Origin of the sequence: Streptomyces griseiscabiei, assembly GCF_020010925.1 — a bacterium.
GTDB classification, from domain to species: domain Bacteria; phylum Actinomycetota; class Actinomycetes; order Streptomycetales; family Streptomycetaceae; genus Streptomyces; species Streptomyces griseiscabiei.
The window spans coordinates 514,908-572,578 of record NZ_JAGJBZ010000003.1 but is presented as its reverse complement, the minus strand read 5'-3'; the positions used below and the strand labels follow the sequence as shown (position 1 = coordinate 572,578).

The window sequence follows — 57,671 nt, the reverse complement described above, 5'->3', positions numbered from 1 at the left end:
GCCATCAGGTACCAGGCCGTCGCGCCCGTGTGGCGGTACGGGTAGTAGCCGAAGCCGAACCCCGTGTCGAGGGGGCTGCTGGCCGAGACGACTCCGGACCGGGCGGGGAGGGCACGGCCGCCGACGGTCTGGTCGGTGCCGAGGAGGTCCTGGGCGCGTTCGAGGGAGGCGAGCAGGCGCCGGGCGCTCCTCTCGTCGCCACGCGCGCCCCGGTCGCGCAGGGCGAGCGCGAGATGCGCGGTGCCCTCGAACCAGACGCCGTTGCGGTTCGGCCTGGGCTGGAACTCGGCGATGGGCGCGTCCTCGTTCGCCAGCAGACTGGCGGAGCTGAAGGTGACACCCTCGTACGACTGCCCGGCCGGGACCGTGCTGTTGCGGCGCTCGGCGTGGTCGAGGACGGCCAGTTCGCGGGCCGCCCAGTCGAGCGAGCGGGAGTGGCGCTCCGAGTCGAGCGCGAGATGGGTCCAGGTCTGGGTGTCCTCGGGGATCGGCGACTTGTTGACGGTGACACCGTCGTTGGTGCCGGTGTAGAAGAACCCCCCGGACGACGACCCCCGCCCCTGGGGCGGCTCCCACATCCGGCGCACGAACGCCTCGGCCCGCGCCCGGCGCTCGCCCCACACCCGGTCGCCGGTGAGCCGGGCGAGGCGCCCGAACAGGCAGACCAGGTCGGTGTTGTGCTCGGTCGAGGTGAACGGCAGTCTCTCGTTCGCCCCGTTCACGCCGAACTTGTAGCCGCCGAGGGGCTCGTCGGTACGGCCGGTCCGCTCGATCCACTCCCCGATCCGCACCGCCGCGGCGAGGAACCGCCGGGCCCCGGTCCGCCGGGCCAGCGCGCTCAGCGCGATCCCCGCCCAGGCCATGTCGCCCACGGCCGTCCCCGTGAACCCGAACTGGGTGCCGACGTTGGCCGTCCCGTCCGCCCGCACGAACCCGTCCGGCTGCGGTACGCCGTCGTAGTAGACGTACGGCCCGACGTTGTACGCCTGGCGCAGCCGGCCGTCGTCGTACGCCGGGTCGTGCTCCTGGGCGTAGATCAGCGCGTCCCCGAGCGCCACCGCCCTGGCCCGGCCGTCCGCCGTGCCCACGGCGAGGTGGGCGAGGACCGCGAGCGCGTTGTCGTAGGTGAAGGCCGTGCTGAACAGGCCCGCCTGGTCGGTGTAGCTCTGGGTCAGCCGGACGGTGCCGTGGTCGGGGTAGGCGTCCATGGCGGCGGCGAGGAAGGCCTGTCCACGCCGTCGGGCCGTGCTCCCGGACGGCCCCGGTGCCGCCCCGGACGCCGCGTGGGACGGGCCCGCGCCGGCGACGGTGAGCGCCGCGGCGGCCCCGAGGCCGGTGCCGAGGAGGGTGCGGCGGCTGACCGCCGGGCTGCCTTGTCTGCCGGTCATGGGTCTCCTTCGGAGGGGTGCGGTGCGCGTACCGGAGTGTGGGGGCACGCGGGGAGCGGCGCGTTGAGAGCGCTCTCAAGCGGGTGGCGCGCTCATTCTGCTGGTGCGCCCGGGGCGGGTCAACGCCCGTGCCGCCGCCGGCGGTTGACGGGGGCGCCGACCGACGCTGCCGGTTGAGGGGGCGCCGGGGACAGGAGGCGGGCCGGGGGCGGAGCGCGGACGTCCCGCGCACCTCACGGGTGCGCGGGACGTCGTACGGGATCCTGGGCCCCCGGTGCGCGGACTCCGCTGCGCGGCCCCTGCCCCCGGATCCCGGAACCGCGAGGTCAGTCCTCCACGACCGTGACCTCGCGGTCGTTCAGCGGCTGGGTCGGCCGGTTGCTCTTCGGGAACAGTTCCTTGTAGGCGGCCACCTCGTTCGCCGCGACGGCGATCTCGTCCTTCAGCACGGTCCACTTGACGCCCTCGGCACAGGCCGGGGTGGTGAGGGAGCCGTCGTACCGGTACTGGTCGCGGTCGTCGGGAAGGAACGCGGTGAGGTCGAAGGCCGTGCCGATCTTCACGGTGGCGCCCTCCTCGGCGGGCAGCTTCGCGAACAGGTCACCGAAGGGCGACCTGTCGTCGTGGCCGCCGCTGCCGCCGTTGTCGCTCTCGCCGTTCCCGTCGTCGGAGTCCTGCTCCATCAGCACGCCGACGACGGCGAGTTTCCCGTCCTTGTCCGCGTGCACGAAGTGGACCTCCATCTCGGCGTGCTCACCGTCCTCGGTGTGCTCGCTCGGGAGGTGGAAGTGGAACTGCTTGAGGTCGTACGCGGTGCCGTCGAGGACGATCCGGCCGCCCTCGGAGACGTTCGCCTGGACGGTGTGGCCGTTGTTGACCAGCTCGGCCGTGACGGGCCGGTAGTCGATGGTGACGGCCGTGTTCACCGGCGCGTCGACCGCCTTGTCGTCGTCCAGGTCGATCGGGGACTGCTCCTTGCCCGTCTCGCACTTCTCGAAGTCCTCGGAGAGGGTCGCCCAGTTCGCGGGACCGTCGGCGCCCTCGTACCCCCAGTGGACGCCCTCCTTCTTCTCGTCGGCCTTCGCGTCGTCCTCGGCCGCCGCCTCCGCCTCGGGCCGGGGCTGGGGCGAGGCGTCGACGGTCACGGCGCCCTTCGCCTCCGTACCGCCGTCGCCGCCGGCGCAGGAGGTGACCGTGAGGAGGGTGAGGGCGGTGACTCCCGCCAAGGCGGCCGTGCGTATGACGCGGGAAGACATGCTGGGTGCACCTCGCGGAGGTCGGCTGGACGTGGGGGTTCGGCGGCCCGTCGGGCGTTCCGACGGGTGCCGCACACCACTGTTCGATCCGGTCGAACAACGCGGGGACAGGGGAGGGACAGGAGGGAGCCAGGCAAGGTAAGAGCGCGTACAACTTTGGGTCCGCGCTCTCCCATCGAGCGGCGATCGATCCGAGTTGTCCGTTTTTGGCGCAGCGCGCAGGCTGAGGTCTATGAGTGACACGGCCGGCGCCCAGTGAGCGGGGACGGATCGGGGACGGACAGGGCCGGTCCGGCTTCCGCTCCGGCGTACGGTCGCTCCCCGTACCCGGACGCGCCCGCCACGGCGACCGTCGGTCCCGGGGGCCTCGTCACGGGCTGGAGCGAGGGGGCCCGGCGGCTGCTCGGCCACCGCGCCGCCGAGGTGGTGGGGCGGGCCGCGGCCGAGCTGGTGGCCGGGTACGACGGACCGGACCTCCCCACGGGGCGGGGCGGCACCGGCACAGGCACCGGCACCGGCACCGCGGTACTCCGTCACCGGGACGGGCACCCCGTCCGGCTGACCCTGAGCTGGTCGGCCTCGCTGGGGGGTGAGGGGGAGGTGCGGGGGTATGTCGTCACGGCCGGCGCGGGGGCCTCAGGGGCGGAGGGGTCCACCGGGGGCTCCGGGGGTCCCCGATCCGCCGAGCCCTCGGGGACGGTTCGTGGACGTCAGGTCGTCGGGTGGTCGCAGGATCAGTCGCCGTTGGGCATGTCGATGTTCACCGAGGGGCCGGAGGGGTGGCGGCGGGATCCGGTGCTGTCCGGGGGCTCCCCCGGCGCGACGGGCGAGGCAGACACTGCGGGAGGGGCAGGCACTGCGGGCGAGGCGGGGCTGCTGCCGCTCGTGCGGCGGGTGGCCGCGGAGGGGCGGCCGATGCGGCACGAACGCATCGCGCCCGGCCCGTTCTCCTCCCGTCAGCAGGCCTGGGTCACCGAGCTGTGGCCGGTCCGGGACCCCGCCACGGACCAGGTGTGCGCCGTCGGCACGGCGACCTTCGACAGCAGCGAGGAGCACTGGGCGAGACAGCGCCTGGCCCTGCTGAACGAGGCCGGCAGCCGGATCGGCAGCACCCTGGACGTGATGCGCACGGCCCAGGAACTGGCCGATCTGGCGGTCCCCCGGCTCGCCGACTTCGTCAGCGTGGACCTCCTCGACTCGGTCCTGCGCGGCCGGGAACCGGTGCCGGGCCCGCTCGACACCGCCGTCGCGCTGCGCCGCGCCGCGCACCAGTCCACGTACGAGGGCGTACCGGAGGCGGCCGTACCGCTCGGCGGGATCGACTCCTATCCCCCGTTCTCACCGCCCGCCCGCGCACTCGCCTGTGGGAAACCGCTGATCAGCGGGGTGGACGACCCGGAGTACCAGCGGTGGGTCACGGAGGACGGGGCGCGCAGGGAGCATGTGCGGCGGTTCGGGTTCCACTCGGTCATGGCCACCCCGCTGCGGGCCCGGGGGATCACGCTCGGCGTGGCGTTCCTCGCCCGCCGCAACGGCTCGAAACCCTTCGAGCAGGACGACCTGGTGCTCGCGGAGGAGCTCGCGGGCCGGGCGGCCGTGGGCGTGGACAACGCGCGCCGGTACACGCTCGAACGCACCAACGCGCTCACCCTGCAACGCAGTCTGCTCCCGCGCGAGCTGCCGGAGCAGGCGGCGGTCGAGGTGGCGTACCGCTATCTGCCGGCCGGTTCGGGGGCGGGGGTCGGCGGCGACTGGTTCGACGTGGTGCCGCTCTCCGGCACCCGGGTCGCCCTGGTCGTCGGCGATGTCGTCGGGCACGGGCTGCACGCCTCCGCGACCATGGGCCGGCTGCGCACGGCGGTCCGTACGCTCGCCGACGTCGACCTCCCGCCGGACGAGCTGCTCACCCACCTCGACGACCTGGTCACCCACCTCACCTACGACGACGGGAGCATCCCCGAGGACCTGGAGATGCCGTCCGCGTCCGAGATCGGCGCCACCTGTCTCTACGCCGTCTACGACCCGGTCTCACGGGTCTGCGCCCTGGCCAGCGCGGGCCATCCGCCGCCGGTGGTGCTGTATCCGGACGGCACGGTGGAGGTGGTGCGGCTGTCGCCGGGGCCACTGCTGGGGGTCGGCGGGCTGCCGTTCGAGTCGACCGAGGTGGAACTGCCCGAGGGCAGCCTCCTCGCGTTCTACACGGACGGGCTGGTGGAGGCCCGCGACCAGGACATCGGGCGGGGCCAGGAGCGGCTGTGCGAGGCCCTCGCCTCCCCCGGCCCGTCCCTGGAGGACACCTGCGACACGGTGCTCGGGGCGCTGCTGCCCGAGGCGCCCGCCGACGATGTGGCGCTGCTGCTCGCCCGTACCCGCGCGCTGCACACCGACCAGGTCGCCACGTGGTCCCTGCCGTCCGACCCGGCGGTCGTCGCGGAGGCACGCGCGCGGGCCTCCCGCCAACTGGCCGCGTGGGGGCTGGAGGAGGCGGCGTTCGTCACCGAGCTGGTGGTGAGCGAGCTGGTCACCAACGCCATCCGCTACGGCGCCGTCCCCATCGGTCTCCGGCTCATCCGCGACCGCACCCTCATCTGCGAGGTCTCCGACGCGAGTTCCACCGCGCCCCATCTGCGCCGCGCCCGCGCCTACGACGAGGGCGGCCGGGGCCTGCACATGGTCGCCCGCCTCACCCAGGGCTGGGGCACCCGCCAGACCTCCACCGGCAAGACCATCTGGGCCGAACAGCCCCTCCCGACCGGCTGACCCGCCTGTGGCCGGCCCGGGCGGGGGCGACTCCTGCGGACGCGTCAGGAGGGGGTGGTTCTTCGGTGGCGCGGGCCTCGGCGGGGCCTCGGCGGCGGGGAGCCCCCGCCGGGAGGGGGACGGCGACTTCGTCGGCAGGAGGGCTTCCCTCGCGCGGCAGGGCGGTACCCCTCGCCAGGGGACGGTGGCCACATCGGCGGATGGGTTCTCGGCGGCGAGGCCCCGTCGGGCCGGGAACGGCGGCCTCGCCGACGCTCTCTCCTCTCCGACAGCCCCTCGCCGGCGCCCTCCACTCGAACCCTCCCCGGCCCGTCCCCTCCCCTCCCCTCCCCCGGCTACTCCGTCCGCAGTGCCGTCGCCGTGGGCGTCCTCGCCGCCCAGCCGGCCGGGAGCAGTGCGCCCGTCACGGCGATGACGAGGCCGCCGAGGGCGAGGGCGGTGAGGGCGGGGAGGCCGTACACGGCGAGGTGGGCGGGTGGGAGGGTCATGCCGACGGCGTCGGCCATGAAGGGGGTGACGGCCCGGTGCAGGGCGATCCCGGCCGGTACGGCCACCAGCCCCGCGAGCAGGCCGACCCCGGCGACGGACGTCACGACCATGGCGACGGTCTGGCGGGGTGTCATGCCGAGGGCCTTGAGGACGCCGAGGTCGTGGACGCGGTCGCGGGTGTCGAGGACGACCGTGTTCAGGACGCCCAGCCCGGCGACCACGACGAGCATCAGCGTGAGCATCCCGATCAGCGCGTCCATGGCCACGATCACGCTGGAGGAGTCACCCGTGTCCCCGTGGGCGAAGGCACCGAGACCCGCGTCGTCGAGGGCACGGTTCAGCCCGTCCAGGTAGCGGGCCGGGTCCGTGCCGGGCGCCATCCGTACGTGGAACCGGCCCGGCGACGCCCCCTCCCCCAGCCCGAGTTCGGTGAGCGTGGCCGTCGAGGTGAGCAGCACCATCCCCTCGCCCTGGGTGAAGAAGGCCTCGCCGACGATCCGTACGGTGGCCCGGCGGCCCTGGTCCGTGAGGGTCACCGTGTCCCCCACCCCGATCCCGGCGGCCGTCAGGAACCGCCCGGTGACCACGGCCTGGCCCGGCCCGTCGAGCCAGTGCCCCGAGACCAGCCCGGGAGCGCCCCACGCCGAGTCGCCCTCGTACGCCACGACGGTCGTCGCGCCGGTGACCCCCGAGGCGCCGACCTGGGCCTGCGCGGTGCCGTAGAACCGTTCGGTGCCGTCCTGGGCCCGGAGCACGGCCGCCACCGCCGCCGGATCGGCCTTCTCCGCCGCCCGGCCGCCCCCGTCCGCCGGTACGACGTCCGCGCCGGGCGGCCCCTGCCCGCCGCCGGACTCCACGACGGCCGATCCGGCCGGGTCGAGCATGCGGCCCTCCTGGACCGCGCCCAGCGTCAGCGCGAGCCCCACGGCGAACGTGACGGACACGGCGCCGAAGGCGACCGCCGCGCCCACCGTCGCCGCCCGCGCGGGCCGGGCGAACGGATACGCCAGCCCCAGCCCCAGGGCCCGCGGCAACGGCAGCCGGGCGGCGAGTCGCGCGGTGAGTCGTACGGCGGTGTACCGAGCCGCGGCGAAGCGGCCCGCCGGGAACCCTCGCGGGGACCTCCGCGTCGACCGTCCACGGTCCCGCCCGGTCTCGCCCCGGGCGGTCCCCCTGGCCCCGCCCCCGACGGCGATCGCCTCCACCGTCCGCAGCCGGCCGGCGCGCAGGGCGGGCAGCACGGCCGCGCAGGCGACCAGCAGGAGCGCGGCGCCGGGGACGGCGACGTCCACCCACACCGGAATCCCCCCGGCCGGCGCGCCGAACGCCTCCCCGACCTCGTGCAGCACCGGCACGGCCAGCGCGTTGCCGAGCGCCACCCCGAGGACACAGCCGACCACCGCCGGCAGCAACGCCTGTGCCACATAGGCCCGGACGACCTGCGCGGGCGTGAACCCGAGCGCCTTGAGCACACCGATGCGCCGGGTCGCCGCCCCCACGGCCCCACCGACCACGATCCCGATCACCAGCACCGACAGACACAGCCCGAGCACGCCGAAGGCCGCCAGGAACGGCACGAAGGCCAGCGCGTTCGCCGTCTCCCCCTGCCGCACCGTCAGATACGACCGCGCCCCGCTCAGCGCGCCCTCCGGCACGGCCGCCACGATCGCGGCCCGCGCGGCGGCGATGTCGTCCTCGGTGGCGGCGTCCCGGAAGCGGTAGAGCATCTCGTACGAGGCCCCGGCGCCCGCACGGCCACCCGTATCCCCCGTGCTCCCGGCGCCCTCCCCCGCCGGTCCCGCCGTCAGCCCCTCCGCGAGCCCCTCCGCCTGGGCAGGAGTGACCCAGGCGTCCCCGGTGCCGGTGACCGAGCGGGCGATGCCGACCACGGTCAGGGTCGGGCTCCCCGGCGCGTCGGGGAACGTCAGGCGGGCGCCCGGCCGCACGGGTGCGCTGCCGGTGGCCAGGACGATCTGGCCGGGCCGGGTGGCCCACTCGCCCTCGGTCAGGTCGATCTCGTCGACGGGCCCGCCCGCGTCCTTCCGCCCGACGACGGTCAGCGGGGGCAGATCCACCCCGGCCGGCACGAAGTCGGACCCCGTGACGGTCCGGGGCCGTACCGAGACGACCGGGAAGGGCCCGGCCACGGCGGTCACCCCGGGGACCTCGGCGGTCGCCGCGAGCCGTGCCGCCGTCACCCTCGTCCCGTCGAACTGCCCGGTCAGATGCGCGCCCCGCCGCTCCGCGAAGGCCCGTTCGAAGGGCGCCCGCGCGGCGACGAGCAGCCCGACCGCCAGCACCGACGCGGTCACGGCCATCAGCGTCGTCAGCACCATCACCACGGTCGGCACCCGCCGCCGCGTCACCCCGGCCCGCACCACCCGCCCGAGCGCGCTCACCGGTCCACCACCGTCGTGTCGCGCACGGCGTCACCCGGTGTGTCGGCCACCGGGCCACGCACCACGTCCCGCACGATCCGGCCGTCGACCAGCTCCACCGTCCGGTTCGCGCAGGACTCGGCGAGGCGCGGGTCATGGGTGACGAGGACGATCGTCTGTCCGTCCGCGTGGAGTTCGGTGAGGAGGGCACGGACGTCGTCGCCGGACGCGGTGTCGAGCGCGCCGGTGGGTTCGTCGGCGAGGAGCAGGGCCGGGCGGTTCATCAACGCACGTGCCACGGCGACCCGTTGCCGTTCGCCGCCCGACAACCGCCCGGGATACGCGTCGGCGTGCCGGTCGACGCGGAGGTACTCCAGCAGTCCCGCCGCCCGCCGCCGGGCCTCCGCCCCGCCCATGCCCGCCAGTTGGGCGGGCAGCAGCACATTGTCGACGACGCTCAGGTCGTCCAGCAGGTTGAAGAACTGGAAGACCATCCCGACCTTGGCCCGCCGGTACCGCGCCGACCCGGCCTCCCCCAGCCGGTCCACCCGCACCCCGTCGACCGTGACGCTCCCCGAACTCGGCCTGTCCAGCCCGGCGATGAGGTTGAGCAGCGTCGACTTGCCGCTCCCCGACGGCCCGACGACACTCACCGCCTCCCCGGCCCGCACCCGCAGCGAGACCCCGTCGAGCGCGGGCGGCCCCTCACCTCCGTACGCCCTGCTCACCTCATGGATGTCGATGACGGGCGCGGCGGCGGTGCCGGACGCGGCGGTGGACGGGGTCGTGGTGGTGCCCACGGAGCCTCCCCAGAACGGTGGTTGACGTGTCGCCCCGACGCTAGGGACGACCCCCGCCCCCGGTCGTCGCCCTCTGCGGCGAACCCCGCTGCCGTACCGGACGTACCCCGCGCGCACGTCATCCCCGAGATGTAGGCGGACGATGTACGCCCCGTCCCCACCACGACGGATGTGCCGCCCACCGCCGCTTGCCACACTGCTCCCATGGGCGGCGGGGAGACACGGAAGAAGGCGACGCGGACGGCGGGGGCGGCGGGGACGGCGGAACCGACGGGCTCGGCAGGGGCGGCCGGGGCGGTGACCGCCCGGGCGGCGGGGGTGTGGGCGGCCGTACGGGCGGCGCTCGTGCGGGCCCGGCGGGACGGCCTGTCGCCCCTCCTCCGCGCCAGGAGGCCGCTCCCCCGCCTCTCCCGCTGGGCCTGGACCGCCGACGCCTGCCTCGCCCTTCTGCTGGCCGCCTGCACGGTCGCCGCCACGCTGGAGCAGGGCGTGGGCACGGTCCCGCGGCTGCCGCACAGGGTGCTGGCACCGATCACCGGAGCCGGACCGGAACCACCGCCGGCGCTGCCGGCACCGCCGTTTCCGGCGCCGGATCTCGGTGCGCCCCACACCTGGCAGCTGCTCCTCGCCGCCCTGACCGCGCTGCCGCTGCTGGTCCGCCGTCGCCACCCGCTGGCCGCGTTCTGCGCGGTGATCGTCACGACGACGGTGTTCAACCAGCGGCTGGGGGCGGGCGGGGCGACCGAGTACACGTTCCTGACCTGCCTGGTCGCCGCGTACAGCGCGGCCGTCCACAGCCCGTACCGGCTGCGCGCGCTCACCGGTCTGGTGGCGGGCGCCGCCCTGGTCGCGGCGCTCGCCGAGGAGAACTTTCCGTACGTCACCCCGGGCGTGATCCCGTTCCTCGTCCTGCTCGGGGTGGGGCTCGGGGCCAACGCGATCCACACCTGGAAACAGCGGGTGCACGCCCTCCAGGAACAGCAGGAGGCGGCGACCCGTCTCGCCGTCGAGCACGAACGCTCCCGTATCGCCCGGGAGTTGCACGACGTCGTCACCCACAATGTGAGCGTGATGGTCATCCAGGCGGGCGCGGCCCGCAAGATCATGGACACCGCGCCCGACCGGGCCCGCGAGGCGCTCCTCGCCGTGGAGTCGGGCGGCCGTACGGTGATGACCGAACTCCGCCATGTGATGGGCCTGTTGACGATGTCCGACGAGGACCACGCCACGCCGGCGGGGGAGAAGCCGACGAGGGAGACGTCGACCGGCCCGTTCGGGGCGCCGAGCGGTGGCCCGCACGGGGCGCCGCTCGGCCCCTGGGCCCCGCCTGCCGTCGGGGACACGGCGGCGGTCGGCTCCGTCTCCCCGGCCGGACCCACCGTGGACACGGAGCTGGCCCCGCAACCGGGCCTGGACCAGCTCCCGGCCCTCACCTCCCGGGTCCGCGCCTCCGGTGTCCCCGTGGAGCTGACGGTCACCGGCACCCCGGCGTCCCCGCTGTCGCCGGGTGCCGATCTGGCCGCGTACCGCGTCGTCCAGGAGGCCCTGACGAACACGGTCAAGCACGCGGCGGGCGCCCGGGTCCGGGTCACCGTCGACCACACGCCCACCGCGCTGCGCCTGGACATCACGGACACCGGCGGCGCCCCCACCCCCGCGGCCACGACCGGCACCGGCCGGGGGCTCCTGGGCCTGCGCGAACGCCTCGCCCTCCACCACGGCACCCTCCACACGGGCCCCCGCCCGACCGGCGGCTACCGCGTCCGGGCGGTCATCCCGCTCACGCCCCCTCCGCCCGGCACGCCCCCACCCACCGACCCCATCGAGCCCACCGAGCCCACCGAACCCACGGGCCTTCCCGACCTCACACCACCCACCGCCCCACACCCCCGGACCCCGTCATGACCGTCGGCCACCCCCTCGCCCGGAACCCCGTCGAGGCGGACCGCCCCCGTGTGGTGATCGCCGACGACCAGGCGCTGGTGCGGACCGGGTTCAGCATGATCCTGTCCGCGGACGGCATCGACGTGGTCGGCGAGGCGGCCGACGGCGACCAGGCGCTGGAGGCGGTCCACCGCACACGCCCCGACCTGGTCCTGATGGACATCCGGATGCCGGGCACGGACGGTCTGGAGGCGACGCGCCGCATCCTCTCCGGCACGGTCCCCGACCCGCCCCGCGTGCTCATGCTGACCACGTTCGACCTGGACCGCTACGTGTACGCGGCCCTCACCGCCGGCGCCAGCGGCTTCCTCCTCAAGGACGTCACCCCCGAACACCTGGTGGCCGCCGTCCGGCTGGCCCGCACCGGCGACGCCCTGCTCTCCCCCGCCATCACCCGCCGGCTGATCGAGCGCTTCGTCTCCCCCACCCCCGAGACCCCCGCCCTCCACCGCGATCTGGCGCCCCTCACCCCCCGCGAACTCCAGGTGCTCCGCTCCCTCGCCACCGGCCTCAGCAACACCGAACTGGCCGCCCACTTCCGTCTCAGCGAGGCCACCGTCAAGACCCATGTCGCCCGCATCCTCGCCAAGCTCCGCCTCCGCGACCGCGCCCAGGCCGTGGTGGTGGCGTACGAAACGGGCCTGATCGTCCCGGGCACCCCGGCCCCGCCGCCGGCGAGCCCGCACCGGCCACCGGAGAGCTAGTTCTCGGTCTACCCCCTACGCCCTACGCCCCCACCTCGACCGAGAGGTGCCCCTGCCCGGCCAGCGCCCGCAGGAAGTCCGCGGCGTCGAACGCGGCCCCGGCGGAGAGCACCCCGACCCCCTTGGTCCGCCCCTCCACCACCCGCCGGACCGCCTCCACCGCGAGGGGCGCGCTGACGGCGTAGATGTCCTGCCCGCGCGCGACGGCACGCCGTTCCACGCCCCCGGAGCGCACGACGGCGTCCACCAGGAAGGTCTGCGCGGAGCGCCCGTGCTCGTCGACGGCGGCCGGGGCGGGCGTGTCGGGAGCCGCCAGGTCGCGCGCGGCCTCGGCCGTCATGTACGTCCGCACCTCGGGGACGGCCAGATGGCTGGGCACGGTGACGACATCGGCCATGCTGAACTCCCCGATCACCGCGCGGGTCCCCAGCGGCTCGGGGAAGTCCCACTTCGTGGCGGGCGCCGCGTCGTCCCGGTACTCCAGCCGGCCCTCGCTGTACCGCACCCGCCGCCCGCCCCTGCGCCGCCGCGAGACCGCGCCGGCGACCCGCGTCCCCTCCGTGGGGTGCCACCCGCTCAGCCCGTACGCGACATGCGCCTCGTCGGCCGCCGCCCAGTCGGCCGACTCGATCGCGGCGGTGACCAGCAGATCGCCGAGCCCGCCGAAGAACGCCATCGCGGGCACCACGACGACCCCCGCCGCGCGGGCCCGCTCCCCGAACTCCGCGAAGGTGTCGAGGTTCGCCTCGATCTCGGCCGCCACGTCCACATACGGGATCCCGGCACGCAGTGCCGCCTCGATCACCGGCCCGGCCGTCTCCGCGAAGGGCCCGGCGCAGTTGACCACGGCGTCGACCCCGGCCAACGCCCGGTCCAGCGAGGCCGGTTCACCGACGGAGGCCACCCGCGCGTCGAGCGCCGGCTTCGTCCCCGCCCCCGTCCCCGCCCCCGTCCCCGTCCCCGTCCCCGTCCCCGGCTGATCCGCGACGAGCGCCCGCAGCTTCCCCGCGTCCCGCCCGACCGCCACCGGCACGAACCCGCGCGCCCGCAGCTCCGCCACCACGAAGCGCCCGGTGTGCCCGTACGCCCCGAACACCGCGACCGTACGCCCCGCGCGCCCCGCACTCCGCATCCGCTCCGCGCTCCCCGTAGCCATGAGTTCTCCCCGCGTTCCCGGGGGCGCCGACCGCCCCGACACCGCCATCCTTCCGGGAGCGGAGCGCCACCACGAGTGTCCGGAACGACGATGCCCGTACACTTTCCGACATGCCCACACCGGACGGGACCACCCTCGCCATGGCCGTCACCGACGGCATGCTGCACTTCGAACTCTCCCTGGCCCACGAGGTGTTCGGCTCCGACCTCTCGCATCTGGTGGCTCCCTGGTACGAGTTCGTCCTCTGCGGTCCCGGCCCCGTCACGGTGGGCCGCTTCCGGCTGGAGCCGGACCACGGCCTGGACCGGCTCGCCGAGGCCGACACGGTGATCGTCCCCGGCTGGGCCGATGTGGACGAGGAGCCGCCCGCCGCCCTGGTCGAGGCGGTGCGCGCGGCGCACGACGCGGGCGCGCGTATCGCCTCGCTCTGCACCGGCGCGTTCGTACTGGCCGCCGCGGGCCTGCTGAACGGCCGCCGGGCGACCACACACTGGGCCCACACGGACGTCCTGGCCGCCCGCTTCCCCGAGGTGGAGGTCGACCCGGACGTCCTCTACGTCGACAACGGCAGCGTGCTCACCTCGGCGGGCAAGGCCGCCGCGATGGACCTCTGTCTGCACCTGGTCCGCCTCGACCACGGCTCGGCAGCGGCCAACACGGTGGCCCGCCGGCTGGTCGTCCCCCCGCACCGTTCCGGCGGTCAGGCCCAGTTCGTCCCCGCGCCGGTCCCCCTGCGCGACGACCACCCGCTGACCGACCTGCTGCCCTGGGTCCTCGAACGCCTCGACCAGCCCCTGACCGTCGAGGACCTGGCCCGCCGGGCGAACATGAGCTCCCGCACCCTCACCCGCCACTTCCACGCGGCCACCGGCACCACCCCGCTCCAGTGGCTCCTCACCCAGCGCGTCCGGCGCGCCCAGGAACTCCTGGAGACCACCGTGCACAGCGTCGACACCATCGCGACCGCCACCGGCATGGGCACCGCCGCCACCCTGCGCCGCCACTTCCACCGCACCCTGGGCGTCCCCCCGGACGCCTACCGCCGCACCTTCCACGCCTCCCGCCCCGAGCCCCGCTGACACGCCGCCGCGGACCACGAGCGGCCACGTGCGACCAGGAGCGGACCACACACGAGCGGCCACGTGCGCCCACGAGCGGACCACGTGCGGACTACGTGCTGCACACCGTCCGCAACGCCGGAGCCCGGTCCGGCTGTGCCTCCGCCACCTTCTGTACGTCCGCCAGCAGCCCCGGAACGTCGAGGTCCTTCCCGGCGGCCGCGCGGGCGATGGTGAGGAGGACGGCCTCGTAGAAGGCGTCCCGGACGGCCGGGGGCATGACGTCGGAGGCGTCGAGACAGCGGGGGCCCGTGCCGGTGAGCCGCCGGGCGATCTGCTGTTCGAGGGGGCTGTCACCCGGCCGCACCCGCCGGTTCGCCGAGAAGACGTCCGCGGTCTCGGCCCACTTCTGCTGGCCCTCCCGGGAGGCCAGCCGTCCGATGAGGTCGCGGGCCCGCGACCGGTCGCCGAACAGCGCCGCGAAGTCACCGGTCACCTCGTGGGCGCGGACCCGGTAGCCGCCGCCGGGCAGCAGCGGGGCGGAGTCCGTCAGCCCCGCCTGCCGCCCCTTCGACCCGTAGAACGAGCGGGCGAAGGAACCCTGGTGTTCCAGGGAGCATCCGTCCGCCGCGCCGAAGAGCAGACCGTGCCCGCCGGACACGCCGCGGTGGTCGGTGAGCAGGGCGCGCCGGGCCGCCTTCTCGTCCTGCCGCAGCAGACCGGCCCACGCCTCCCACGCGCCGCGCACCGCTGTCCCCGTCCAGGGCACCGCGGCGTCGCCGAGCGCCCACCCGCCGTAGACACCCGGGCCCTCCCGCTGCAGGACGAGATCCTCGATCCAGTCGCTGCCGGGCCAGCCGGAGGCGCCGTCGTCCCCCATGCCGACGCACCAACTCGCCAGGGGCGCGGGCGAGTTCACCGGGCGCTCGCCCTCGCGGTACCAGACGATGCTCTTCAGGTCGGCCTTGACCGGGACCCAGTACGCGTCCTTCGAGGGCCCGCTCACCGGGTTCCAGGGGGCGCCGTACTCCTCCTCCGCGTAGAGGTCGTTCAACGGCTCCAGCCGGTTCTGGGCGGCGTACTCGGCGAGTTCACCGACGCCCGGCATGATCGCGATGTCCGGGGGTTCCCCCGACTGCACCTTGGACAGCAGCACCTCGCGCTGGGCCGCCGTGCCCTGGTACTCGAAGGGGATGCCGAAGCCCCGCAGCACCTCCTCGAACTGCTCCCCCTGGGCGTCGGTCCACGGCCCGAGGATGGTCACCGGCTCGTCGTCCCGCTCCGACCACACCGCCACCATGCCGCCCGCGGACACCAGCAGCAGCGCCACGAGCAGCACCAGCACCTTGAACCGCCGGGTCACCTTCGCCTCCCCCGGCCGCCGTACGGGGTCATCGCCGCCTCCAGTAGTCGCTGTCGAGCCGGAGGCCGAGCCCCACCGCCGGGAGGACGACGATCAGCAGGCCGCCGGTCAGGGTGCCCTGCTGGACCCGGTCGGTCCAGGTGTCGTCGGCGAGGACGCGCCGGACGTCCGCGGACCGCTCGGTGACGGTCTGCTGCGCGCCCGCCAGCCGCTCGTCGCAGCAGGGATGGTAGGAGGCCTTGGTGATCTCCCACAGATCCCCGACCACGCTGTCCAGGTCGTCCTGCGCGGACGCCATCGTCAGCAGCGGGACGACGGCGAGCAGCACGGTCAGGACGAAGGCCGCGAGCAGATACGGGTTCCAGTCACGGCCACAGCGGTCGCGCAGCACGAACAGCGCCGAGAGCAGGGCCAGGGCGAGGGCCGCCAGGGCGAGTTCCGCGATCCACCAGCCGCTCCGCTGCAGCCATCCCTCGGTGGCGGTGGCCTCGGCGTGCCGCATCTGGACCTGCTGCATGTCGTGCAGCCGGGGTACGAGTCCCACGCCCGGCCGGACGAGCAGCGAGCGCGCCTCGGCGAGCTTCTGCGCGCGCATGAGCGGCTGGTCCCGGTACAGGGCCGTACCCGCGGTGAGGGAGGTGCTGTAGGTGGCGAGCAGCCCGTTGACGGTGCCGAGATCCTGGTCCGTCCGGTCCGCGATCCTGGACAGCCCCTGGTCGGCGGCGGAGAGCTGGGCCCGGTAGGTCTCGCCCGAGCCCGCCACGTCGACGAGCTTCAACTTCCCGAGGACACGCGCCTCGCGGTCGGCACGCAGCACCGCCAGCCGGGTGGCCGCCAGCCCCTGCACGGCGGGCGCCTCGTCGTCGGCGAGCGCCCCGGCACCACCCTGGATCTGCCGGCACGACATGACCAGCGCCCCGGCCGCCACCAGCGCACACACCGTCACCACCAGCAGATGCGCCTCCAACAACCGCCGCGTCCGCCACCCGCCCAGCCGCACCCGCCAGAACGCCCCGGGCGACGGGCCACGCCAGGACGCCCCCGGGAGAAGGCGCCGGGATGCGCCACCCCGCCGACGAACACTCACTGCCCACCACCGCCCCTCCCACCACGAGGCCGCTACCGACCCGCCCACCGCGCGTCCCCCCTCAACCCGCCTGTTCGCCGTACGCCCCGCCGGGCCGCTCCCGCCCGCCGTGCGGCCCGCGCCATCGCGCCCGGCCGTCATACGCCCGGCCGCCGTACGCCCGGCCGCCGTACGCCCGGCCGCCGTACGCCTCGCGCTCTCACGGTCGGCCGGCATACGCCCGGCCGTGGTACGCCCGGCCGCCAGGCGTCCTGCCCCATCGCGCCCGACCGCCATATGCCCTGCGGCCCTACGTCCGTCCGCCCCACGCCAGGCCGCCGCACCTCCCCGCTCAGCACACCCGACCGCTGTACGCCCCGCTCCCTCACTCCCGCCCGCCATCCACCCGGCAGCTCCACGGACCGCCCCACGCGAGACCCCTCCAGGTCGGCCCGCCCCACGCCAGGCAACCACCACGCGACCGCCGCGCACCCGACCCCCACCCGCCAGGCCGACTCCCGCCCCGCCGTCACAGCAGCTTCTCCCCGCAGGCGATGCAGTGTCGGGCCTCGGCCCCGGCCGGAGTCGCGCACCGGGTGCAGCGCGGGCCCGGCCGGGGACCATCGGCCTCGGTCAGCTCCCTCGCTCCCGCCCGCCATCCACCCGACCGCTCCACGGGCCGCCCCACGCGAGACCCCTCCAGGTCGGCCCGCCCCACGCCAGGCCACCACCACGCGACCGCCGCGCACCCGGTCCCCACCCGCCCGACCACGATACGCGCGCCCGCCGTATGTCCGGCCCTCGTCCGCCCGGCCGCTCTACGTCCGCCCGCCCCACGCCAGGCGGCCAGCCACCCGACCGTCAGGCGCCCCACCCCAACCCGCCAGGCCGACTCCAGTCCCACCACAGCCCGCCCCACCGTCACAGCAGCTTCTCCCCGCAGGCGATGCAGTGTCGGGCCTCGGCCCCGGCCGGAGTCGCGCACCGGGCGCAGCGCGGGCCCGGCCGGGGGCCGCCGGCCTCGGTCAGGGGCACGGGTCTGGACCCGGCGCGCAGGATCATCGGGCCGAGCGTGTCGGCGGCGACGGCCGAACGCAGCCGGACCCGCCCCGCCGGCGCGTCCTCGATGTCGGCGACCGCGCGGATCTCGTCCAGCACCCACTCCGCGCCGAACCGGTCCGCGAGGCGCGCGGCCCGTCCCAGGAGCCCCTTGGCGGCCTCCCGCCGCTCCTCCCCCAGCGCGACGAGCCCCCGGCGCAGGGCCTCCCGCATCACGGTGGCGGACTTCTGGTCGCGCACACTGGCGGCGCCCGCCGGAAGGTCGGGCGGCGGCAGGTCGGGGCGGTGCCAGCGGGCGGTGACGGCCGCGTGGACATCGCCGACGGAGACCATGGCGAACTGCAGATACGTCTCCAGCGGATCATGATCGGCGTCGGCGACGAGGGTGAGCAGATAGTCCCGCCCGCCCTCCTCCCACTGGTACGTCGGAAAGCTCCAGCGGTGCGGCCGGCCGGGCCGGGGCAGCCCGCCGAGGCGGTGCGGCCGGGGCGCCTTCTCGTTCAGCGCGACCTGCCGCACCGAGGGCCGTACGGTCACCTCGATCGGCAACTGCGGGGTGTGCACCCGGCGCAGCCGCCGGATCGCGGCGGTGATCGCCGTGCCGAGGCCGTCGTCCACGAACTCGGCGGTGCCGTGCAGCCGTTCGGCGAGGGTCAGCAGCGGCTCCGGGGTCCAGTCCGCGCCCACGGCGAGCACATCGCAGGTGAAGTGCCCGGCGCAGGCGTCGAGTTCCTCGTCGAGCCGGGTCTCGCCGGGCGCGCTGCTGCCGTCGGTGATCAGCAGCAGATGCCGTACGGACAAGGGGCGCGCGGCGAGCAGGGCGCGCGCCCCGGCGGCCCAGGCGGCGTATCCGGCGGGACGCGGCCCGTCCCGGTGCAGCGGGATCGCCCCCGCCGCGAAGGCGGCCCGGCGTTTCTCGCGCGCGTCGGCCACGGCCCACTCGGCGTCGCCCCCCGGATGGCAGCGGACGGGCTCGGGCCCGGCGCCGAGCACGGTGAAGGAGATGCCGTCGGGCAGCGCCCGCAACGCGGCCGGCAGCGCGTGCCGGACGGCCGCCCGCAGGGGCTCGGCGACATCGACCGCGATGATCACGGCGAGTTCGATCGCGGGCAGCTCGGCGGGCGCGCCCCCGGCGGTGACGTCCACCCGCAGATGCGCCTCGATCTTCGCACTGCGGTGCGGCCGCAGATCACCGCCGAGGTCGACCCGCAGCCGGATCTCCGGCCGCGCCGCCCACGCACGACCCCCCGCCCGGCTGCCGGGACGCCCACCACCGTGCCCACCAGCATGCCCACCACCGTGCTCACCGTCGTGCCTGCTCATGTCGTCGGTCACGGTCCCTTCCCCGTTGTCGCCGTACGTCCCGCACGGGCCTCAGGCCCTCAAGGGGCGCGGGGAACTGCGCGAGAAGCCCCACCGAACCCGCACCCGACCGCCGCCCACCCCCACCCACTCACCCACTCACACCACCGTCTGCGGTCGAACCGCCTGCAGAAGATCCACGAGATGCTCGTGCGCGGCGGCCGACTCCCCGTGCCGCGCGGCCAGTTGCCGATAGTGCGACTCGATCCGCGCCCGCAGCTGCCGCTCCTGCGCGCCGAGACCGCGCAGCCCGCGGACGTCGAGCCGTCCGCCGCCGCCACCCCCTCCCCGGGGACCGGGCCGGTCGTCACGGCGGTACAGCGCGTCCAGCTTCCATTCGTGCAGCTCGGTGCTGAGACGCAGCGCCTCGTCCTCGGACAGGCTCGGCCCGCCGGCCCCCGGTTCCCGGCGGACGAGGCCGCGCAGTTCGGCGAGCGCGGCGTCGACCTCGGCGGGCTCGGGCAGCGGATCTCCGTCCCGGGGCAGCCGGGCCGCGCGGATACGCAGCGAGGCGATACGGGTGACCGTATGGTCCAGGGTCCCGGGGCGGACCCGGCCGAGGACGTCCAGGGCCACGCGCCGGTCGCCCGCGCGGAGCGCGAGCCGGGCGAGGCCGAGTGCGGCGCCCCCGTGCGCGGGGTTGCGGGCGAACACGGCCTCGTACAGTTCCTTCGCGGTGGGCCCGGCGGTGTCGTCGCCGAGCCGCTCCCCGCAGTAGGCGAGGGCCAGTTTGGGCGCGTACTCGCCGGGCAGTTCGAGGCGGACCCGGGCGAAGTGCCCCTTGGCCTCGGCGACCCGGCGCGGATCGTCGTCGAGACCGGCGCGGCGCAGCGCGACCAGCGCGCGGTGCCACTCCAGCCGCCACCGGCGCACGGCGGACGGCCCGGGAAGGGAGTCGGCGGTGTCGAGTTCCTCCTGCGCCCGCTCCAGGTCGTCCCGGGAGTCCCGGCCCAGCAGGACCCGTACGTTGTGCAGCCGGATCTCCACCGACGGCGGTCTGCCGTCCTCCTGGTCGAGGAGCCGGCCGGGGTCGTAGCCGCTGCTGACCTCGAACCGCGCGGTCTGCGGATCACCGGGATAGCGCCGGGGCACCGGCAGCCGGCGGGCGATCTCGGTGGGGGTGGGGGCGCCGAGGTCGAGGGCGGGGGCGAGGGGCGGGTCGTAGCGGTCGCGGCGCGGGCGGTCGAGCCAGTGTTCGATGCCGGGGACGGTGCCGAGCCGGGCGCCGAGCAGTTGCGGGGAGGGCCAGAAGTAGTCGGAGGGTTCGGGCGGGTCGCTCTTGCCGCGCAGGGCGCGTATCTCCCGCAGCGCGCCCCGCAGTTGGCCCGCCATCTCCCGGGCGTCGGCGAACCGCAGTGCGGGGTCGCCGCGGGTGGCGCGCTCGACGACCTCCCGGAAGGAGGCGCTGCCGAGCCCGGGTACCTCGTCGACGGCCCAGCCGGCGAGTTCCCGCAGGGTGACGCCGACCGTGTGCAGGTCGTGGGCGGTGGTGGGCATGGGCGCGAAGGCGGTCTCGGGCGCCATGTAGTCGGGCGTGACATGGGCGGGCGGCCGGCTCTGCCCCCGCTCGCGCATCCCGCCGAGGTCGATGACCTTGATCCCGTCCTCGTGGTGCACGACGTTCGAGGGCTTCATGTCCCCGTACACGAAGCCCTTCTCGCCCCCCGTGTGCAGATGGACGAAGGCTTCGAGGATCTGGCAGCCGTACGCGGCCACATGCTCGATGTCGAGGACGGACTCCCCGCGCCGGGTCTCCTTGACGACCTTGTCGAGGGTGCCGTCGCCGACGTCGTCCATGACGATGTAGCCGCCGGTGACCTGCCCGGTACCGTCGCGCCGGGCGACGAAGTCGCGGATCTGGACGATCCGGGGGTGGCGGATGGCGACGAGGTTGCGGCGTTCGACGTCGGCGAGCCGGGCCCCGTCCCGCTCGTAGCGGTTGAGCATGCCCTTGACGGCGACGACGTCACCGAGATGCGTGTCCTCGGCGAGATAGACCCAGCCCTGCCCGCCGTGCGCGATGGGCCCCATGATCCGGTACTGGTCGCGCAGCACATCGCCTGCGGCGAGTTCCGGCCGGTACGAGTACGGCTCGCCGCAGGCAGGGCAGTACCCCTCGACCGGGACCGGCCCCACGGTGTACGGCGGCGCGAAGACGATCCCGCACTCGGGGGACGAGCAGACCATACGGACGCGCAGCGGGGCCTCGGGATGGATGAGGCGTTCCCGCGCGGGACGCGGCACCCGCTCGGGCAGCGCGAGCAGTTCGGCGGGCCCGAACTCGCGCGGCTCCCCGGGCAGCGCGGGCAGCCGGGGCCCGTCCACCGCGCGCCCGCACTCGGCGCAGTGACCGGTGGGCAGCACGGTGCCGCCGCAGGGAGCCCCGCTGAACCGCCGGTGCGGGCAGACCGTCACGGCCCCGTCGCCCCCGGCCTGCCCGTGCCCGCGACCTCTCCCGCTCCCTCTCCCCTGCTCCTGCCCGGCGGCGTGGTTCATCCCCGTTCTCCGCAGCGCCGCAGGTCGGCGCGGAGGCTCCTGATCAACTCACGGGACCGGGCGAGCCGATACTGCGGATCGCCGGTCTCACCGATCAGCCGGCGCTCGCCCCTGCGCCGCTCGGCCGTCTCGGTCAGCGAACCGAGGGAGGCGCTGTCGACGACACCCTGCCGGACCGCACGGCTGAACTCCGCCCGCTCCAGCCGGGCGAGCAGCGCGTCGGCGTGGTCGAGGAGCGCGGGCGCGAGGAGTTCGTCCCGGGCGGCGGTCCAGCCGGTACCGCCCTCGTGCCGGAAGACCAACAACAACCGGAAGCCCAACAACCGTAATCGGGCGAGGAGCCCGATCAGCGCCCCCGGCTCGTCCTCCTCGTCGAGCCCGTCGACGACGACCGTGACCCCGCGCCCGGACACACGCGCGGACGCGGAACCGGACGCGGAACCGGACGCGGAACCGGGCGCGGCACCAGGACCGAGGCCTGGGCCGGGGCCGAGACCAGGCCCGTCCGTCGAGTCACCGAGCGCGGGTGGTATCGAGGCGCCCTCCCCATAGGGCGTCGGCGTCAAGGCACCGCAGGCGGGACCGGACGCCCTCCCGAACTCCCTCCCGAACTCCCGCCCGGGCCGAGGCGCGGCCCCCAGCAGCCAGTCCCAGTACGCCAGATACTGCCCCGGCGGGAACGCGACATGCCCCAGCGCATGATCGGCGAGATCCGGCCTGCTGGAGCCGCCGCCACCGCGGTGGACGAGATCGGCGAGGTGCAGCAGATGCCGCAGCGACCGGCTCTTCCCACTCCCCGGAGGCACGACGGTGATCTTCACCGGCTCCTCGTCGGCATCCTCGAACCACCGCCCCAGCCGGTCCTCGAACCCGTGGTCCCAGGCGTCCGGCCCGCTCAACTCCTTGATGACGGGCGAGAGTTCGGCGATCCGCTCGACCGGGATGAGATAGGAGAACGCGAGCCGGTTGTTCTCGGGCAGCAGCTCACCCATGTCCCCCCGCCAGCTGACGACGAGCCCGACCACCCGGGCGGGCCGCCCCTGCTCAGGCCGGGTGCACACGGCGGCCCCGCTGAACCCCCGGCGCACCACCTCGGCCTTGGTCACGGCGTCGAGCTGCACCCGCTCACCGCTGACCCCGCCGATCCGCCCCCACAGGCTCATCCCGTCGTCGAAGCCCTCCGCGTACCCGGTGGCGGAGACCTCCATCCCACCCCACAGGGCGGTCTCCAGCCGGGCGGGCCGGGCCTGCGGCCGGGGACTGTCGAGCCGCAGCAGGGCGACGTCCTCACCGCCGTCCCCCTCGGCGAGCCAGCCACCGGGCGGAACCCGCGCCGCCACGGCCTCGATCCCCCTGTTCTCGGCGAACTCCACCCACATCACGGCGTCCTGGGTTCGCACCACATGCGCACAGGTCAGCGCCGTGTCCTGGTCGACGAGCACCCCGGCACCACAGATGGGACCCCGCGCACTCCCGCGCCGCAGCCGGAGCCTCCAGTCCGCACGCAATTCCCCCATGCCACCTCACACTACGCGCGGAGCATGGTGTGTCCCTAGACTCGTGAACGAACCTGGATCGCCCAATCATCGCAATCCGACGGGGTGTTGACATGAGCGATACCGAACCGGTCGGCCTCGCCGAGGCCATCGCCACAGTCCGCACGGAGCTGGCCCGCGCCCAGGCCGAAGGCGCCGCCAGCGACTGGCGCTTCACCGTGGAACAGGTCAGCCTGGAGTTCGCGGTCCAGTTCCACCGCACCGGCGAAACCGGCGCGGGCCTCCGCCTGGGAGTCGTCGAGGCCCGCCTCGGCGCCACCACCACCCACGACACCACCCACCGCATCCAGGTAGACCTCAAACCCCTCCCCGGCCCCACAGGCCACCACCACGAGGTCTCCCGCGACTGACCCCGGAGAACCCCGGAGACCTCACGCCCCGGCGGAGCCGTCAGGCCGCCTCCCGGCGGCCGTCGCCCTCGACCACGTTGGTGCCCTCGGGGATCGGTACGCGGTACACGCCGGTGATCTCGTCCTGGTAGTCCCACTTGCTGAAGGACACCGTCTTGCCCGGACTCGGCGCATGGATGATCTGGTGGCCCTTCGGGTCCCAGACCAGGCCCACATGTCCGGACGTCCCGTCTCCATTGGGCCGGAAGAAAATGACGTCCCCGGGCTGCGCCTCCGACAACGGCACCTTGGTCGCCTTGAGCCGGGGCTGCTGCTCGTACGTCGTGCTTCCGATGTTGATCTTCCCGTCACTGGCCATGAAGTACGCCCACTGCGTGAAGCTGGAGCAGTCGAAGCTCTTGGGATTCTTGCCCTGCAGACGCGGCGCGCCCCACACGTACGGGATGCCGAGGCCGCGCTGGGCCCAGCCCAGCACCGCCCGGATCACCGGGTCGTCGGAGTCGGGCAGGACACCGGTGGCACCCGCTCCGTCGGGAGCGACGGCCGCGCTGCCGTTCTCCTCCGCGCAGTCGGCGTACTGGGCGTCCTTCGCCGGCTCGTTGGAGCCGGGCACTGTCCCGTAGTCCGGGCTGGCGCTGAGCCGGCCCTGCACCCAGGCCTCGGGGTCCACCATGCCGGGACCCTGGTCGTGGCCGCCCACGAAGGGGTTGTCCACGCCCGGTACGCGGACCTCCCAGTGGAGGTGCGGGCCGGTGACGTTGCCGGTCGCACCCACCAGCCCGATCCGGTCGCCGCGCTTGACCTGCTGGCCGCGCGTGACGTCGATACGGACCTGGTGCGCGTAGAGCGTGATCACACCGTCCTTGTGCTCGATCGTCGTCATGTTGCCGTACGAGCCGCCGGGGCCGGCCGAGACGACCGTGCCGTCCGCCGGGGCGTAGATCGGGGTACCGGTGGGGGCCACGAGGTCGAGTCCCGTGTGGTAGCCGAGGCTCCACATGCTGCCGGACTTGTGGTACGGCGTCCCGGATATGAACGTGCCCTGCTTCATGGGCCACTGCCAGCCGTCGCGCCGGTCCTCGGGAGCGGCGAGGACGGTGGTGTCGTCCTCGTCCGCCGTGTAGCCGACCGGGCTCATCGCGGTGGTCAGGCCGACGGGGGTGGCGCTGCCCGCGTTGGCGGTGCCGTTCAGCGGCGGGGTCGACCAGTCCCGGGGGGACGACGCGGCGATGCTGAGGGCGTTGCCCGGCTGCGCGTTGTTGCCCACCGGCTCGGGAATGTCCGACTGCTGCCCCAGGGTGGGGAAGCCGGGGTTCTTCTCGACGGTCTCCTTCAGATGCGCGTACCAGCGCTTGATCAGGTCCTGGTCGCCGGTCAGCTCACCGCGGTAGCGGGCCGCCTGGGTCAGTACGACGCGCGGGTAGATCGTATTGGAGGCGGTGGAGCCCGAGTAGCTCAGCAGCGCGTCCCAGGGGGCGCTCTCGACCTTCTTGGCGTGCAGGAAGTTGGCGGCCGCCCAGGAGGCGTCGTCGATGTTGTACAGGTCCTTGTTGCCGTCGGCGTTGCCGTCGGCGCCGTAGTCCTGCCAGGCCGGGTTCCCGAACTGGAGGATGCCCATGTACCCGGCCGAGTTCTTGCCGCCGGGCGCCGCGGACTTGTCCTGGCCGAACTTGGTCTCCTGGTACATCTGCCCGGCGATGATCGTCCAGTCGAGGCCCTCGTAGTTGGCGGCGGCACGCATGGCCGCGAGGATCATCTTGGGGGGTATCTCGTTGCGCGCGGTCTCGCTCGGCATGTACATCTTGCCGGCCGGCATGATCGGATTGGTGGCCGCCGCGGCACCGGTGTTGCCCGCGTTGGCGTTGTCGGCGTAGTCGGCGCAGGAGGCGTTGGAGCTGCCCGCCCCCAGCCCGCCGACCATGTTCATGACCATGATGGTGGCCACGAAACACGCACCGCCGCTCAGCAGGATGCCGACCGCCGCGCCCTTGGTCTTGCGACTCGGCTTCTTCCTGCCCTTCTTGCCGCGCTGACCGTCCAGCAACTGCTTGGCCTTCTGCGCGGCCTTGGCCGCCTTGGCCGCCTTCGCGGCGGCCGCCAGTACAGCGGGAGCCACCATCGCTACATCACTCCCCGGCCTGGTCGGAGGCGCCCACGTCCCCGAGGCCGAAGACGTCGAACCCGGACACGACCCACTGGCCGCTCTTCTCCTCGACGCTCACCAGCCAGCGGTTGGTCTCGGTGGTGGTGTCGCCGGAAGCCGTGACGGTGGCCGTCACCTTCACCAGGCTGGAGATGCTCCGGCCGCTGTTCCGCGTCACGTCCGCCGAGATCACCGCGTCCCGTACGACGTCGGCTTCCCCCTTCGAGGAGCACTTCTCGGCGACACAGGTGTCCCACGCCTTACCCGTCGGCAGGGTGGTCACCTGCTTCATCCGTGTCTCACCCGTGGTGAGTTCGAGCAGCGGGCCGCGCCAGGCCCCGCTGTCACTGCGGTGGTCGTACGTGGTGATCCCGGCCATGTACCGCGCCATCACCGCGTGGGCCCGGGACAGTTCGGCACTCGTGACGATCGGAGAGGGTCCGCCACCGGACGGCTCGTCCGTGTCCGAGGAGCTCTGACCCTGCGTGGCGGAATCGGCCTGCCCGGTCGCGGCGGCTGCCGGCCCGTCCTCCTCACCGCCCTCTTCGTCCCCGTCGAAGACGGTGAACATCACGAGCACGAGGACGAAGAGGATGCCGAGCACCCCCAGGGCCAGAAGCCCGGTGCGCTTGTCGTCCGCAGGCAGCTCCACGTTCCCGTGTCTCCTTCGTGTACTGGGCCGTGCGGCGGCATGGCCGGGGTGCTCGCCGCCACGGTAGGGGGAGGAGCGCGAGAAGAACCGGGTGTTTTCCTCGGGGGGAAAGGGGCGGCAGAGGGACGGGAGAGGAGGAGGAATGCGGTACGTCCGCCCGCGCCCCCTCGATCGGCCTGATCCGCCCCGGCCCGCCCGGGACCTGGATCAGGAGACGAGGATGCCGATCAGCAGCACCACGACGACGATCGCACCCATGACGATCCGCGCCGTCGGATCCTCGCGCTGCCAGAGGTTGTGGACCGCGGACCAGCCGCTCAGCCGGGCGGCCCGGCCACCCTGGACGCGCCGGCTCCAGTGCTGCTCGTCGGCCACGTCGTCGACGTCCTCGCCGACCGGCCCGGAATCCTCGTCGGACTCGAAGCCCACCGGCATGCCCTGCTGTTCCTGCGCCACCAGCACCAGGGGCTCCAGCAGATCGGGAATGGTGTTCGGGGTGAGCGGATGGACGAACGTGCCGTACGGGGTCTCCATGCACAGCCTGGCCTGCCAGGGGTTCCCCGGCTCGTAGCCGTCGACCCAGGTCCGGTCGGCCTGGAACAGCTGCGCGACCGGGATGGGTTGTGCGACCTGCTCAGGAGCCGACGGGACCTGGGCAGGAACCGACGGAGCAGGCGAGGAGCCCGACGGGGCCGGCTGCGCGGCCCTCTCCCAGATGCGCGGGTCGGGTGTATGCGGTTGCCCGTTCTGGTCGCTCAACTCTCGTCCTTCGCCTAGGGCCTGTCGTTCGCATTGTGATCCAGGACGGGATGACAGCACAGGGCGCCTCCCCCGGATTCCCGCCCCGATTCCTCAACTCCGCCTCCGGGGAATCCGTTCGGGAATTCGTCGAGTCCCAGAGAGGCCCCGGCGGGAAAAGGAAAGCGGTTCGGCGACCGGTCTTTGTCACACTGCCAGCGCACCTGGCCGGACCAGGGCCCGTCGTACAGCCCGGTGCTGCGCGACCGCTGACGGGGAATCAACTGGCTGGAGTTACCGACTCGATGACAGACCACAACAGCTCTGCTGGCGCGGTCGGCGGAGGCCAGCCCGCCGGGCAGCCCGGGTCCTTCGGTCCTCCCCAGCAGTCCTGGCAGGAGCAGGGGAACGACCAGGGGCAGGCGCCCGCGCGGGGACAGGCGGCGCAGGGTGCCGCCGACCAGCGTGCCGCCTACGCCCAGCAGGGCGGGCAGCCCCAGCAGGCCCAGCAGTCGTGGCAGATGTCGCCCGAGGCGGCCCGCGCACAGGTCGCCGCGGCCTGGGTCCGGGGCGCGCCGCAGGCGGGTCAGGCCGCCGTGCCCACACTGCCGCCGCGCGAGTCCCGCCCGGCGACGGAGTCCAAGAAGGAGAAGCGCGAGCAGGCCCGGGCCGCCCGCAAGGCCGAGTACGAGGCCAAGAAAGCGGCGAAGGAGCAGCGCAGAAAGGGCGGAACGGCAGCCGGGAACAACGGCCGGGCCGGAGGGTCCGCGCCGACGACGGCACCGGCGCAGAGCCCCGCCGCCCCGGCGGCCGTGGCCGCGGGCCCCGCGTCCGGCGCTTCGGGCCAGGCCGCGAAGACCGCCCCGCGCAAGCCCTCGGGCGACTTCGACGTGCCCAGGCCTGGCGGCCGCCTGACGTCCGGCGGGTCCGGCGGGCGCCGTACCCACGTCGGTCTGCGTGCGGCCCTGCTGATCACCACGGGCCTGTTCGCGCTGGGCTCGTGCGGTGTGGCGGGACTGATCGTCGGAAAGTCCTCCGGGGCGGGCACGACCAGTCTGGACCCGGACGACGTGGCCCGTTACGGGCTCACCGAGTTCCCGACGCAGCAGGCGGCCGCGTTCGCCGAGCAGTACGCGACCCTCTGCCTCACCTACTCCCCCGAGACCGCGTCCGACCGCCGTACAGCCCTCGCCCGGTACACGTCCGCAGGCGTCGATCCCGAGTGCGGCTGGAGCGGCGAAGGCACCCGCAAGGCCCTGACCGCGACCTGGGACGGCACCAGCGAGAACCTTCCCGAGTACGGCACCCATGGCCGCTACCTGGGCATCCAGGTGCGTACGGACGACGGTGGGCTCACCACGCTGACCGTCCCCGTGTATGTGAAGGATCTGGCGACCGGCGAAGGCATCCGGGTCGCCGGCGACGTCGGTGAGATGCCCATGCCGCCTCGCTCGGACGTACCGGAGGTCGACCGGGACAGCGAGAACGTCGACACCGCCCTCGGCCAGCAACTGCAACAGACCGTGCTCCCCGGCTACTTCGAGGCGTGGGCCAAGTCGGACAGGACCACCCTGGCCCGCTTCACCGCACAGGGCGCCACGCTCGCCGCGACCACGGGGCTGTCCGGCCGCCTGTCCGAACCACAGGTCAACGACGTGGTCGCGCTGGTACCGAAGGGCGTCAAGGGCTCCGCCCCGTACTCCTACAAGACCGGGCAGGCCGTACAGCTGCGGGTGATCGTCGACTGGGCCGACCCGGAGGGCGACACCGCGCGGCGCTCGTACCGGATCACTGTGGTGAACACGGCCCAGGGCTGGTTCATCAAGGACATCCGGGGTGGCGTGCTCGACTCCCAGGGCGGCAGGGGCGACGACGAGCAGACCGAGCCGTCCGAGGACGAGCCGGGCTCCGGCGAGGCCACACCCTCCGCTCCGGCCGGCTCCTCCTCGCCGAGCGCCCCGTCCTCGCAGGACGAACAGTCCGGCACGAACTGAGACCAGGAACCCCTCCTGGTCTCCTCCACCCGCACGACGACACACGACACACGAGTAACTCTGTGAGAGGACCCACCATGCAGCTGCTGGCCGCCACCACCCTGGACTCCATGTTCACGGAGATCCAGGACATCCTCCGGACCGCGGGGGCGACGGTCGCCATCATCGCGCTCCTCATCCTCGGCATCCGGATGCTCATCTCCATGAAGCAGGGCGAGGGTCTGCGCGAGGCATTCCAGGGCTTCGGCATGATCGCCCTGGCCGCACTGATCATCGGCGCCGCGAGTGGTCTCGCCGGTGTGCTGATCTCCCTGGGTACCCAGATCGGCGGCGAAGGCTGATCCGGACCGACCACCACTACCAGGGGAGTTCGGAGCGATGACGCAGGAAGCCCCCGCGCCACTGGTCGCCTACGACCACACCGACCTGGTGAACCGCCCGAAGCGGATCTGGAACTGGGGCAACATCCCGCTTCCGGGTCTGCTGCTGCCCGCGCTGGGCGCGGCCTTCGGCTTCGGGCTGCTCTGGCTCGTGCTGTTGTTCACCGCGTCCACCTTCCTCCCCTTCCTCAGGCTGTCGATGCTGACGGCGGTCTTCTACTTCGGGCCGCCGCTGGCCGTCTACTTCGTCTGGGGCCGGCCACTGCCCTCGGCACTCACGCTGAGCCACCAACTGGTCGTGTGGGCCGACTGGTGGCTGCAGCCCAAACGGCTCCAGGGGCTCGCCGCGGACCAGGAGCCGGAGGAACTGCACTGGCAGGTCATCCTCTGGAAGCCCGGCGCACCACGCTGGCACGCACGGTACGACGACGCGCGCCAGGCCGCCGCAGCACGTGGCTCGGCCTTCATCGCGAGGAACCGATGACCACCATCCGACGCCAACTTCCGCCAACCGCAAGGTGACTTATCCATGTTCCTGTTGATCCTCCTGGGCGCGGCGGTCGCCTTCTTCGTGATCGCCCTGATCATGGCGGCCGGTTCGGGCAAGAAGGGCCAGGAGCAGGGCCGGGCCTCGAAGCGGCAGAGCACGTCCTCGTCCGGCGGCTCGGCCGCCGGACGCCGTGAGGACCTGCGCCTTCCCTACCGCTACGCCGACGACACGCTCTTCGTGCACGGCGACTCGGTGTGGACCGGCCTGGTGCTGCCCACCGCCATCGACGAGTATCTGAACGCCACCGAGTTGCAGGCCATGGCCGAGGCGCCGGCGCGCGGTCTGCTCAACCTCGCCCGCGGTGACCGCAACGTCGAGTGCCACTACCGCAAGGTGTACCAGCCGATCACTGCGATGGGCTGGGCTCAGGACCTGAACGCTGTCGCCTGGGATCCGACGGAGAACCACAAGGCGTACAACCTGCGCAAGGCCGAGTACCAGGAGCGCATCGGCGCCCTGCGCGAGCGCAACATCCTGCTGGTGAAGCTGGGTTCGCTCAAGCGCAACGGCAAGAGCGGTGTGCTGGCGGGCGACGACGAGCCCTACGACGAACCGGGCCTGCTCCAGGGTGTGCACAACTCGGCGGACCGGGCGGCCTCGTCGGCCACGGGCGTCTCGGACGAGTATCTGTCCCCCTTCCTCCTCGCCGAGTGGACACAGGTCGCCACGGAGGTGCACGAGAGCCTGGAGGGGCTCGGCGGCACCCCGCTGACCCGCGAAGAGCTGGTCTGGCTGATCCGCAAGCCCCTGCACGGCGATCTGCCGGTGCCGCCCGAGCCGGTGCTCGGCTCGCGCTCCTGGGGGCCGAACCAGTTCGACCTGGTCGTCGACTTCTCCGGCGAGAACCGCAAGACACACATCGTCCTGCACCAGTACGACGAGATCTCCGGCGAACGGCAGACCAGCTACACGACCACGCTGGTCGCCGCCAACTGGCCCGCCGAGACCCGCTTCCGTCAGTCGACGGCATGGGCCCGCTACACCTCGCAGAACGTGGAGTTCCCTGTCGAGATCGACATGCGGTTCACGCTCATCCCGTATCTGAGGTTCAAGGACCGGGCCGACAAGATCCGGGGCAACCTCATGGACGAGATGAAGGACATGGCCACCTCGGGCCGCAGCCCGGACACCAAACTGGCCAGCCAGGTCGCCCGTTCCAAGGATCTCGTCGACGACATCGAAGAGCACAAGATGCCCGGTATGGAGGCGCAGATCCGGTTCACGATCTCCGCTCCCGACCTCAAGGAGCTGGAACGCCGGCGCCGGATGCTGGAGATGCAGTTCAAGCAGGACCTGAAGGTCACCCTGCTGCGCCCGACGCGCCAGCAGTGGCGTCTGCTGCAGTCACAGCTTCCCGGGGACGCGCCCAAGCTGCCGATCGCCCCGTATCTCCGACTGCAGGAGGTGGAGCAGCTGGGCGCCGGACTGCCCACCGCGGGCACGGAGTTGGGCGACAACCCCGAGACGCGCTCCGGACGGCGTCTGGGCTGGGTCGGCAGCCTGGTCGGCTGGGCCGGCAAGATGCCGGTGCACTACTCGCTCCATGTGGGGCCCGCCCGCAACGACGGCGGTGGCCTCGCCATCGTCGGCGCGTCCGGTGGTGGCAAGTCGTCGCTGGCGCTGCAGAAGTTCTACGAGGAGTCGGAGTCGGGCGTGCGCTGCCTGGTCATCGACCCCAAGACCGACTTCGCACAGATGTGCTACTACCTGGGCTTCGGTTCCCAGGTGAACGACCCGGAGTTCGCCTCGCACGCCGAATCGGGCATCCTCGGCACCCCGGCCAGCCGGTTCCAGCCGATCAACCCGGAGTTCTGGGACGAGACCGAGGTGGTCGACCTTCTCAAGGGCCAGGCGGGCGTGCTCGACCCCTGGGTGATCGCCCGCGACGTACCGGCCGGCCGGCTGCTCGCCGAATCGATGCTGCGCGGCTTCCTCGGCGACGAGGACTACCAGCGCGTACGGCTGCCCGTCATCGAGGCGATGGCCACGGTCGTCAGCCGCTACAACTCCGCCGTCCGCCAGGCAGTCGAGCACGGCATGGACGCACGCGACGCCGAACACCGCATCCTGCGGCCGACGTTGTGGCAGGTGGTCGACGAGGTCGTTTCGGCGTACGACACGGCGGTGGCAGAGGGCGACCGCGAAGCCCAGAAGGAACTGAAGCTGGCGCAGATGCTCCTCACCGAGCTGCGTACGCTGCCCTACGCGCGGCTCGCCTTCTCGGACCGGCCCAAGCCGCTGTCCAGCATGCGCAAGCGGCGCACGGTCATCACCCTGCGTGGCTTCCAGTCCCCCGCGGCCTCGGACCCACGCAGCTGGAACCCGGCGGAGCGCCTGGCGGCGACGGCTCTGATGGCGGTCGTGGAACTGGGCAGTCAGATGCTCGACGTCGGCTACGAGAAGAACCCGGTGACGGGTGAGGTCGGTCTGCGGCCCAAGGCTCTCTTCGTCGACGAGGCCTATGTCGTCACGGCCACGGAGAGCGGCCGGGACCTGATGCGCCGCGCGCTGAAGCAGGGCCGCTCCTACATGGCGGTCACCGTCCTGATCACCCAGCAGGCGATCGACCTGGTCCAGATCGAGGACTCCGAGGCGCGCAGCGGTGGCGCCAACCAGATCCACACCGTCTTCGCCTTCAAGCAGAAGTCCGCCCAGGAGGCGTCACTGGTGGCCCCGCTGCTGGGACGGCCGGAGAACGATCCCAAGGTCATCGCGGCGCTCCAGGAGCTGCGCACCGGTGTGTGTCTTCAGCGCGACGCCGACAAACGGGTCGGCACGGTCGCCGTCGACCTCGTCTTCCGGGAGATCCTCGCGGCCACCGACACCAACGGCACGAGCCGTCCGGCCCGGCAGGCGATCGACCCGCCGACGAACGTCCGGGACTGGAAGTTCATGCAAGAGGCGGAGCCCGCTCCGGCCCGGTCGGCCGAGCAGGCCGAAGCCCAGCCGGTGTGACCCGCCAGGGCACCCACCACCACTCATCAGCACGGGGAACGGAACGGACAGCATGCGAATCAAGCGAACGCTGGCGCTCGGCGCCGCCCTCGTCTCCTTGGCCGCGGTCGCAGCGTGCGGGAGCGACGAGGGGACGTCGGACAGCGATCTGCCCAGCGCGTCGGACATGGCGTCCGTCGAGGAGTACCTCACCACGTTCGTCACCTGCGAGAAGCTCACCACCGGCGACGAGTACGACGCCTCCGGGCGCAGCACCGCGTGGGGCGAGGAGGAGGCCGCGGACGCCTCGTGGGCCATCGGGGAACGCGCCGTCTGCCAGGACGGGGAAGGCGCTCCCATCGCCCTGCTCACCATCAAGGACATGAAGAAGTTCCAGACCGCCGCCGACCGGGACGGTCACGCGAGTTTCCTGGTGGGACAGGACTTCGCCGTCGTTCCGGTGGCGGCCGGCACGGTCGAGGGCCTCAAGGCCTCCCGGCTGAAGTATCTGACCTGTGATCCGGACTTCACCGTTCCGAGCGGCTTCGAGAAGGAGCAGGGGCTCGCCACCGGCTGCATCCTCACCGATCACTTCCCGACCGACTGACCGCCTCGTGCGCCGCCGGCTCTCGTCGTCCGCATTCGTCCAAGGAATCCAGATGTCCTCGCGCCACACGCTGCGCCGCACCCTCGGCAGGACGGGCTCGGCCGTCCGCGCCGTCCTCTTCGTGGCGCTGACCCTCATAGCCCTGACCCTCGCCGCGCCGTCCTCGGCCTACGCGGACTTCTCCTGCAACTTCACCGGCGACGACCAGTATCAGATGGACACGGCGGGCGACGCCGAGAGCGTGTTCCCCGCCTACAACCAGTGGGACGAGGGGGCGACGGACGAGAAGGAGAACGAGAAGGGTCTCAACATCCAGGGCAGCGTCACCGGGGCGGTGAAGATGCCCCGCTCCCCCGAGATGTACACGATGTACGAGTTGAACGGCCTGCGCGGGCTGAACTTCTCCCAGACCTTCAAGGGCCGGGGCGACGCCTCCGAGGACAACGGCGACATCGGGAGCGGCGCCGACAGCTGCGCCGTGATGGACCTGGTCTACAACGGCGCGGCCGACACCATCTTCACGTTCACGAAGTTCTTCACGAGGATGTCGATCTCCGTCAAGGAGACCGCCTCCAACCCGAGTCCGATGGCGGGCCTGTACGAGGGCCGCGACAGCGTCGTGAAGACCCTCAGGGACAACGTGCTCCGTCCCGCCGTGGTCATCATGATCCTGCTCGTCGGTCTGTGGGTGTTCACCAAGTGGCGGGCCGGCGACACCCGCGAGGTGTGGGCCGGTGTCTCCTGGGCCGCGCTCAGCATCATCGGCGTCATGGCGTTCCTCACCGGCGGCAATTACGACAAGTTCGTGAAGTGGTCCGACACTCATATCGGAGATGCCAACACGGCCTTGATGTCGACCGCCCTGGCCGGGGTGTCGGGCGAGATGCAGCCGCCCTGCGACCTGAAGGACAACTACAACAAGGGCCTGCGCCAGTCGAGTTGTGCCATGTACGACACGCTCATCTTCCGCCCCTGGGCCCTCGGGCAGTTCGGTGCGCCGGGCAAGAACTGCATCTTCAAGAAGGAGGGCGACGGCAAGGTCAGCGAGGGCGTCTGCGTTCCGGACAACAAGAACGCCACCTGCGACTACGGCAGGGGCGCCCGTTGTGAGGATCTCCGCGTCCGTCAGCTCGTGGCCCAGTCCGAGACCAACAAGGACCTCGGCAAGGATCTGAACAAGATGGACGACGAGTGGGTGCCCATCCGCAAGGACATCGCGGGCGGTGAGGACATCGACGCGGACGACACCCCGGACCAGAACATCTACCCGGTGTCGTTCGACACCTGGGCCGGCAAGAACGCGGGGGCCCGGGTGGGTGTGGCCTTCTACTCCCTCCTCGCGTCCTTCGTCGTCGGCACGATGGTGATCATCCTCAGCGGACTCACCCTCCTCTGGCACGCCGTCACCCTGATCCTCATCGTGATGCTCCCCCTGGTCGCCGCCATCGGAATGCACCCCTCACAGCAGAAGCTGCTCAAGGGCTGGCTGGAAACCTTCGTGCACAGCTTCGTGCTCCGGGCGGGCTTCAGCGTGATCCTGACCCTGCTGCTGGTCCTGTATCAGATGATCTTCCCCGCGGACATCGCGCTGGGCAGCCAGCTGATGCTGCTCATGCTGGTCAGCATCGCCGTGGTGATGATGATCCGGAAGCTCATCGAGAAGCTGACGAGCGGGGAGTTCAGCCCGGAGTTCGGGGGCGGTCAGGTCGTTCCGGACGCGGGCAGGGCCCCCGGCAAGCTGAGTCTGGACTGGCGGGGCGCCAGGTGGGACGGTGCCCGGCAGCGTCCGCGCCAGGCGGCGGCCGGCGACGAGGGGGGTACGGGCCGGGTGGCGGCCACCAGGGCGAGGAATGCAGAGCCCCGGACCGGGGAGCAAATGGTCGGCCGTGCCTGGCGTGCGGGGCGGGACGCCGTTCAGCGCAGGCGCAACGGCGGCAACCCGCAGAACCCGAACCAGGGCGGGAACCAGGGGGCGAACCAGCCCGGTTCGGGCCGCACCGGCAGCCAGGGGACGACCGGCGGCTCGGGATCCAACGGTGGTTCCGGGTCCAACAGTGGCTCGGGGTCCAGCAGCGGCTCCGGGCGTGGTGGCCGCGTCAGCGGTTCGGGCAGCGGCAGCAGTGGCACCGGATCCGGCGGCCACAGCGGCACCGGCGGCGGCAGCGGTAATACCGGCAACACCGGCGGCTCGTCCGGCAACACAGGCGGTTCCGGGGGCAACAGCGGAGGCACCGGCGGATCCGGCGGCAACAGCGGGGGATCCACCGGCTCCGGCGGCAACAGCGGAGGCACGGGCGGCGGCACCGGCTCCGGCGCCAACGGCGGAGGCACCGGCGGCCGCGTGAGCAACTCGGGCAACCCGTAACAGAGCCGGGGCGCCGCTTCACCGCGGCGCCCCACCCCACCCCCCACCCATCCGTCCGTACCCACATCGAGGAGGCACCCGTGCCCGCACTGAAGACCGGTCGTTCGTACGGCCATCGGGCCGGGACGACCGCACGCACCGGCACGGGGCGGAAGCAGGGGGAGAAGGCGGAGAAGGGAAGCGTCTCGGCCCTGCTCCGGCGCTTCGTCCGCCAGGACCGCGACGACGCGTGGGCCGTCAGGCTCCTCCCCCGAATCGCCTTCGGATTCGCCGCCGCCTACACCTTGTTCGCGCTCGCGTCGTCGAGCGGCTCGTCTTTCGTCGCGGTCGGCGGGCTGCTCTCACTGGGGCTGGTCGTCTGGTTCATGCGGCGCCGGCGACAACTGCTGCTGGCCCTCGCGTCGACTCTGCTCACCGCAGGTCTGACCGGCTACTTCGCCGCGGCCGGCGAGGCGGCCCGCTGGGGCACTTCGGCAGTCGTCAGCGGGGAAGCGGTGTTCGGGTACTGGGCACTGGCCGGCATGGCGCTCCTCGGTGCCTGGATCCCGAAGACCCACCCCGGGGGACGCGGAGTCACCGTCATGGGCGCCGATGTGATCATCGCCATCGCGTCGGGTGTGGGAATGGTCTGGCCGGAGGCAGGCGTCCCCATCGGGTTCGTCGGCGTCAGCGCGGTCCTGACTTTGCGCGGTGGCGGTCTGTGGGCTCTGCGCAACGGGATACGGAAGCTCTCCGGCAGGCGGTCCGGCCCCAAGGACACGACGAACAGGGACAGTTGACGCGGCCGTGAATGTCTCGATTCGCCTATGCGTGAACGAACCGGATCATTTGCATGTGCGTTGCGTACGGTTGACAGATTGCTCTAGAGTTCCTTGTGATCATAGATCATCACGGGGGATTACACACATGCGTATGGCAAGCCATACGGCGCTGTTCGCACCACCCATACCGTCCTCGCGCAAGCCCATCAGGCCCCGCGTCCCCGATGCCGCGGTGTCCTGCCAGCGGCGCCCTGACGTGTTCCAGCACCCACTGCTGGAGAACGCCCGGCCCACGCACGAGGAATCCGCGAGTCAGCGCCGTCACCACCTGGTACTTCTGCACACCGCACGCGACTTGTGCGCGTCCTGTCCGCTCTGGGCCGAGTGTCTCCAGGACGCGATCACACAGGCCGAGCCGTACGGCTACACGGCCGCGACCACCGCCGAGGACCGCCGCTGGATCCGCCGCCGACTCGGGATCGGCGACGAGAACGGCGACCTTCCGCACCGAGACACGACCCGTTCCGGCTGCACGTCCGCGCCTTGGCGACTCGCTCGCCTGCGATCACGTGCCGGCGGTTCGGTTCCGTATCGGCCTCCTGGTGATCAGGGTGTTCCCGAACTGGAACAGATCCTGGACGCTTTCGACATGCTTCAGGAGCAACGGGAGCGGCAGCAGGACCTGTTGAAGGAGGCCCAGGCCGAGGCATCCGCGCCGACACCGGCGCGACCGGACATCCCGTCGAGGACGGAAGCACCGTTGGAAGGCAGGGACGAAGATCCGATGGCAGGGGTCGACTCCGGACAACGGATCGCCTTCTCGCTGGAGGACCCGGCCGAGGCCGTACGACAGGCCGTACTGGGCCCTCTGGTGCGATCCGCACTGCCCGCGGTGCTCAGCGTCGAGCAGGTCGCCGCCATGCTGACCAGGGTGCCCGGCGGCGATGTCGCGCCCGAGACACTCGACACCATCCGCGATCTGCGGGCGGCCCTGGTCTCCATGCTGCCGACGGACGACGGTTCCCCGGCCGGGGAGGGCGAGAGCGACGAGGCGAGCGCGCCGTCCCTCCTCACCGGCTCCGTGGGTGTGAAGCTCGCGATGACCGACCCCGTGGCCGCGCTGCGCCGCGACTTCCTGCGACCGCTGCTGCGGGATCTCCTCCTTCCCCTCTCCAACATAGAGAAGGTCGCCACCATGCTGACGGCCACGCCCGACGGGGACCGCGATCCCCGGTTGGAGACCGTCCGCACGGCGCTGCACGAGCTCCGGTCCTTCCTGCCACGTATCGAGACGAGCGGCGCGCCGGCCGGCAACGGCCCCCAGCCGCTCGCTTCACGCGGTGACGGTTCCACGGACGCCGGGCCGCGCGACCATCCGGCGGCCACGGTCAGCGTCCGTGCCGCGGTGGTGCGGACCGTGGCGACCTTCCCGAACGCGTTCTCAGCCGCGGACGTGCTGCACCTGATGCCGCCCAGCAGGTACGGTGCCACCTCGAAGACCATCAGCAACATACTGTCCACCCTGGTCAAGTCCGGTCAGCTGGAACGTGTCTCACGGGGCACGTACATCCGCCTCGACGACCTGGTCGACGGAAGCGAGTCCACGAACAGCTGACCCGTGCCGGAGTGGCCCGGCCGGGAGGACCGGCCGAAAGGAAGAAACGATGACCGAAGCGCCCCACCCCTCAGGCACGCCCGATGTGCAGGGCGCCCAGATACGGGTCTTCTCGCCCAACGCAGGTCTCGTCGACGGCGTTCCGGTGACCGCCCCGCCCTACGGCGACATCCAGGACGTCGTCCTCTCCATCCTCCAGCAGCGCGCCCAGCAACTGGGGGGTCCCGCTCTGGCCGCCATCACGGACGACCGCTTCGGCAGCACGATCCGCCTTCTCGTCCACCCGGACGGATCGACGGAACAGCTCGCGTGACCCGGTCCGGCCGCGGCCGGACCGGGCGGCACGCGCTCAGGGGGCGGTCGCGCTGTCGTGAAGCTCCTTGTACGCGGCCGAGACGTCCGCGAGGCGTACGGTGACGATCTCCTCCCGGGTGGGCGTGTCGGAGCCTCCGTAGCGGTCGTAAAGACGTAGATCGCGAAGTGCCGCGGACTTCCGGCACAGTTCACGGGCGAAACGGCCGTTGCCCAGCCGGTCGACGAGACCGTCGGCCACGGCCTGCTCGCAGTGCCCACGGAGCGCCGTGGTGGCGTCCTCGTCCAGGACATCTCCCTGGGAATCGAAGAAACCGTGGGCGATCCGCACCAGTTCGTCGGCGGAGTACGAGGGAAAGGTCACGCGGGTGGTGAATCTCGAGGCCAGTCCCGGATTGGTGGCCAGCAGCGCGTTGATCTCGTCCGGGTAGCCGGCCAGGATGACGACCAGCCGGTCCCGGTCGTCCTCGGCACGCTTGAGCAGGACCTGCAGTGCTTCGTCCCCGAAGGCGTCGCCACCGGAATAGCCACTGTTCGACAATGCGTACGCCTCGTCGATGAACAGCAGGCCGCCCAGCGCGGAATCGATCACCCTGCTCGTCTTGATGGCCGTCTCCCCGAGATGCCGGCCGACGAGGTCGACCCGCTGCGTCTCCACCACATGGCCGCGGTCGAGCAGGCCGAGGCCGGCGAACACCTTTCCGAGCACCCGGGCCACCGTGGTCTTGCCCGTCCCCGGGGGCCCGGCGAACACGAAGTGCTGGGGCCCCGAACTCGACGGGAGGCCCTGCTCCCTCCGCACCGCGGTCATCCGCAACTGCGCCACAAGGGTGCGCAGTTGCCGCTTGACCGGCTCCAGGCCCACCATGCCGTCCAGCAGCTCCATCGCCTCGCCGAGCCACAGCTCCCGCGTTTCACCGTCGGGACCGGCCGAAGCGCCCTTCGTGGACCCCTTCTCGGGTGGTGCCTCCTGGTCCGGGATGTCGGTGGCCGGGACGGTGACGGCCTTGGCCCGGGTGGCGACATCGGCGAGGGTGGGGAAACAGCGGAAGGCGTACTGGAACTGCCGCAACGCCTCTTCCGGCCTGTCCAGCCCCTCGAGTGCGAGCCCCCGCACATAGGCGACCTCACCCTCGAAGCGACTTTCCCTCTCCAGCGCCTGCGGAAGCGGGGCGAGAGTGCTGACCGCCTCGTGGAAGACGTGCTGCTCCACGAGGGCTCTGGCCACGTACAGTTGCGCCTCGTCGCGAAGGAACGCGTCGGTGATGTTCCGTGAGAAGTGCAGGACCAGGGGCCAGTCCTGCTTGAGGAAGGCGTATCGCGAACACACGAACCGCGTCTCGTCGCAGTCCAGTTGCGCCTCCGCGAGCGACTGCCACGCCTCGCCCAGCCTCCGTTCCTGCAACAGCCCCGCCATGGTGGCGAGCCAGAGGTCACGCGCGGTCTCCAGCCGGAACGTCACGTAGAAACCGAGGTCGAACCGGGACTTCAACGGCATGCCGTGCTTGGTGCGCAGAGCGCCGAAGCAACCCCGGTGCTGTGCCATCGCCTCCAGAGCCTCGGCCCGACGATGCCCGGCGGCATGCAGCCCCAGCCAGGCGTCGGCGGCGAACGGATCGTGCTGCACCGCCAGTTCGAAGCGCTCCACGGCCGGCTCCGTCCGTCCCTGCCCCAGAAGCCCGACCCCCTCGACCCAGGCCCGCTCAGCCTTCCTGGTGGCATACCACGACGCCCCCACCTTCGCTTCCTTCCCTCGTGCGGTACCGGTTCCAGTTCCTCGGACGGCGAGTATTCCACCTCGTGCGGATCATCAGTGGACGCCAGGAGGTGGCCCTCGCACCACGGGTGCCTTGAGGACTGGCCGGGAAGAGAACGAGGGACATGACACCGAGGCGCGGCACAGCCGATCACCATGGACGCTGCTCGCGGGCATCGGCATTCCGTCGGCGGCTCAGGTGTGCTTGTCGTGAGCGGCTTGGACGAAGTCGCGCTTGAGCTCGACGGTCGTGGCCAGGCCTGCCGCGTCGAACCGTGGTTTCAGGAGATTGTGAAGGCTCCACAGGCGGGTCCGGAGCTGGTCCGGCCCGCACTCCGCGACCGGTTCCCGAGACTCGTGATGGATGTGCGCTCCGTACTCCAGCTCCAGCTGGATCTGCTCGGCGTCACCGATCCGGCAGCGGGACTCGACGATGTTGAAGACAATCCCGTCGGAGAGATGGACGTAGTGGCCTTTCGCCCGGGTCTTGTGCACCACCCCGGCGCTGCTGTCGAAGCCCGCGAGGGCGGCCGAGATCTGATCCGGGTCGGTGAGGAATTCCTCGGTCGACTGGATGAGCGGCGTACCAGCGGCCGGGTCCCGGAAGACCTGATGTGTCTTCCGCTGGAAGCCCTTGCTCCGATAGCCCTGGACAAGTGCCGTGCCGGCGGCTGGGTCCCGGAAGGCCTGACGCGCTCTCCGTTGCAGAGCATCCGTGCCATCGTGCTTGCGCTGCCTGCTCAACTCGGTGCCGTCCACCAGCCAGTACTCGACAGTGGTGGACCGGAACACAAGCCAGGACGGAGAGATCACACCGTCCGGCAGGCCGTCCGGCGCGAGCAGGTTCCGTGCGTAGTCCCCCAGCTCACCATGGGTTCCGGATTGCTGGGGAGCGTACTTGATCTCGAACTCCACGCCTTTGGCGTGCGGTTGGATCCGGAAGCCGTTCGCGGCGAGGATATTCAGCCAGTTGCTCGTGCCGTCGTCCGTGACCGCGCTCAGCAGTTCGCGCTGATACGGCTCAAGACCGGCCATCATGATTCTCCACAACGGCGGCCGGGCCGACCTTCTCGAAAAGCGCGGCGATCTCCTCGGACGACGGACGTCCCCGCCCGAGCCTGGTGTACCAGGGCACGTCCGGACGCAGGGGGCCGGTGCGCGGCTCACTGCCGGAACAGGCGTAGCGACGACCCGCCTCGCCGAGGAACGGTTCCCAACCTTCGCCGGGGTCGCTGCCCCGCCGCTCCAGCGTCTCCAGCAGGTCCCAGCGCGGCGCGGCAGTCTCTATCCGGGCGGGGCCGGCTGCGGAGACGTTGGCGATGAGGATCGCGCCCAGCGGGAGAGGCGGCGCGGCCTTGCGGACGCCGAGCGCGGTCCAGTAGATGTCATGCGGCAGGAGGACTTTGGCCCCATCGTCCGGCGACTGCTCCAAGCCCAACTCCTCTGCGGCCTTCAGCAGCTCCGGGTTGGCACGGATGGTGCCCCAGCACACCCCAGGGTAGTCAGGGAAGCTGTACACCTGACTGGCGTCGGTGGTCGTGTAGAGGATGTCGCCGGAATAGAAGTCGGCCCCACTGCGAACGAGGTCGAGGGCGGTCGTGGTCTTGCCCGCCCCCTTGTCACCGACCAGAGCGACCGCCGCCTGCCCGTTGCTGACCGAGGCCGCGTGGATGAACGTGCCGCCGCCGACCGCGGCCAGCTCCCACATGGCCTCACGCAGGAAGTCGGAGAGGTGGTACCGCGAGGTGTCACTGACGTAGACATGCAGTCCGGACCCGTCGGTGGCCAGGTCGAAGACCGTCCGGCTCGACGCGATTTCGATCACTGTCCGGTCGCCGACCTGCCAGAGGTCACCCCAGACGTGAGTGTCGTCCGACCGGCCCTTGCGGACCATCGTTCGCTGCGGCTCTCCGGACGGGCGGGTCCAGTCGGCAAGTGAGGAGATCCGGAGGGGCAGGCCGTTCGCCTGGGCGAAGTCGAGAGGTTCCACCGAGAAGTGCGGCTGCACGAAGGCGAGCACCGGCGCGATGGCCTGCTCGGCGTCCGGGTGAACCGTCGCGCTGATCTCCTGCGCCGCGAAGCGGATCGACAACGTCCGGCTCATGCGAGGCTCCCGATGACGCGCTGCCCCAGAAGGTCCGCCGACTGTGTCGCAGCCAACTGGCTTGCCGAGCATGCCGCTATGCCGTGAATCAATCTGTCAACCTTCAGGGAGTCGATCAGGCACCGTGTCTAGCCCAAAGGGGTAGAGGTGAAGACGGGATTCGAACCCGTGTACACGGCTTTGCAGGCCGTTGCCTCGCCTCTCGGCCACTTCACCACAACATCACGCTCGGTCAAACCGGGCGCTGCAAAACGATACTAACCGATCATCAGCGGTAACAACCCGGCTAGGGTGCTCCGATGGATCCCTCGACGACCGTGGTAAAGCCGTACGCGCCGCTGCCGGGCTCGGGCATCGGCCTGGTCACGCCGTCGAGTTCGGTGAGCCGCTACCCGCGCCGTTCGGCGCGAGCCGTGCGGGCGCTCGCCGGTCTCGGCTTCCTGCCCGTCGCCGCGCCGCACGCGTGGTGGCAGGACCATGACCGGCCTGCACCCGAGGCTCTGGCGGAGGACATCGCGTGGTGCTGCCGGCACGAGGAGATCTCGGCGATCCTGTGCACGACCGGTGGCCTGCGCTCCGCCGAGCTGCTCCCCCACCTGGACTTCGACCTGCTCCGGGCCGCCCGTAAGCCGCTGTGCGGGTTCAGCGACATCACGTCCCTCCTGCTTGGGGTGTACGCCCGCGCGGGCATCGTGACGTTCCACGGCCCCACCCTCGTCCCCTCGATGGGTGATGCCGATGGCATCGACCCATATGTGGCGGACGGCCTGCTGGCTTCCTGGCGTCCCGGCGGCTCCCGGGTGCTGCGCCCTCCCACCGCAACGTCCGTGGAGTCACCGCGCTGGGAGGTGGAGGACCATCGTCCGAGATCTCGGGTACCCGCGGGGCCATGGCGTGCTCTGACGCCTGGCAGCGCGCGCGGACGGTTGGTCGGCGGCCACCTGAGCACCGTCGTGGGCCTGCTCGGTACTCCGTTCCTTCCACGGACGACGGACTGCCTGGTCTTCCTGGAGACGAACGAGTCCCGGGTGGCGGTGATCCGGCGTGACCTGTCCGCGCTCGCCGCGGCCGGGTTCTTCGGTGATGCCGCGGGCCTGGTGTTCGGCCGCACGCCGTGCGCCGACCGGCCCGACGAACTGGATCGGTGTCTGCTGGAACTGGCCGCCGAGCATGGCCTTCCCGCACTCACCGACGTCGACCTCGGTCACACCGTGCCGATCACTACACTACCGATCGGCGTCATGGCCACCCTGGACACCGGCCGGGCGCTGCTGCGCCTGGACGAGACCGCGGTATCGGCGCGGGAGAGTCAGCGGGTGAAGGACAGCGTGACGATGTCCTCGGGGACGCCTCCGAGGCGGACCTTGTAATCCTGCGCGCCTTTGAGGAAGTCGAAGACGAGCCCTTGCTCAAGGGTTTCCTCAGCCAGGTGTGAGACGAGGACGACTCCCGGAGCAAGCCCGTTGTTCGAGGCGCTGACCGTCGAGATGTCGTACGACATGTTGTAGAGGTACTTCGTGCGGCGGTGCGTCAGCACGATCGCGGAGGCCACGGCACGGTCGTCCTGTGTACGGAGTTCCACCACGTGCGCGGCGTCCCTCGGAGCCAGTTCCTTGAGCAGGTCGCGGACGAAGTCGCCATATTCCTTCACGAAAGCATGCATCGCCGGCGTCGCCGACGCCTTCCAGGCGAGCAACTGCTCCAGCGCGCCGGACCAGGTGTCCGGGGTGGAGGTGATCATCTCCACCGGCCCGATCTCCTCCTCCAGGCGCTTCCGCTTGCGGAGCACCTCTCCTCGTCTCTTGGAGTTCAGCAGTCCGAGGTAGCCCTCCGGCGCCGAGAGGATGCGGGGCGCCTGGTCGTAGGCCTCGACCTCGACCTGCGGAGCCCGCCGGCGGAAGGCGTCGATCAACTCCTGGGTCAAGGGCCCACCGGCCGGGAGCCCGGCAAGGTGTGCGCGTTCCCACCGCGGCTCGTCAAAGACCAGCCGGGTCACGGCGTCGGCCACAGCCCTTTCCCGACCGTCAGCCACCGCCGGTCCCATGTAGTCGACGACATCTCGTCCACCGGCGAAGGAGAGGGTGCCGTCACTCAATTCGAAGGCACAGACACCGATGGTTTCTCCGCCGTCCACAAAAGTAGCGGCGTGAAACTGTGAGGATGAATTCTTCGTGGCGTTGTCGCGCCACCATGCGAGAAGGAATCGGCTGTCCTGGAAAATCGAACCGGCCGTGCCGACGAATTCGTCCCACGAAGCATCACCGAGGACCTCATCGCCACGCCCCCACACTATGTCGACATTACTCATGCCCCGCACATTCCCTTTCCTTGCCAACGCGTGCTTTTCTGGCCGCGGTTGAAGCTCAGCCGATATCGAGGCCGACTCAAGCCACGGTACCAAGGCAGGGATCAACCCCACCCCCGGCGCAAGTCGAGCCGGTGGCCTCGCCAAGGCTTCCCGCTCCGGTCCGGCTTCAGTCCCCCTGCGGTCGCTCCGCCGAGAAACTCAGTGACGGTCCGCGGCGGGGCACCCGCCTGACGAGTCGTCAAGCTCCGACCGGCACTTCGGGCCGGTTCACATACGGTTGGCATGGACGGGTGTGGCTGACGTAGAGTCGATCGGCCGGACGGGGGTCCTGGATGCCTTACGACCCGGCCAGTGAAGTTTCCCTACATGTAAGGAGTTCACCGCCGTGGTCGAGGCCGCTGCCGATACGTCCGTGCCGGTCGCCGAGCCAGTGTCCGAGATGGACTACTCGAGCTTCGTCGGCCTGATCCGTGAACGGAACCGACCCTCGGGCGGCGTGCGGACGGTACAGGAAGTCGCGGTCCAGGCCCGGATCGGATCGGACAGCCGGGTTCTCGAGATCGGGAGCAACACCGGCTTTACGTCCGTCAATATCTCCCTGCTCACCGGAGCGTCGGTGGTGGGCATCGACGTCAACCCGAATTCGGTCGCCGAGGCGGAGTCGTACGCCCAGTTGCATGGGTTGTCCGACCAGGTGCAGTTCCAGGTGCAGGACGCCAGGGAGTTGGCGGTCGAGGACGCTTCCTTCGACGCGGTCTGGGTCAGCAACGTGGTCTCGTTCGTGTCCGACAAGGCCCGGATGCTCGACGAGGTGACCCGCGTGGTCAAGGTGGGCGGCACCGTGATCGCCGTACCGATCTACTACCGACGCCGGCCGCCGCAGAAGATCGTCGACCAGGTGTCCGAGGCCATCGGAACGCCCGTTGACGTGATGAGCAAGAACGACTGGCGTGCGTTCTACGAAAAGGCGCCCGGCCTCGAGCTCTACTACGAGTCCGATTTCGTCTACGACCTCATCGACGATCAGGACGTCGAGCGGTACTGCGACGGCCTGATGGAGAAGGAACACCTCGCGGCCCTCGATCCCGGTGTGCAGGCACAGATTCGGGACCGGATGGGCTATTTCATGCGCCTGTTCAACGAGAACCTCAGTTATGCCGGCTTCTCCGTCATGCTTCTGCAGAAGCGGGTGGAGCGGGACGAGGTCGAACTTTTCACCAGCCATTCCGTACCGCTCCTGCCCAAGGAATGATGTTCGTGACCAACTCATCGGCAAGCGAGCAGCTGAGGCAGGGCCTTTCGCTCTACAGCACGCTGTCGCGCACCAGCACGCACTTCACTCCTGCCAAGGACGACACCGTCCGGATGTACGTGTGCGGGCCCACCGTCTACAGCGCCCCGCACATCGGCAACATGCGCACCTACCTGTTCGCCGACATCGCCCGCAGAGTCCTGGCCTTCGCGGGCTACTCGGTTCAGGCGGCCATGAACATCACCGACGTGGGCCACCTGACCAGTGACGCGGACAGCGGCGACGACAAGATGGCGAAGGCGGCCGCGGCCGAGCGGGCCACCGCGTGGGAGGTCGCCGAGAAGTACACGGAGATCTTCTTCGCGGACGCCGACCGACTGAACATCCTGCCGATGGATCTGGTCCTGCGAGCCACCCAGCACATCCCCCAGCAGATCGCGCTGATCCAGCGGCTGGAGGACAAGGGGGTCGTCTATCGCACCAATGACGGCATGTACTTCGACACCTCCTTCGTGCCCGACTACGGCAAGCTCACCCCGAACGACACCCGTGAGCACCTGCGCGCCGGCGAGCGAGTGGCGATGGGCGAGAAACGTCACGCCACGGACTTCGCCCTGTGGAAGTTCTCCCCGCCGGAGGCTCCGAAGCGCGACATGGAGTGGCCGTCACCCTGGGGTGTCGGCTTCCCCGGCTGGCACATCGAGTGCTCGGCAATGGCGATGGAATACCTGGGCGAATCGCTGGACCTGCACCTCGGCGGTATCGACCACATTCCGGTGCACCACACCAACGAGATCGCACAGAGCGAGACGGCGACGGGTGTCCCGTTCTCGCGTTGGTGGATGCACGGCGCGTTCCTCACCCTTGAGGGCGAGCGCAGGATGGGCAAGTCCGAGGGCAACAAGATCACCCTCGACACGCTGGTCGAGGAGGGCTTCGATCCGCTCGAATTCCGGTACCTGGTCCTGCTGAGCCACTACCGGAGCCCGCTGTCATTCTCGCAGACCGCGCTGGAACAGGCCGCGAACGCCCTGCGGCGCCTGAGGCACCGGGTCGCCGCCTGGAAGAAGTCCGTCGGCGCGGTGGATCTGCCGGATCGCGTGGACAGCCCGTACCTCACGCGATTTGTCGAAGCACTGGCGGAGGATCTCAACATGCCTCGCGCCGTCGCCGAGTTGTGGCAGGTGGCAAGGGACCCCGATCTCGACGACGCCACCAAGCTGAGTCTGGTCCTGACCTTCGACGAGGTTCTGGGACTGGATCTGAAGTCCGCCTCGAAGGAGGCCATCGAGATCCCCGACGCCGTGGTCCGGCTCGCGCAGGAACGGTGGGAACTCCGTTCGGCGAAGCGGTTCAAGGAGTCCGACGAACTGCGTGACCAGATCCTGGCAGCCGGCTACAGCGTGCAGGACGGTCCCGAGGGATACGAGCTTGTTCCCCTTCATGACTGATCTGCCGACCGATTCGGATGGACCGGCAGGGCGAGCACTACGGCAACTGCGCCGAGCGGCGTCGCCGTCGACGGCCACCCCTTCGGCCGTGGTCGAACTGGACCGCGTGGCCGACGGGGTGGACCTGGCCCGAAAGGCGCACCCGCGCCTACGGGTCACCTATGCCGTGAAGGCTTCCTACCACCGGCCCGTCCTTGACGCCGTGCGTGCCGCGGGAGCAGGCGTCAGCGCGTTTTCCGAGCTGGAGATGTCCCTTGCCCGCACCGCAGGGTTCGCCTCGTCCGACATCGTCTACAACGGTGTGGGCCGTGGGGGCGCAGTGCTCGCCGCGGCTGTCGACGCCGGTGTCACGGTCAACCTGGAGTCGCTCGCCGAACTGCACGGCCTTCTCCGCGCCCGCCCTGCGGACGCGCAGGCCGGGCGGATCGGCTTCCGTGTCAATGCTTCCGCGCCGGGCGAGAACGACACACTCGGCAAGTACGGCGTCCTAGGGCTTCCCGTCGCCCAACTGCCCGCGGTCGCGGACTTGCTGCGGGGGTCCGGCCTGGTCCTCGGTGGTGTCGGCTTCCATCACTTGGCCAACCAGCTCGACGGCACCGCTCACCTCGACACCCTGGACCGGCTGATACCCGCGCTGGCTCCGCTGTCCGGACATCCTGCGGTCGACCTCGACTACATCGACGTGGGTGGCGGGCTGGCCGGCCGACTGGAGGTGGACGACGAGAGCGCAACAGGGATGTTCCACGCGCTTGCCGACCAGATCGACGCGGAACTCGACTGCACCACGATCCTCGAACTCGGCCGGTTCCTGGTCGCCGACGCCGAGTCCCTGCTCAGCCGAGTGGTGGACGTGCGGGCGAGTGGCGACTTCACGGTCGCGATCCTGGACGCGACGACGAACTATCTGATCCCCGCGCCCGGTCATCGCTTCCGGGTGGAGCGGCTGGAGTCCCTCGCCGAGGACGAGACCCGAACGCCGGTGCGGTTCGTCGACCGGCTCGGCAGCACCATCTGTGAGAACCGCTGCGGCCCGCTCCGGCCGGGCACCCTGGTCGGCGTACTCAACGCGGGGGCGTACGCGGGAGTCATGAAGGAGCACTTCGTCTATCCGCTGCCCGACGTGTCCTTCGTCAGGGACGACACGGTCGTCGCCACGTCACCGTCCGGCGGCGACGAAGCCGTGCGGGCCCACCACAACTGGCCTGAAGCATGACCCGGTTCACGGCCGTGTACGGAACCAAGGGCGGCGTCGGGAAGTCCACCATCGCCGTCAACACCGCATACGCGCTCAGCGACCGGGGCACCTCCGTCGGCCTGGTGGACCTGGACCTGTCCGGCCCGAATGTCCAGAATCTGGTGGCGGGGCTCACGGGCCGACCACCGGCCATGGTCAACTTTCGTGTTCATCCCGGCCGGTACGGCGGGGTGGACATCGCCGGGCTGGGATTCTTCGTCCGCCCACACGAGGCGGGACTGCTCAGTGGCAAGTACCTCGAGGGCGCCCTGACGCAGATCCTCTTCCACGACGCGTGGCAGGCCTACGACCACGTCATCGTGGATATGCCGCCCGGCTTCGACGATCTCCATCGCCAGGTCTTCACCCGCCTGCCCATGCGGGTCGCCCTGGTCACCACACCCCATGTGCTGTCCACCCAGGACCTCGCGCGCGGCCGTAGGCTGCTCCAGCAGCTGAGCCTCCCGGTCCTCGGCTACGTGGAGAACATGAGCCACTTCTGCTGCGAGTTCTGCGGCAGGTCCTCGCGGCTGTTCTCCCCCGCCGGCGACGGCACACTGGACGATCTCGAACTCCTCTCGCGCGTGCCGTTCGCGCCTGAACCGCCGGACCTCGGAGCATCCGTCCCGCTGGTACTCACGGAGGAGCCGGCCACCGCCGAGTTCCGCCGCGGTGTTCAGGAGATCGCCCGACGCATTCACGAAGAGGAACGGCAAGGATGAGCGCCGACGCCAAACCACTCGACACCTCGATCGGCGTGATTGCCGATGACCAGCTCGCCCGGATACAGGCGGCGTTCGGGCTGGACAGCCTGTTGGTACTGCCGTTCTTCTCGCTCAACAAGTCGATCATCGATCTACGACGGCGTACGGAGACGGCGCGTAAGGTCTTCATCGAGTCGGAGCAGGGCGCCCTCTTCCTGAAGGAACTGCCGTGGTACTGCTCGTCGGTGGAGTTCGCCGCGTTCCAGACGGAACTCCTGTCCCAACTGCATGAACTGGGCGCGCCGGTGGCCCGTCCACTGGTCACTCACTCGGGCCACAGTTTCTTCCACGACCGCCGAACCGGCTCCATCTTCACCCTCCAGCCCTATGTCGAAGGCCGGAGCTGGACCGGCGGTGACGGCGAGGCCAGGGCAGCCGGCCGAGCTCTGGCCGGGCTGCACACGCACGCGGCACGGACGCGGATGAACGGCCTGCCAGGCATGCGCGACGCGTTCTCCAGCGCGGAAAGTCTGGTGAGTCTTCTCCAGGACAGCGCGGATCAGCCCGAGCCGGTGCGCGAGGAGATCCACGACTTCGCCCGACTCGCGCTCGCCGCAATCGAGCGGTCCCGGACCGAAGCGTACGCCGCCGGATACGGAGCCGAGGTGCTGCCGGTACACGGCGACTTCAATCCGTTCAACCTGATCTTCGGAGAGACGCGGGACAGCGCGGAGACGATCGTCGGGGTCGTGGACTTCGACAACACCTGCCTCGACGACCGGGCCCACGACCTGGGTGAGTCCCTGGTGCGCTTCGGCTGGGTCAACTACCGCGGCCTCAGCTCGGCCTACGGAGCGGTGCCCACCGGATTCGACCACTCCGCGGTCGCCGCCGTCCTGGCCGGATACCGCGAAGCCGACGAGTCCGCGGCAACGGCCGCCAGGCCCCTGCTTCCGGCGGTGATGACCGCGGTAGCCATGGAGCTGGCGGCGATCGGACTCCTTTCGGCGTACTACACGCACAGCGATCTACCCGCCCTCCGCCGCAATGCGGAGGCACTTCCGGAGATGGCCGCCGAGGCCGTCGCGTCTGTTTGGTAGGAACTCGACATGTCACACCCGCTGTTGCTCTCCATCGACGGGATCGACGGGTCGGGCAAGTCCACCCAGGTCGACCAGGTCGCCGCGGCATTGTCGGCGGCAGGGGTCCGCGCGGAACCGGCGGTGGTGGAGGCGTTCGGCGCTCGCACAGTCAATACGTTGGCCGAGCAGCTGACCGGGGATGCGTACGCCTACGATCCGGCGATACCCGCCGAGTTGCGCGAGTGGGTCTTCGCCTGCGACGTCGCGTACTTCACCAAGACGAGGTTCCCGCCCCTGTTCGCTGAAGGCATCACAGTTGTGTGGGACCGTGGGCCGCTGTCCTACCACGCCTCCGCTGTCGCGTACGACGGCCTCTCCGACTGGGTCGGCCGAGCCCAGTCGCTCTACCCGCGGCCGCACCGCACGTACCTGCTGGACCTTCCTGCTGATACGGCGGTGCGACGGCTGAAGGAGCGGGCCGGAAAACGACAGCGGACCGATGAGTCCGTGGACCTCCTCCGCAGAGTCCAGGAACACATGGTGGAGATGGCGAAGAATCGGCCGGACGTTGTGGTCCTGGACGCGACGCGTGATCCCGATGAGATCACCGCCCAGATTCTTCGCGACTGGCTCACCAGCCGGTCGGCGGCCGACTGACGCTCAGACCCAGGAGCGGTTTCCCGCGATGCGGGGCATCACGTGGAGATCCCGGATGTCATCGTGTTGGAGGACCCAGAGCAGGAACCGCTCAAGACCAAGACCGAACCCTGCGGTCTCCAGCGGATAGTCGTCCTTCATCCGGACGTACCAGGTGTAGTCGGACTCCGGTATCAGGTGGTCGGCGAGCGCCTGACGAGTCTCCTCCCCGTTGATGTGCCGCGCACCGCAACCGGCCACCTCACCGATGCCGAGGAGGAGGTCGGCGCTGTGCGCTCGGCCCCGCTCGTCGACTCGCTGGTAGAACGGCACGGTGAGGGACGGCGGAGCGGTCAGCCACACAGCGCCCCGGAAGTGTTCGATGAGGGCCTGCTCGCCGCGCCGCGTGATGGCTGGGGCGCCCGGCACCTTCGCCGTGAAGGCGTTCGATCCGAGGAGATCCTGCGCCTCGTCGTAGGTGATGCGCGGGAACTCGGATTGATTGAGGAGGTCCTCCAGGTGGTCGGTGGTGCCCGCGCACCTTTCGACCTGTGCGCCGACTGCACCCCGCAACAGGCCCTCGGTCAAGGCCGCCACGTATGCTTCGACCAGGCTCATGACCTCGTCCTGTCCTCCGCGGATCTCCGCCTCGGAGTGGAAGAACTGGTTGAGATGTGTCGAGTCCGCGTCCTCCCCGCGGAAGGTCGGCATGACGTAGTAGGCACCCTGCAGACCATGGCGCAGCATGAACTCCAGCTGGAACTGCATCGAGTCGGCCAGGTAGGTGCGGTCGCCTAGCAGGTCGATCTGTACCGGCAGGCTGTCGCTGCCGAGCCCCATCGGGCTGGATACCGAACTGACGGTGACCGGCATCAACACGGGCGAAACGTTTCGTGACTGGTAGAACGCACTGGTGCTGTCCAAGACAGAGGCGTTGACAGCGGTCACGATGCGGTACCACGGATGCTCCGCGGCAGAAGTGAGGTGGGCTTCCGGATCGGCCCACAGACCGGGCGGTCGTGTCCGCTCCTCCCGTGACCGTGCTGCGCCGTCGTCTGGCGAAGCGTCGAGCAGGTCGCTTGCCTGGCTCACGTGATGTCCTCCTTGTGGTGGTCGATTCTTCAACAGAACCTCACCGAACTGCTGACGACGAGGGGTGTGTTGATCTCCTGAGAAAGAGTCAGGTTACACACGCCTGTTGGGCGGAATGCTGGCGGTATCGCTACCTCCGCCACTGAGTTGAGGATGTATCAGAGTCAGGGTCATTTTCAAGATCGCCATGATGTCCCGGGTTCACCCGCGGCGGCGCTGACGTACCGTCATGGTCGAGTTGTGATTGCGGGGTCCGGGGGCGAATCCCATGAACACCGAGCGAGCCCGCGCCTGCGCCCGACACCGCAGCTGCCGACGGGCGTCCCATTCGACAGGGAGAGGTCAGGAGATCCAGGACCCTCCACCAGCCCCCCCCGAAGCATCTCGGTGGTCGTCCGGTACACCGAAGCGACGTCACGCGTGGTGCAGAACGGCCCACGAGAGGGGGCGTGTGAGCTATGTCGCGGGGAGCCGGCCGCTCTTGGCGCAGACTTTGCCGAGAAACTGACGTCGCCGAGGCAGGGATTGTTCCAAACGTTGCGGCCCTCGGGGATGCCACTCGGTGTCGCCCGCGTCTTCCCACCCGACGAGAAATAGTCGATGGCGCTCGGCTTCGCCATGGCGCTCACCTCACCCGAGGCCGACACGGCAGTGGCGCCAGGAGCCGCGCCAGAGCGTCTGCCGATGGCGATCTGGCGCGTGCAGGCATGAACCGCCGTACGGCGAACGTCCGGAAGCCTCGTGAACCCCTGCGCGGCGCCTGGAGGTCGTCTGGAGTCCGCATCCCTTCGATGTCCGTGACGGAGAAAGAGTGAAAGAGAAGTGAAACTGTGCGGTCCGCCAAGCCCCTCCTCGGGCAGGCGGCTGGGCGGAATGCGGCGTACCGCTCTCGCCTCTCCACTCAACGCGTGACGTCGTCCATGGCGCGGAGGGCCAAGTCGGCCCAGGCGTAGGCGCTTTGACAGGTGCCACCCCATTAGACTCGCGGAGAATAGTCCTCGGTGGCGAACGGGACATCTCACCTGAACAGAGAGGTGCCGATGGCGTGTCCAAGAGCATGATGAGCAAGTCCGTTACTGACAGGTCCCCTCACGTGTGGTCGACGGATGAAGTGATCGGCGTGCTCGTGACCTGCCTCCTGGGCCTGACCTGGGGCCTCGGCGTATTGGCCTGGGTATCGGGAGGTCTGGTCGCGCTGGCCACCCATGGCTCCTGGCCCGACCAGCCGTTTTCCGCTTCATTTTCACTCCCCGTCCGGCTGGCCATGCATTGGGACGAGCGCACGCTCGCATGGCCGGCCGAGGACCGATCCGTACTGGGACCCGACTGGTTCTTCTGGTCGTGCTTCTTCTTCCTGGTCGTCGCGGCAGGGACCGCGGTGACGATAGCGATTTCGCAGATCTCTCGTTCGCTGGCCCGGTACCGTCGCACACGCCCCGTCAAGGCCCGCAAGGAACAACGGGACAAATCTTCCATTTGGGCGCGGCCTGCGGACCTCGAATCCCTGGTGGTCCCCGACAGGAACACCCTCACGGGACGGGTCTATCTGGGCGAAATGGTGGACAAGCCGTCGATCAAGGTGGCGACTTCGCGTTACACCTCGATCGCGGTCATCGCACCAACGGGTTCGTCGAAGACGGTGAAGTATGTCGTACCGACCATACTGACCTGGCCCGACTCCATCTTCGTCACCTCCACGAAGAACGACGTCGCGGATCTGACCCTGAATTATCGGGGCGAAGGGCTGGACCGACCGGTCTACATTTTCGACCCCACGGGAGAATGGCCGGAGCACCAGCGCAAGTATCTGTGCGCCTGGTCACCACTCATGGCAATTCATGATTTCAGCGACGCCGACAAGGTCGCCCAATGGCTCTCCGAGGCGGTGATGGAGGGTGCCAGCGCGGACGGAGCGGTTCGCTACTTCATCAACCTGACCCAGATAGCCCTGGCACCGATGCTGTGGATCGCCCGGAAGACCAATAAGTCCATGCTGGACGTTGCGGACTGGAGCGGATACAAGGATTTCGACCGGATCGAAGCGCTTTTCGCCGAATACGAAACCACCCTTACGGACTCGGCGGCGAAGAAAGACCTGGCGTTGGCCCGTCGCGGAATGAAGGCGACCCAGGGGCGCCACTTCAAGGATCTGGGGTTCATCTTCGCCAATGCGGACCTCATCCTCAAGCCGTTCGTGTCCGCGCAAATGGCGCCGACAACAGACATCAGGTTCGATGAGAAGGGGAAGCCGTACAGCCCTTTCGGGCGCCAGGTTCTGGACATCGAGAACGTACTGGACACGGGCGGCACCATCTATGCCGTCAGCGATGAGGAAGAACAAGAGTTGCTACGCCCCGTATTTCAGACGGTGGCGAACTCCTATCTCCGGGCGGCTCGGAAGCGACAGCAGCGACAGGGGGCCGGCCCTCTGAAGAATCCCCCGCTGCTCTTGCTTGAAGAAGCCGCCAACGTCGCACCGCTGCCGACCCTCGACAAGATGGCCGCAACCTATCGTGGATTCGGCATCGTCATCATGTCGATCTGGCAGGACGAATCCCAGATCAGAACGCTGTACGGCACGCGAGCCCCCACGGTTCTAGGAAATCACACCACGCGGCTGTACCTGCCCGGATCCTCCGACGACAGTACGCTCGACCGGCTTTCCCGTCTGATCGGCGATCAGTCTGTTTCGCAACTCAAGATCGGTTACTCGTACCAAGATTCGCAACCGGACAAGGATCGGCGAATAACAGTCACCGACGGAGTCGAAGACATGCGACTGGCACCGATCGAATACTTGCGAACTTTGCCGAAGGATGTCGCAATCGTCTTGTCCGGCAATCTTCCGCCCATCAAGGTCGCAGCGACGCCGTGGTTCAAGGACCCGGAGATGCGCGCGCGCATCGGCCCGGAGATGTGCGAGAAGTACGACCGAGCTTTCGGTTAGCCACGCGGGTGAGGTCACTGGGTCGGGAAGGCACCGCTACGCCCTGGCGAACGTCGGCCTTCCCGACCCCACCCGCCGAGTGAAGGGGCCGCCGACGATACGCAGGTACCCCGGTTCCCTTCCCACAGCCCCTCCCAAACCGAGCAGGCTCCCTGCCCAGGCATCTGGCTCTTCAATGTGTCGCACCCGACAGGCCGCCCCCTACGAACCCGTGCACCCCAGGTCACCGAACTGACGGCCACGGATCCAGCCGGGCACGCCGCCCATGCAATGCGGGTGTCGCCCGGTGCAGGACGCACCGCGTGAACCGCCTCCGCGCCTCTGACCCGCGGTTTTCACGATGGCATCCGCGACAGCCCCTGCCGAGGTGTGCCCCGCCCAGCTCGCCGAGAATGAAAAAGACCCAGGCCAGAAAAAATCTGACCCGGGTCTCATCAGAGCCGCCTTCGGGATTCGAACCCGAGACCTACGCATTACGAGTGCGTTGCTCTGGCCATCTGAGCTAAGGCGGCGCGCTGTCAGCACTATGGTGCGATCAGCAACGTCGGTAAGTCTACACAGTTTCCGGGGTGCTCCGAACCAGCTGCCGGAGCACCCCGGCGACGGGCCGGACCCGGTCGCCGATCAGGTCGCTGAGCAGCGCTTTCCATCCGCCGGGGGCGTGCCGCGGAGGAGGTAGGCGTTGATCGCGGAGTCGACGCACGCGCTGCCGCGGCCGTAGGCGGTGTGGCCGTCGCCGTCGTATGTGAGGAGGCGGGCGGAGGAGAGCTGGGAGGCGAGGCCCTGGGCCCAGCGGTACGGGGTGGCGGGGTCGCGGGTGGTGCCGACGACGACGATCGGGGCGGCGCCCTTCGCCTCGATGCGGTGCGGCCCGCCCGTGGGCCCGACCGGCCAGTACGCGCAGTTCAGGGAGGCCCATGCCAGGGCCCGGCCGAAGACCGGCGACGCCTTCTCGAAGGCCGGGAGGGCTCGTTCGACCTCCTCGGGGGTGTTGTAGGCGGCCGGGAGATCGAGGCAGTTCACGGCGGCGTTGGCGTACATCAGGTTGGAGTAGGTGCCGTCGGGGCCGCGCTCGAAGTAGCTGTCCGAGAGGGCGAGCAGACCGGCGCCGTCGTCCTTCCGCACCGCCTCGGAGAGCGCCTGACGCAGCCGCGGCCAGGCCCCCTCGTCGTACATCGCCGCGATCACCCCGGTCGTGGCCAGGGCCTCGCCGAGCCGCCGTCCGTCGGTGTCACCGGTCGCGAGCGGACGCGCGTCCAGCCGTTCGAAGAGGGCTCGCAGGTTGTTGGCGACCTGCTGGGGCGTACGCCCCAGCACACAGTCCTTCCGCCCGACGCAGTCCTTCGCGAAGGCCTGGAACGCGGTCTCGAAGCCCGCCGTCTGCTCCTGGTTGAGCCGGTGGGCGGGCAGCGAGGGGTCCATCGCCCCGTCCAGCACCAGCCGTCCGACGCGCTCGGGGAACAGCCCCGCGTACGTCGCCCCGAGGAACGTGCCGTACGAGGCACCGACGTACGTCAGCTTCTCGTCGCCCAGGACGGCCCGCAGAATGTCCATGTCCCGGGCCGCCTCGACCGTGGAGACATGCCGCAGCACCTTCGGCGCCCGCTCCCCGCACCCCTCCGCGAACCGCTTGTACGCCGCGACCAGCCCAGCCGTCTCCCGCGCGTCGTCCGGGGTGAGGTCGGTCTGCGTGTACGTGTCCATCTGGCGTCCGGTGAGGCACTCGACCGGCTCGCTGCCGGCCACGCCCCGCGGGTCGACGGCCACCATGTCGTACCGCGCCCGCACCTCGGCGGGGTAGCCGATGCCCGCGTACCCCTGCACGTACCCGACCGCCGAACCGCCCGGCCCACCCGGATTGACCAGCAGCGAGCCGAGCCGCTCGCCCGGCCCCGTGGCCTTCCTCCGCGAGACGGCCAGCCGGATGTCACCCTCGTCCGGCTTCGCGTAGTCGAGGGGCGCCTTCATCGTGGCGCACTGGAAACCGGGGATCTCGCACTCCCGCCAGCTCAGCTTCTGCCCGTAGTACGGGGCCAGCACCGACGGGGTCGCCCGGGGCAGCGCGCCGAGGGCGGCGGCCCCGTCCACCGCCGTGGCCGCCGTGGTGGAACCGCCTGCGGAACAGCCCGCGGCGAGCAGCGCGGCGGCAGCGAGCAACGCGCCGCCGGCCCGCAGGGACCGGTGCGGCAGGGAAGTACGCCTGGTGTGCATCTCGCGAGCGTAACCAGAACCACTCAATTCATCACGAACAGCGACGAACGCTCCTCGTACGAGTGACGAGGTCAACCAAACGCACTACACGAGCCACCCACACCACACAAGCCACTCCCACCACCCACACCACCGGCGCCGCCCGCACCCCGCAGACCCCCCACCACGCCAGCCCCCGCGCCAGCCCTCACCCTCACCCTGCCCTCACCCTGCCCGCAGGGCCATCGTCATCGCCTCCACGGCCAGCAGGGGCGCCACGTTCCTCTCCAACGCGTCCCGGCAGGCCGCGATCGCGTCGATCCGCCGCAGGGTCGACTCCGGCGTGCCACCTCGCGCCATCCGCTCCAGGCCGTCCCGCATCTCGACATTGGCGAGCGCGACCCGCGACCCGAGCTGAAGGGCCAGCACATCGCGGTAGAACCCGGTGAGTTCGGTCAGCGCGAGATCCAGGCTGTCCCGCTGCGCCCGCGTGCGCCGCCGCTTCTGCTTGTCCTCCAGGTCCTTCATCACGCCCGCCGTACCGCGCGGCATCCGCCCGCCCTGCACCGCGCCCAGCGCCGCCTTCAGCTCCTCGGTCTCCTTGGTGTCGACCTCTTCGGCCAGCTGCTTCGACTCCTCCGAAGCGGCGTCCACCAGCTCCTGCGCGGCCTTGAGACAC

General features: G+C 70.9%; 42 protein-coding genes, 2 tRNA genes and 1 pseudogene (2 of these 45 cut by a window edge). 23 read left to right on the top strand and 22 right to left on the bottom strand.

Translation table 11 applies throughout. The features are described 5' to 3' along the window. Both J8M51_RS36375 and J8M51_RS36370 read right to left on the bottom strand, forming a co-directional pair. Window positions 1-1,388: the 5' portion of a Tat pathway signal sequence domain protein gene (locus J8M51_RS36375; protein WP_267299795.1), read on the bottom strand. 31 nt of this gene lie to the left of the window's left edge; only the first 1,388 of its 1,419 coding nucleotides appear in the window; its start codon is at window positions 1,386-1,388; the stop codon falls past the left edge of the window. Window positions 1,389-1,714: 326 nt separating this feature from the next. After that, window positions 1,715-2,644, bottom strand: coding sequence for a carbonic anhydrase (locus tag J8M51_RS36370; RefSeq protein ID WP_267299794.1), 930 nt, complete (start codon window positions 2,642-2,644; stop codon window positions 1,715-1,717). Between the two features lie 255 nt (window positions 2,645-2,899). Here J8M51_RS36370 and J8M51_RS36365 point away from each other — a divergent pair, with 255 nt between their 5' ends. Beyond that, window positions 2,900-5,404: a SpoIIE family protein phosphatase gene (locus J8M51_RS36365; protein ID WP_267299793.1), complete on the top strand. Its 2,505-nt coding sequence runs from the start codon at window positions 2,900-2,902 to the stop codon at window positions 5,402-5,404. A 335-nt stretch (window positions 5,405-5,739) separates the two neighbouring features. Here the strand turns inward: J8M51_RS36365 and J8M51_RS36360 are convergent, their stop codons facing one another. After that, window positions 5,740-8,292 (bottom strand): ABC transporter permease, encoded by a 2,553-nt coding sequence (locus tag J8M51_RS36360; protein WP_267299792.1) that lies wholly within the window; start codon window positions 8,290-8,292, stop codon window positions 5,740-5,742. Beyond that, window positions 8,289-9,071: an ABC transporter ATP-binding protein gene (locus J8M51_RS36355; RefSeq protein ID WP_267299791.1), complete on the bottom strand. Its 783-nt coding sequence runs from the start codon at window positions 9,069-9,071 to the stop codon at window positions 8,289-8,291. The genes J8M51_RS36360 and J8M51_RS36355 overlap by 4 nt, the downstream gene beginning before the upstream one ends. A gap of 204 nt (window positions 9,072-9,275) precedes the next feature. Between J8M51_RS36355 and J8M51_RS36350 the strand changes: the two genes are divergently transcribed. Both J8M51_RS36350 and J8M51_RS36345 read left to right on the top strand, forming a co-directional pair. Then, window positions 9,276-10,976, top strand: coding sequence for a sensor histidine kinase (locus J8M51_RS36350; RefSeq protein ID WP_267299790.1), 1,701 nt, complete (start codon window positions 9,276-9,278; stop codon window positions 10,974-10,976). Further along, on the top strand, window positions 10,973-11,719 hold the full coding sequence (locus J8M51_RS36345) for a response regulator (protein WP_267299789.1): 747 nt from the start codon (window positions 10,973-10,975) through the stop codon (window positions 11,717-11,719). The genes J8M51_RS36350 and J8M51_RS36345 overlap by 4 nt, the downstream gene beginning before the upstream one ends. Window positions 11,720-11,741: 22 nt before the next feature. Here the strand turns inward: J8M51_RS36345 and J8M51_RS36340 are convergent, their stop codons facing one another. Next, window positions 11,742-12,875, bottom strand: a complete 1,134-nt coding sequence (locus J8M51_RS36340) for a saccharopine dehydrogenase NADP-binding domain-containing protein (RefSeq protein WP_267299788.1) — start codon at window positions 12,873-12,875, stop codon at window positions 11,742-11,744. Window positions 12,876-12,985: 110 nt separating this feature from the next. Here J8M51_RS36340 and J8M51_RS36335 point away from each other — a divergent pair, with 110 nt between their 5' ends. Then, complete coding sequence (locus J8M51_RS36335; RefSeq protein WP_267299787.1) at window positions 12,986-13,954, top strand: helix-turn-helix domain-containing protein; 969 nt, start codon at window positions 12,986-12,988, stop codon at window positions 13,952-13,954. 91 nt (window positions 13,955-14,045) lie between these two features. Here the strand turns inward: J8M51_RS36335 and J8M51_RS36330 are convergent, their stop codons facing one another. The 5 genes from J8M51_RS36330 to J8M51_RS36310 form a co-directional block, all read right to left on the bottom strand. Continuing rightward, a complete protein-coding gene (locus J8M51_RS36330) occupies window positions 14,046-15,296 on the bottom strand; it encodes an extracellular solute-binding protein (protein ID WP_086763527.1) in 1,251 nt (416 codons plus the stop codon). A 28-nt stretch (window positions 15,297-15,324) separates the two neighbouring features. Next, window positions 15,325-16,266, bottom strand: coding sequence for a hypothetical protein (locus tag J8M51_RS36325; protein ID WP_256966289.1), 942 nt, complete (start codon window positions 16,264-16,266; stop codon window positions 15,325-15,327). A 1,017-nt stretch (window positions 16,267-17,283) separates the two neighbouring features. Next, on the bottom strand, window positions 17,284-18,756 hold the full coding sequence (locus tag J8M51_RS36320) for a VWA domain-containing protein (RefSeq protein WP_267299786.1): 1,473 nt from the start codon (window positions 18,754-18,756) through the stop codon (window positions 17,284-17,286). 126 nt (window positions 18,757-18,882) lie between these two features. Further along, window positions 18,883-21,198: a tetratricopeptide repeat protein gene (locus J8M51_RS36315; RefSeq protein ID WP_267299905.1), complete on the bottom strand. Its 2,316-nt coding sequence runs from the start codon at window positions 21,196-21,198 to the stop codon at window positions 18,883-18,885. A 77-nt stretch (window positions 21,199-21,275) separates the two neighbouring features. Beyond that, window positions 21,276-22,796, bottom strand: a complete 1,521-nt coding sequence (locus tag J8M51_RS36310) for a S1 family peptidase (RefSeq protein WP_256963991.1) — start codon at window positions 22,794-22,796, stop codon at window positions 21,276-21,278. A gap of 92 nt (window positions 22,797-22,888) precedes the next feature. Here J8M51_RS36310 and J8M51_RS36305 point away from each other — a divergent pair, with 92 nt between their 5' ends. After that, complete coding sequence (locus tag J8M51_RS36305; RefSeq protein ID WP_086751407.1) at window positions 22,889-23,185, top strand: trypco2 family protein; 297 nt, start codon at window positions 22,889-22,891, stop codon at window positions 23,183-23,185. Window positions 23,186-23,225: 40 nt separating this feature from the next. Here the strand turns inward: J8M51_RS36305 and J8M51_RS36300 are convergent, their stop codons facing one another. The 3 genes from J8M51_RS36300 to J8M51_RS36290 all read right to left on the bottom strand — a co-directional run bounded on the left by J8M51_RS36300 (window position 23,226) and on the right by J8M51_RS36290 (window position 26,739). After that, entirely contained in the window at window positions 23,226-25,304 is a 2,079-nt protein-coding gene (locus J8M51_RS36300) for a peptidoglycan DD-metalloendopeptidase family protein (RefSeq protein ID WP_086751405.1), read from the bottom strand. 7 nt (window positions 25,305-25,311) lie between these two features. Continuing rightward, entirely contained in the window at window positions 25,312-25,980 is a 669-nt protein-coding gene (locus J8M51_RS36295) for a hypothetical protein (protein ID WP_086751403.1), read from the bottom strand. 207 nt (window positions 25,981-26,187) lie between these two features. After that, the gene (locus J8M51_RS36290) at window positions 26,188-26,739 is read right to left on the bottom strand and encodes a hypothetical protein (protein WP_086751401.1); all 552 of its coding nucleotides are present in this window, start codon (window positions 26,737-26,739) and stop codon (window positions 26,188-26,190) included. A gap of 284 nt (window positions 26,740-27,023) precedes the next feature. On the opposite strand from J8M51_RS36290, the gene J8M51_RS36285 reads away from it, so the two are divergent. From J8M51_RS36285 to J8M51_RS36240, 10 genes and pseudogenes are all read left to right on the top strand, one after another. Next, window positions 27,024-28,712, top strand: a complete 1,689-nt coding sequence (locus tag J8M51_RS36285; protein ID WP_256963990.1) for a conjugal transfer protein — start codon at window positions 27,024-27,026, stop codon at window positions 28,710-28,712. A 77-nt stretch (window positions 28,713-28,789) separates the two neighbouring features. Next, complete coding sequence (locus J8M51_RS36280) at window positions 28,790-29,053, top strand: hypothetical protein (RefSeq protein ID WP_179202841.1); 264 nt, start codon at window positions 28,790-28,792, stop codon at window positions 29,051-29,053. Window positions 29,054-29,090: 37 nt separating this feature from the next. After that, window positions 29,091-29,576, top strand: coding sequence for a hypothetical protein (locus J8M51_RS36275; protein ID WP_086751399.1), 486 nt, complete (start codon window positions 29,091-29,093; stop codon window positions 29,574-29,576). Between the two features lie 45 nt (window positions 29,577-29,621). Next, window positions 29,622-32,597: an ATP-binding protein gene (locus J8M51_RS36270; RefSeq protein ID WP_086751397.1), complete on the top strand. Its 2,976-nt coding sequence runs from the start codon at window positions 29,622-29,624 to the stop codon at window positions 32,595-32,597. Between the two features lie 52 nt (window positions 32,598-32,649). Next, window positions 32,650-33,183, top strand: coding sequence for a hypothetical protein (locus J8M51_RS36265; protein ID WP_086751395.1), 534 nt, complete (start codon window positions 32,650-32,652; stop codon window positions 33,181-33,183). A 52-nt stretch (window positions 33,184-33,235) separates the two neighbouring features. Next, window positions 33,236-35,548 carry a hypothetical protein gene (locus J8M51_RS36260; protein WP_086751392.1) on the top strand — a complete coding sequence of 771 codons (2,313 nt, stop codon included), beginning with the start codon at window positions 33,236-33,238 and terminating at the stop codon, window positions 35,546-35,548. Window positions 35,549-35,628: 80 nt separating this feature from the next. Next, window positions 35,629-36,327 (top strand): hypothetical protein, encoded by a 699-nt coding sequence (locus J8M51_RS36255; protein WP_256963989.1) that lies wholly within the window; start codon window positions 35,629-35,631, stop codon window positions 36,325-36,327. 127 nt (window positions 36,328-36,454) lie between these two features. Beyond that, window positions 36,455-36,712, top strand: a pseudogene (locus tag J8M51_RS36250) (WhiB family transcriptional regulator); the annotation flags it as partial. A 246-nt stretch (window positions 36,713-36,958) separates the two neighbouring features. After that, on the top strand, window positions 36,959-37,924 hold the full coding sequence (locus tag J8M51_RS36245; protein WP_256963992.1) for a hypothetical protein: 966 nt from the start codon (window positions 36,959-36,961) through the stop codon (window positions 37,922-37,924). 49 nt (window positions 37,925-37,973) lie between these two features. Continuing rightward, complete coding sequence (locus J8M51_RS36240; protein WP_086751388.1) at window positions 37,974-38,237, top strand: hypothetical protein; 264 nt, start codon at window positions 37,974-37,976, stop codon at window positions 38,235-38,237. A 36-nt stretch (window positions 38,238-38,273) separates the two neighbouring features. Here the strand turns inward: J8M51_RS36240 and J8M51_RS36235 are convergent, their stop codons facing one another. The 4 genes from J8M51_RS36235 to J8M51_RS36220 form a co-directional block, all read right to left on the bottom strand. Beyond that, window positions 38,274-39,884, bottom strand: coding sequence for an AAA family ATPase (locus tag J8M51_RS36235; protein ID WP_256964657.1), 1,611 nt, complete (start codon window positions 39,882-39,884; stop codon window positions 38,274-38,276). A 303-nt stretch (window positions 39,885-40,187) separates the two neighbouring features. Further along, complete coding sequence (locus J8M51_RS36230; RefSeq protein ID WP_143673181.1) at window positions 40,188-41,030, bottom strand: hypothetical protein; 843 nt, start codon at window positions 41,028-41,030, stop codon at window positions 40,188-40,190. Continuing rightward, window positions 41,014-42,096 (bottom strand): phosphoenolpyruvate carboxykinase (ATP), encoded by a 1,083-nt coding sequence (locus J8M51_RS36225; protein WP_267299785.1) that lies wholly within the window; start codon window positions 42,094-42,096, stop codon window positions 41,014-41,016. Before J8M51_RS36225 ends, J8M51_RS36230 begins: the two co-directional genes overlap by 17 nt. Window positions 42,097-42,241: 145 nt before the next feature. Next, a tRNA-Cys gene (locus J8M51_RS36220) sits at window positions 42,242-42,312 on the bottom strand. Between the two features lie 83 nt (window positions 42,313-42,395). Here J8M51_RS36220 and J8M51_RS36215 point away from each other — a divergent pair. Next, window positions 42,396-43,466, top strand: a complete 1,071-nt coding sequence (locus J8M51_RS36215; protein ID WP_086755763.1) for a S66 family peptidase — start codon at window positions 42,396-42,398, stop codon at window positions 43,464-43,466. On the opposite strand, the gene J8M51_RS36210 is transcribed toward J8M51_RS36215, so the two are convergent. Next, a complete protein-coding gene (locus tag J8M51_RS36210) occupies window positions 43,406-44,404 on the bottom strand; it encodes a GNAT family N-acetyltransferase (RefSeq protein ID WP_143673183.1) in 999 nt (332 codons plus the stop codon). The two genes, J8M51_RS36215 and J8M51_RS36210, sit on opposite strands and share 61 nt — an antisense overlap. A 385-nt stretch (window positions 44,405-44,789) precedes the next feature. Here J8M51_RS36210 and J8M51_RS36205 point away from each other — a divergent pair, with 385 nt between their 5' ends. From J8M51_RS36205 to J8M51_RS36180, 6 genes are all read left to right on the top strand, one after another. Then, the gene (locus tag J8M51_RS36205; protein ID WP_086755765.1) at window positions 44,790-45,656 is read left to right on the top strand and encodes a class I SAM-dependent methyltransferase; all 867 of its coding nucleotides are present in this window, start codon (window positions 44,790-44,792) and stop codon (window positions 45,654-45,656) included. A gap of 5 nt (window positions 45,657-45,661) precedes the next feature. Further along, entirely contained in the window at window positions 45,662-47,107 is a 1,446-nt protein-coding gene (gene cysS / locus J8M51_RS36200) for a cysteine--tRNA ligase (RefSeq protein ID WP_218781435.1), read from the top strand. Between the two features lie 88 nt (window positions 47,108-47,195). After that, the gene (locus J8M51_RS36195; RefSeq protein ID WP_179203093.1) at window positions 47,196-48,320 is read left to right on the top strand and encodes a hypothetical protein; all 1,125 of its coding nucleotides are present in this window, start codon (window positions 47,196-47,198) and stop codon (window positions 48,318-48,320) included. Continuing rightward, window positions 48,317-49,063 carry a P-loop NTPase gene (locus tag J8M51_RS36190; protein WP_086755768.1) on the top strand — a complete coding sequence of 249 codons (747 nt, stop codon included), beginning with the start codon at window positions 48,317-48,319 and terminating at the stop codon, window positions 49,061-49,063. The genes J8M51_RS36195 and J8M51_RS36190 overlap by 4 nt, the downstream gene beginning before the upstream one ends. Then, window positions 49,060-50,145, top strand: coding sequence for a phosphotransferase enzyme family protein (locus J8M51_RS36185; RefSeq protein WP_086755769.1), 1,086 nt, complete (start codon window positions 49,060-49,062; stop codon window positions 50,143-50,145). Before J8M51_RS36190 ends, J8M51_RS36185 begins: the two co-directional genes overlap by 4 nt. 9 nt (window positions 50,146-50,154) lie before the next feature. Next, window positions 50,155-50,784, top strand: a complete 630-nt coding sequence (locus J8M51_RS36180) for a dTMP kinase (protein WP_086755770.1) — start codon at window positions 50,155-50,157, stop codon at window positions 50,782-50,784. A gap of 3 nt (window positions 50,785-50,787) precedes the next feature. Here J8M51_RS36180 and J8M51_RS36175 read toward each other — a convergent pair whose 3' ends face one another. Continuing rightward, window positions 50,788-51,855, bottom strand: a complete 1,068-nt coding sequence (locus J8M51_RS36175) for an asparagine synthetase A (RefSeq protein ID WP_179203094.1) — start codon at window positions 51,853-51,855, stop codon at window positions 50,788-50,790. A 1,045-nt stretch (window positions 51,856-52,900) separates the two neighbouring features. Between J8M51_RS36175 and J8M51_RS36170 the strand changes: the two genes are divergently transcribed. Further along, entirely contained in the window at window positions 52,901-54,802 is a 1,902-nt protein-coding gene (locus tag J8M51_RS36170; RefSeq protein ID WP_086755772.1) for a type IV secretory system conjugative DNA transfer family protein, read from the top strand. 438 nt (window positions 54,803-55,240) lie between these two features. Here the strand turns inward: J8M51_RS36170 and J8M51_RS36165 are convergent. The 3 genes from J8M51_RS36165 to J8M51_RS36155 all read right to left on the bottom strand — a co-directional run. Next, window positions 55,241-55,314: transfer RNA gene (locus J8M51_RS36165), tRNA-Thr, on the bottom strand. 112 nt (window positions 55,315-55,426) lie between these two features. Next, window positions 55,427-57,013 (bottom strand): alpha/beta hydrolase, encoded by a 1,587-nt coding sequence (locus J8M51_RS36160; protein ID WP_267299784.1) that lies wholly within the window; start codon window positions 57,011-57,013, stop codon window positions 55,427-55,429. A 204-nt stretch (window positions 57,014-57,217) separates the two neighbouring features. Then, window positions 57,218-57,671, bottom strand: partial view of a DNA polymerase III subunit delta' gene (locus J8M51_RS36155; RefSeq protein ID WP_086763958.1) — the final stretch only. The gene runs 752 nt beyond the window's last position; the window shows 454 of its 1,206 coding nt (coding positions 753-1,206); the start codon falls outside the window, past its right edge; its stop codon occupies window positions 57,218-57,220.

What these genes read in the sequence shown, in the direction of transcription:
- J8M51_RS36260 (WP_086751392.1), top strand. Translation starts at nt 33,236, where the DNA reads ATGTCCTCGCGCCACACGCTGCGCCGCACCCTCGGCAGGACGGGCTCG.
- J8M51_RS36370 (WP_267299794.1), bottom strand. Translation starts at nt 2,644, where the DNA reads ATGTCTTCCCGCGTCATACGCACGGCCGCCTTGGCGGGAGTCACCGCC.
- J8M51_RS36185 (WP_086755769.1), top strand. Translation starts at nt 49,060, where the DNA reads ATGAGCGCCGACGCCAAACCACTCGACACCTCGATCGGCGTGATTGCC.
- J8M51_RS36265 (WP_086751395.1), top strand. Translation starts at nt 32,650, where the DNA reads ATGCGAATCAAGCGAACGCTGGCGCTCGGCGCCGCCCTCGTCTCCTTG.
- J8M51_RS36160 (WP_267299784.1), bottom strand. Translation starts at nt 57,013, where the DNA reads ATGCACACCAGGCGTACTTCCCTGCCGCACCGGTCCCTGCGGGCCGGC.
- J8M51_RS36230 (WP_143673181.1), bottom strand. Translation starts at nt 41,030, where the DNA reads ATGATGGCCGGTCTTGAGCCGTATCAGCGCGAACTGCTGAGCGCGGTC.
- J8M51_RS36285 (WP_256963990.1), top strand. Translation starts at nt 27,024, where the DNA reads ATGACAGACCACAACAGCTCTGCTGGCGCGGTCGGCGGAGGCCAGCCC.
- J8M51_RS36270 (WP_086751397.1), top strand. Translation starts at nt 29,622, where the DNA reads ATGTTCCTGTTGATCCTCCTGGGCGCGGCGGTCGCCTTCTTCGTGATC.
- J8M51_RS36340 (WP_267299788.1), bottom strand. Translation starts at nt 12,875, where the DNA reads ATGGCTACGGGGAGCGCGGAGCGGATGCGGAGTGCGGGGCGCGCGGGG.
- J8M51_RS36350 (WP_267299790.1), top strand. Translation starts at nt 9,276, where the DNA reads ATGGGCGGCGGGGAGACACGGAAGAAGGCGACGCGGACGGCGGGGGCG.
- J8M51_RS36215 (WP_086755763.1), top strand. Translation starts at nt 42,396, where the DNA reads ATGGATCCCTCGACGACCGTGGTAAAGCCGTACGCGCCGCTGCCGGGC.
- J8M51_RS36240 (WP_086751388.1), top strand. Translation starts at nt 37,974, where the DNA reads ATGACCGAAGCGCCCCACCCCTCAGGCACGCCCGATGTGCAGGGCGCC.
- J8M51_RS36275 (WP_086751399.1), top strand. Translation starts at nt 29,091, where the DNA reads ATGACGCAGGAAGCCCCCGCGCCACTGGTCGCCTACGACCACACCGAC.
- J8M51_RS36245 (WP_256963992.1), top strand. Translation starts at nt 36,959, where the DNA reads ATGCTTCAGGAGCAACGGGAGCGGCAGCAGGACCTGTTGAAGGAGGCC.
- J8M51_RS36335 (WP_267299787.1), top strand. Translation starts at nt 12,986, where the DNA reads ATGCCCACACCGGACGGGACCACCCTCGCCATGGCCGTCACCGACGGC.
- J8M51_RS36210 (WP_143673183.1), bottom strand. Translation starts at nt 44,404, where the DNA reads ATGAGTAATGTCGACATAGTGTGGGGGCGTGGCGATGAGGTCCTCGGT.
- J8M51_RS36190 (WP_086755768.1), top strand. Translation starts at nt 48,317, where the DNA reads ATGACCCGGTTCACGGCCGTGTACGGAACCAAGGGCGGCGTCGGGAAG.
- J8M51_RS36310 (WP_256963991.1), bottom strand. Translation starts at nt 22,796, where the DNA reads ATGGGGGAATTGCGTGCGGACTGGAGGCTCCGGCTGCGGCGCGGGAGT.
- J8M51_RS36280 (WP_179202841.1), top strand. Translation starts at nt 28,790, where the DNA reads ATGCAGCTGCTGGCCGCCACCACCCTGGACTCCATGTTCACGGAGATC.
- J8M51_RS36300 (WP_086751405.1), bottom strand. Translation starts at nt 25,304, where the DNA reads ATGGTGGCTCCCGCTGTACTGGCGGCCGCCGCGAAGGCGGCCAAGGCG.
- J8M51_RS36305 (WP_086751407.1), top strand. Translation starts at nt 22,889, where the DNA reads ATGAGCGATACCGAACCGGTCGGCCTCGCCGAGGCCATCGCCACAGTC.
- J8M51_RS36345 (WP_267299789.1), top strand. Translation starts at nt 10,973, where the DNA reads ATGACCGTCGGCCACCCCCTCGCCCGGAACCCCGTCGAGGCGGACCGC.
- J8M51_RS36225 (WP_267299785.1), bottom strand. Translation starts at nt 42,096, where the DNA reads ATGAGCCGGACGTTGTCGATCCGCTTCGCGGCGCAGGAGATCAGCGCG.
- J8M51_RS36180 (WP_086755770.1), top strand. Translation starts at nt 50,155, where the DNA reads ATGTCACACCCGCTGTTGCTCTCCATCGACGGGATCGACGGGTCGGGC.